Source organism: Cyanobium sp. WKJ7-Wakatipu (assembly GCF_024345355.1).
In the GTDB taxonomy this organism is placed as follows: domain Bacteria; phylum Cyanobacteriota; class Cyanobacteriia; order PCC-6307; family Cyanobiaceae; genus Cyanobium_A; species Cyanobium_A usitatum.
Genome location: NZ_JAGQAY010000011.1, coordinates 1 through 54,472 on the forward strand (window position 1 = coordinate 1; position 54,472 = coordinate 54,472).

Consider the following 54,472-nt stretch of genomic DNA (forward strand, 5'->3'; position numbering starts at 1 on the left):
CTGTTGCGGCTGGCAGGCTTTCAATCGATCCGCACCGGGATGCAGTCGGTGATGCACGACATCACGGCGCTGATGGCGATGGTCATGCGCAGGACACAGCCCAACCCTTGCTAAGACTTTGAATCAGTCCTGCCGTCAGGAGGGCCTTCAGGAAGGGCGACGCGATGAGGCTGCAGCAATGACCCTCCGGCTCCTCAACCGCCGCTGTGGCCCTCTCACAGTCGCCACCACCGCCCAGATCCAGGCCCTACTAGTGGAGAAGTTGGAAGCCCTCGCCGATGCCCTGCTCGACTTCCAGGGCCCGGCAGACCTGGCCGCCTGGCTGGCCGCCCACACCACCATCCTCGCTTGACGCCCCGCCCCAACCCCTGCCCCCTCGAGCCCCGCTGCCCACCCGCACCCTCTATGCCCACCCCGCAACCAACCGCTACAGCCTCAGACCCCAGCCTCCTCCAACTCCTCCGCCAGCTCTGGGCCCACCTGGCCCGTCGCCGCCACGTGCAGCTCGGGGTGCTGCTGCTGGTGATGCTGGCCAGCAGCGTGGCCGAGGTGCTGAGCCTGGCGGCGGTGCTGCCGTTTCTGGCGGTGCTGGCCAATCCTGAGGGGTTGTGGAACCAGCCGCTGGTGCAGCAGTGGGCGCCGCGGCTGGGGTTCGCCGGCGCCCAGGCGCTGCTGCTGCCGATCACGGTGGCGTTTGCAGTGGCGGCCCTGGCGGCAGGCGCAATCCGACTGCTGAACATGTGGCTTAACGGGCGGCTGGCGGCAGCGATCGGCTCAGACCTGAGCTGTGAGGCCTACCGGCGCACGCTGTATCAACCCTATGCCGTGCACCTGGCGCGCAACAGCAGTGAGCTGATCTCCTCGATCAGCACCGATGTCAATCGCGTGATCTATCAGATCCTCAACCCACTGCTGCTGCTGCTGAGTTCGGGGTTGATCGTCGTCAGCTTGGTGGCCACGCTCTTGGCGATCGATGCGGAGATCGCCCTGGGGGCAGGCCTGGTGGTGGCGTTGGTGTATCTGGTGGCAATGGCCGCCAGCCGCCGGTCACTGCAGCAGTTGGGGCAGCAGCAGGTGTTTCTCAACCGCCGCTTGATCCAGGTTCTCCAGGAGGGGCTGGGCGCTATTCGGGACGTGTTGCTCGACGGCCATCAGAGCGTCTATGGCGCCACATACCGCCAGGCCGATCGGCCGCTGCGTCAGGCTGGGGCTGACGCGGGCTTTCTGAGCAGTTACCCGCGGTTTGTATTGGAACCGGTGGGAACAGCCCTGATTGCCGTCGCTGGTTATGTAATGGTGCGTGAGCAGGGGGTCGGACGGGCACTGCCGCTGCTAGGGGCGCTGGCCCTGGGAGCCCAACGGCTGCTGCCGATGGCCCAGAAGGTTTATGAGGGCTGGGCGCAAACCCGTAACGCCAAAGACAGCCTGGCGTCTGTGCTGCAACTGCTCAATCAACAGCTCCCTGCTGACAACGATCTGCCCCAACCGGATCCGCTGCATCTGCGAGGCGTCATCTGTTTGAAAGGTGTGCACTTTCGCTACGGTCCAAATCTGCCCGAGGTGCTGCAGGGCCTGAATCTGGAGATCCGCCGAGGGGAGCGCATCGGCCTGATCGGCAGCACCGGCAGCGGCAAAAGCACCACGCTGGATTTGTTGTTGGGCCTGCTGCAGCCCACGGCAGGACGGATTCTCGTAGATGGTGATGACCTCTATGATCCTTGTCATCCAGAGCGGTTGGCGGCCTGGCGGGCGGCGATCGCCCACGTGCCCCAGAGCATTTACCTGGCGGATAGTTCGATCGCCGAGAACATCGCCTTTGGTGTGCCGCGGGATCAGATCAACCAGGAGCGTGTGCGGCTTGCAGCTCAGCAGGCCCAGATCGCCGGCTTCATCGAAAGTAGCTCTCAGGGATATGCCAGCTTTGTGGGTGAGCGGGGGATTCGGCTCAGTGGCGGGCAACGTCAGCGCATCGGCATCGCCCGGGCGCTCTACAAGCAGGCCAAGGTGCTGGTGTTTGATGAAGCCACCAGCGCGCTCGATACGGCCACCGAGCAGGCGGTGATGCAAGCGATCGAGGGGCTCAGCCGCGATCTAACAATCGTGTTAATTGCGCACCGGCTCAGCACGGTGGTGCACTGTGATCGGATTATTCGCCTTGATAAGGGAGCGGTGGTGATCGATGGTCACCCTGCAGATGTGTTGAATCCGTCGCCCCATTAAGCGTTGTGCCTGATCAGTTTCTTCACCAGAGCAGCTCAACGAACTCCGCTGATATGAGCGCTAGGTAAAGGCCGATAGCTTCCTGAGCCGGCTATAGATCCTGAGGTAGCGTAATGGCCCGGACTAACACTTGCATTAAACTTTGAAATATCTCGAAAAGGAAGTCATTTCGATAGAGTAGACTTGCCATGAGAGCAAGGTGAGCACTTCCGCATTCCGCATTCCGCATTCCTGCGGTTGTTCCAATTTTGCATAAATTCAAGCAAGCCCTTAGTTGTTTAAGTCAATTCACCTAAAATGAACGCCAACATTCACATAAGAAACTTTATAAACATAGCCAAGGGTAGAACTGTTCGGTTTGGTTATGATCCCAAAGAAAAGATGTATTGGGCCGTCGAGGCGGGCAGCATGGGGCAAACCGGCGTCTTGAGGCGTCATGCTAATTTCAACAGGATTGAGAGTTTATACACCTTGGGGATACAGAAAAGATCCAAAGACTTATTTGAATCCTACTGTCTTGCCCATATTGATTTTAGAGTCGGAGATGTAATTATAGATTGTGGCGCCAACAGCGGTGACTTGTATATGTCGCTAAGTCCTAAGGCGGGCGCATCAAATTACCATTGTATTGAACCAAATCCTGCAGACTTCTCTTGCTTGCAATATAATTGCCCTGAGGCGCATCTCCATCAAGTAGCGCTATCTAATTGCGAAGGAAAATTGCCTTTCTATGTGATGACCGATACGGCTGATTCATCTATGATAGACCAAGGTAAAGACGTAGGATCCATATTAGTAGACGCTGTCAGACTTGATAAATTCGTTGCAGCACTGGGGCTAGGCCATGTAAAGCTTCTCAAGGTTGAGGCCGAAGGCTATGAGCCCGAGGTGCTTATGGGATGCGAAGGAATGCTATCTAAATGTAAGTATATAGCAGTAGATGGTGGGCATGAAAGGGGGCCAAACTTAGACCAAACATTGACTTTTGCGGCAAATTTTCTTGCAAGAAAAGGGTTCGAAATGGTTGATATTAATTTTGTCTGGTCTAGAGCCCTTTTTGCCAACAATAATTTGCTCTTAGACGAACCATAGCTTTATACCAATCCAAAGAGCAAATTAAATATTATAGCAAATATTGCGCAACGGCATCGTGCTGATGCTTTATTTTCAATAAATTTTATGGTGAAAATTGGTTCTAAAATCCATCAGTGGCAATCATGCGGTTATTTGTTTAGAACCGCTTGGCCCATGGATTCACTGCCATGACCTACTCAAGCGGGTCCAAAATCTGCCCAAGACGATATTATTCTAATAGTTTTTGGTGAGCTAGTTGGGCAAAGAATAGGTATGATGTCTCACTAGGCCATTCAATGAATTGTAGCCTCTTTGGGTGAGGCCATCGAGGGATAAGTGGCATCTACGGCCGGTCTAGATCCACAGATATTGGTGCATCAAGCGCGTCGCTCATCTGAGGCCTAGAAAGCCAAAGAGAACGTCCACTCGCAGAATACACAGGTTCTTGATAATCACCTCTGTCTTGTCGTTGGAGCGAGGGATGTAGGGCCTAGTGCAAATATATCGGAGCGCCAAGGACTTGCAGGCCTTGGCAAATTCATTGGGCATGTATGCCTGCCCTTTATCCGACATCCCGTGGCGGCACTCGACCCCTAGCTGTTGGAATGGGGTTGCCCTACACTATCGCGACCACCAAAAGTATTCCCGTCAATTTCGGCAGCAATGCCGTTCTTCTAATGGAAAAATATTACACTAATTCATCCGCGATCGTCTGAATATGGTTCAGCCCGCTTGAGCAGCGAGGTGCACCTGTTAAGGCTTAATGCCGTCAGATCTATAGCGATACCGGCTTTTATCCAAGCTGAAACTACCATTTAACAGACTTAGTTCATGAAGACACTGAAAATCGTAGTACTCACAGCTAATATTGATAGCCATGACGCCTCGGTACCTGTGATCCCTTCTGATTGGGAGAATGTCTTTCTAATCGTATTTACTAGCTCTTATTCAACTGAAACCACTGTTCAACACATTGGCAATACACTAAGAGTGAGCATTCGCAATTCACCTTTGCTGGCGCGGCAGATTTCTAGAATACCTAAGATTAATCCCCTTTTCCTTTTTAACACCTCATTCAAGCCACCATCAATTTTCCCCGATTATTCTAAAGTATCACTAGCTATTCGAGCATTTATTGGCAAAGAATTCGACTATCTTGTTTGGCATGACGCAAATTGCTCCCTGTTATCATATACTCATTTGTTAGCCATTTGCTCAAGTGTACCTACAAACGGATGGGGAATCTTTGCTCATCCTGATCGCAATTGTCTTTATCAGGAGGCTCGCGCAGCGAAGGGGCTCTCTTATGTTTGCAATGAAATCCTTAAACAGCAATTGTCCGCATATAAAATTAAAAAAATGCCATTGAATTATGGTCTATATGCATGTGGATTCTTTGTGCGATCCTATCAATCACTTTATTCATCACGTGTCCTTTGGGATTTGTGGATGCATGAATTTCTCCGCTGGGTTCCACGCGATCAAATCAGCCTCCCATACTGCCTTTTCCAGCATCCTCTGCATCGCCCAACATTATTAGGAAAATTTACTTGGACAAACGAATTATTTGCCTTTAAACCTCATTAAGCACTATGTCCTTTAATCTAGTCCGAAGCTTGCTTGGTTTTCGATTTGACCATTACGAGGCAAATTTATTCTGTGATCTTTTTTCGAAAAATCGCCTTTCTGGCTCGTCTATTTGCACTCCAATGGGCAATGGAGCGCGCCATATACTAAGCTTGGTTGTAGACTATACGTTGCAAACTGCGCCCATGCTTCTTGTTGAGACTCGCTCTCAATGTTTACAGGAGCTTTTGCCTTCACGTTTTTAAACAGTAACATAACCTCATATTTCGAGGCGGGCGCCAATAATGGCATTGAACTTTCCAATACCTATGCAATTATGAGTACTCATAGAGCAAATGGCATTCTAGTAGAGGCCAATCCTTCCCTCTATCAAGATTTATGCAAGAATCGCCCGCGTGACGCAACTTTTAATCTAGCTTTATCTGCGCATACAGGTCTTTTTCTCGAATTTAATCCGTGCGAAGGACAGACGCTTTATGGATCTCTTGTAGTTGATAAAAAGGTGGGTGCGTCCTCATCCCCGCAGGAAATCGTCCAAGTGCAATCCAGCACAATACCTGACATTCTTGATTCAATCTCTATGGATTACGTTCACTATTTAAGTCTTGATATTGAGGGTGGAGAGCTCGATGTACTTCAATCCCTTGTGAAGCCTTTCTTTGACGTTGGCTTTATTGAGGTCAACACAAGATTGGTAAGCAAAGCTTGCCAAGTCGAGCTTGAAAGAATCGGCTATAAATGCTATAAGTATCCGTTTGCCAAAAATGAATTACTGGCTGTTAACCCTAAAGCCGATCTAAACATTGATTTGTTGAAAATCATGGACAATCTTTTTTCATTATAAGACCATGCATCTCCGCACGCGAATTCTTGCTCTTCTTCGCTCCCAAGCATCGCATCCTCTTCGAAGTCGTCTTTCGCAATTTCGGCGATATAGGTCAGTTTCTTCGTTAAATGCTTTTATGTCTAGGAATTTACCAGCTATCTCTGAATGTCATATGCAGCTTTCTATTGATTTGGGATGCAACTCAGCCCCCACGAATCCATTTAATGCTCATTCATGTTTTGGGCTGGATGTCTCTCCTTTTAATGACCCCAACATTATTCGTTGTGATATATTTGGAGAGGCACTTCCTTTTGCCGATAGAGAAGTTTCTTGCGTAACTGCGTTTGACTTTATTGAGCACATTCCCCGAGTAGTCGTCGAATCTGGCAAAACACGTTTCCCTTTCGTTGATGTTATGAACGAGATTTACCGGGTCCTTGCTCCTGGGGGCCTTTTCCTGTCGTATACACCAGCTTTCCCATTCAAAGAAGCCTTTCAAGACCCGACTCATGTAAATATTATCACGGAGGATACATTTCCATTTTATTTTTCGAGTGACCGCTATTTTGATTCACCTGGCCATGGTTGCCTCTATGGTTTCCGAGGCAGTTTTGTGATTCTTGATCAGGCGTGGCATGAGTTCAGGCTCCTGACTCTACTTAAAAAACCTATGCTTGGTCCTGATCGTGCCCCTTCGCAGTGCTAATGCACCTGGTTTTCTTTCTCTGTTTATGAAAATTTTCAAGTGCATCTTCGTCTGTGATGGCGATACTTCCTCTGTTGATCTGTGGTCAAATATCCCTTTTTTGCTCGCTTCGGAGCTGAAACGAAGAGATATTCAATTGGTCTTTCTAGATTTAGCCTCGCCATGGCTTTTAAGGAAGCTATGGAAATATGCCTTGGGATTCCGCCACAAGCTTCGTCACTGGAATACGAGCTTTGATTTTTATCGGTCTCGCACAAATTCATATCTGGCTACTCGCCGCCTTAACCTGGCGGTACGGCGCCATGGCGGTCCGAACACTATTCTGATTAACCTATCGATCAGCGCAGCTCCCACTCTCAGCACCATCCCGGTGGTGCTGCTCAGCGATTGGAGTTATCACCACTACATCACCGAGCGCCTCGGCCGCCAGCCCGATCGAGCCGAGCAGGCCACAATCGCCCGCGACAACGCCGCCATGGCTCGCTCCAGCCTGGTGGTGCTGCTCTTCCCCGAATCGGCAGCACGCCTGCAACGTGAGATACCCAACGGCCGCTTCCGCTTCCTCGGGCATGTGATCAACGATCACCCCCTAGCCCCCCCCCCTCCAGATCAGCCCCCGGCCGCCATACCCCATACCCCCTTGCGGCTGCTGTTCGTAGGCCGGCCCCGCTACAGCGAGGGGCTGGAGCTGCTGCTGCAGGCCCTCGACCTCCTGCCCTCCGATCTGCCGGTGCAGCTAGATGCCATCGGCATTAGCTCAGAGGATCTTGCCTCTCCACCAAGGCGCCATCGCCTGGTTCAGCTGCACGGCTACCTCAGCAAAGCCGATCCCACACAGCGCTCTGTCTACTACAATCTTCTTAACAAGGCTGATCTGGTGATCAATGCCTCCAGCCGCTGGGGCGGCGTGTCCGCCACCGTGGAGGCCATGCACCGCAGCACCGCTGTGCTCACCGCACCTTATGAAGAGTTTCAGGCACTCTTTGGCCGCACAATTTCCTTTGGTGACTACCTAAACAGCCTCACCCCCTCTGCCATTTCCGCTGCGATCTCCGCCCAGCTGCAGGATCTAGTTCGCCTGGCCGAGCACCAGCAGGCTGCTCACCATGCTGTGCAGGGGTTCACTTGGGAAGGCTTTGTCGATCGGCTATTTTCAGAGGTCGATTCCCTCTCGCCGAAGCCTTACCATAGCCTTCCTAAGTCCTCGGCCATTAGAAAATCCATCCACTGATGCAGTTCAGCCCCCAATTCACGCTCATCACGTCTACGCTCAATTCCGGCGCCACAGTGGAGCGCTGCCTGCGCAGTGTGGCGGGCCAGACCAACGCCAGCTTTGAGCATCTGATCGCCGATGGAGCCTCCAGCGACGACACGCTGGCAATTGTGGAGCAGTTTTCCAAGGATTATACCCTGCGCCTGGTCTGCTCAGCGCCAGACACAGGGCTCTACCAGGCCTGGAATCGTGCTCTGGAGCAGGCAAGCGGGCAATGGATACTGTTTCTCGGCTCCGATGATTTTCTCATTTCCAGCGATATTCTTAGTTCAGTAGCAGAGGCGATAGAGCTCGACCCAAGCCTCCATGCCAAACAATTTCTATATGGCGATACAGTCGCCGCAGGTGAACCAGACTGGAAGCTCTTTAAGCCCAAGCATTGGCTGCATCATCTGCGTGGTATCACAGAATTTCCCACAAGTGTATTTATCAGTTCCCGCCTCTTTGTAAAGGGGCAAAGATTTGACGAGAGCTATCGCATCTGCGCTGATCACAAGTTCTTCGCCGAGCATGAACTTTTCAGGCATGGCACCTACCTGCCGATACCAATGATTTCCTTCCAGCAGGGTGGCATCAGTAGCAACACCAAGTTTGAGCGAATGCACTACCTAGAGCGGCGCCGCATTCTACGCGAACTCAAACGCTCTAGGCCCTGGTTCAGCGAGTGGTACTACTGGCTGCGATCTCGCGCCGCCTGAAAGCATCTTGTCCGATGGCACTTGAGCAGCAGGTCTGGAAGCGGAGCCGGCCCCTCTGGTTTCGCCTGCCGCGGCTAGCGCGCATCGGCTGGATCCTCGTGGCTGTGGCCCTGGGGCCATGGCGGCGCCGCTTGCGGCTGGCTCCCGATTGCATCCGTGCTCTGCTGCTAGTGCGCGATCTTTATTCTCCACTGCCTGGCCTGGTGGAGAGCCTGTTGCAGCAAGGGCTCCGGGCCCAGCACATCCTGCTGTTGGATTCGGGATCCACCAACCCCACCTGCCTTGCCACCCTCGCGGCCCTGGAGCAGAGCGGCTGCCGCTGGATCCGGCTCTCCCCGCAAGAGCAGCGCTTCGGGCCATATGCCCCCTGGCTCAGCCGCAGGCTTCGAGCCCAGATCCGCGGGTGGCGTTACCCCTACCTGGTGAGTGATCCCGACCTGGCCCTTCCAACCAGCATTCCCAGTGATTGGCTGGCCCAGCTGTTCAGCATGCTGAATCAGCACCGCAGCGTGCTCAAGGTGGCTCTCCCCCTGACCATCAGCGACATCACGCTTCAGAACAGCGCCGCCATCAAGGCTCATGAAGAGGGCCTCAATTGCCAAACGGCCTACCGGCTGCTTTCCCGCTGTCTGCTGGGCAAAAGCTCGGAAGCCACGATTTGCACCACCGACACAACCCTGGCCCTATATCGACCGGCACAGTTTTTTTCGACCCTCTCTATTCGCCTCCCTCTCCGCTACGCAATCAAGCACCTGCCGTGGTATACTGAGTTCTGCGCATCTTGCGAGTATCACTATTACCAGGCTCACAAGTTGAATCTATTTGGTGAGTGGAGCAGCGTCAAGCATGCCGGTCCTCCCGATCACGTTGTCTAGCTATTCCATCATCTCTATTCGGTCGTGGTGCTCAACCAGCGCAAAACTGTTGGACTCATCGATTACGGCACGGGAAACATCGCCTCGCTGGATCAGGCTTTTGCGGAGCTTGGGGTGAACACCCGCCAGATCCAATCTCCCGAGCAACTCCATTATCTCGATGCTGTGGTGTTGCCAGGGGTAGGTCACTTTGGCCCTTCTCGTCAGACGCTGCAGGCCAGCGGGGTGCAAGAGGCCTTGATCGACCTGATTCGCTCGGGTCTGCCTACCCTGGGGATATGCCTTGGTTTTCAGTTGCTCACCGTATGTAGCGAGGAAGCGCCCCAGGCCGATGGCCTCGGTTTGCTGCCCCTGCGCACGGAGCGCCTCAGGCCCACCAACACCAAGCTCCACAAGGTGCCGCACCTCGGCTGGAATTCGCTCTCCTCGCCAGCTGAAGCCCCAAGGTTGCTGGCCGGCATCGCGCCCCACGATCGGCTCTTTTATTTCGCCAACGCCTACGCCATCGCCCCCAACGCAAGCCAGATTGGCCCTCAAGCGTTCTACCAGCATGAGTGCCCCTGGCTGGCGATGGTTGAGCAGGACAACATCCACGGCGTGCAGTTTCATCCCGAAAAGAGCCGCAGCCAGGGCCTGCAGCTGTTGCGCAACTTTCTGGCGAGCTGACCATGCTGCGACCTCGGCTCATTGCAGCACTGCTGGTGGATGCCCAGCTGCATCTGGTGAAAACCACCGCGTTTGAGCAGCGGCACTACCTCGGCGACCCTCTCAACGCCGCCTATGTGTTCAGCGGTTACGAGGTGGATGAGCTGCTCGTGCTCGACATCGACGCCACCCCCCAGGGCCGGCCGATCCCAGCACGGTTTGTGGAGGCCCTGGCACGCTTCACCCGGGTTCCACTCACCATCGGAGGCGGCATCACCTCCCTTGAGCAGATCCACGACCTCCTTGCCCTCGGTGTGGAAAAGGTTTCCCTCAGCGCAGCCCTCACCCAAAACCTGGCCTTTCTGCAGCAAGCCGTTGATCGCTTCGGCTCCTCCACCATCTCCGTAGTGCTCAACGTGCAGCACCACGGAGATGAGCAGCCCTTGGCCTGGTTCGGTCGCCCCAATCCAGGCACTGCAGGCGAGCCATTGCTGGAGATCGCTTTTGCCTGTGAACAGGCAGGTGCCGGCGAGCTGGTGCTGAACTCCGTGGATCGCGACGGCAGCCGCAGCGGTTTCGACGTGGCTCTACTGGCCAGCCTGAACGGGCAGCTCACGATCCCGTTGGTGGCGCTGGGGGGCTGCGGCAACCAGACCCACATCGCCGAACTTCTGGCCGCCTCTCCCCTCTCGGGAGTCGCCGCTGGAAGCCTGTTTGTGTACGCACCAGACACCCAAGAGGTGCTGCTGAACTACCCCCACACCAGCTCCTGGCTCGCCGATCAGCTGCCGCATCTGCAGAGGGCCTGGCGATGAGCACGCCGCAGGAGCCCTACCAAATATGCGTGCGCTGCGTGATGGACACCAGCGATCCCTGGATCCGCTTCAATCGGCTGGGGGTGTGCAACCACTGCACCGAGTTCCTCGCCACACGTGTCGCCGTTACCGCCTACCAGCATCGACGGCCGCAGCAAGCAGAGAGTGGCCTCAATGCCCTGTTTGAGGAGGTCCGATCGAAACGTTCCCCAGGCTCAGACCACGACGTGGTTGTAGGGGTGAGCGGTGGGGTAGACAGCTCCAGCGTGGCCATGCTCGCCCAGCAAGCCGGCCTTCGGGTGCTGGCGGTGCACATGGACAACGGCTGGGATACGCCCATCGCCATCCAGAACATCTACAAGCTGATTGGCCTGCCAGGAATCAGTTACCACGCTGAAGTGCTCCATTGGAACGGCTTCAAAGCCATCCAGCGCGCCTTCATCGAGGCCGGTGTTCCTGATATCGAACTGCCCACCGATATCGCCATCCAGGCGGCTTTGCACCGAGTGGCCCAACAGCGGCGCATCAGCATCATCCTCAGTGGCGGCAACATTGCTAACGAAGGGATTCTCCCCCCCGCCTGGCTCTACAACGCCCGCGACAGCCGCTACGCCCACGCGGTTCTCCAAAAGGCGGGTACTCCCCCCAAGCTATACCAATCCATCAACTTCGGTTTTCGCCGCGAGCTGCGCTGCCGGCTGCTGCATCGCATCCAAACCCTCTATCCCCTCAATCGCTTCCGCTACGACAAGGAAGCCGCTCGGCATAACCTCAAGCAGGCCATCGGTTGGCAGAGCTACGGCGGCAAACACTGCGAATCCACCTTCACCCGCTTCACCCAGCTGGTGTATCTCCCCAAGCGCCACCAGGTGGATTACCGCCGCGGCTATCTCTCCGCCGACATCTGCATAGGCAAAACCACCCGTTCCGAAGCCCTGCAGCAACTGGAAACCCCACCCTGGGCGAAGATCCAGGTGGATCAGGATCTGGCCTTCGTGGCCCGCAAGCTCGACTACACCCCAGCCCAACTGGAAGCCGCCATGCACTCCCCGCCCAGCTGGTATTCAGATTTTCCCAATGGCGAGAGGCTGCTGGGGGTTGCCTACAACACCTACCGCCTCTTGACGGGGCGGCCCAAAGCCTCGAATTTTTAAGACTGTTCATCCGTGGCTTCCCTTTTGCCATCCGCGCTAAAATGATACGGAATCTAGTCCAGAAACTTGGCATAAAGTTTCTCCTGGCTAATGGAAAGGCGATTGTTGATATCGATCGTGCACTTAATGAACCAGTCGCCTTTCAGTCATCTCTTTTCGATTCTTAAAGGTTAACTGTATTTGATATCGGCGCCGCCATCGGCACCATTGCAGGTAGCTACAAGTGTCGCCTGTCGGCGCATTGCAATGAATATGGGTTTCAAATTTACTGCTTTGAACCGCTCTCTAGATACTTTGAAAGCCTGAAAGCTAAGTTTTCGGGCGATCCAAGAGTAATTTGCGAAAATATAGCTTTATCTGACGCAAAGGGGTTCGCTAATTTCTTCCAGGGTGAACTCCCCTTTTCGAGCAGTCTTCTGCCGTTCTCCAACGTTAGTGAAGGGGACGCCTGGGGCGAGGGGATTTTTCTCCGAACCCAACAAGTTGTTTCCGTGCCAGCAATCACTTTGGATGCGTATTGCCTGGATAACTCAATATCCCATGTAAACATACTTAAAATTGACGCCCGGGGAGGCGAGGCCTTGATTCTTCAAGGCTGCGAAAGACTTATGAGGAATCAATGCATAGATTTAATTTATCTTGAAGTCATTCTTGAAGCGACCTGCCAAGGCCAGCCAACGGTTTGGGATCTCATGGCCAGGATGAGCAAATTTGGCCATGAACTCATTGATATATATGATGCTGCAAAAGTGCGGGGCAAGCTTATGCAGATGGATGCCCTGTTTGCCAGCGCGATCTTTACGCAAAATCACCGGTTGCCTCATTGAGCCAAGGCGACAAGTAGAAAAAACCTCCTGTTGCCACCAAAATGAGTAAGAACGGCGCAGATCGCCTAAATCAGCTCCTAAATCGATGTGCTCTTATTTTATTCCAGCACTAGTTCAAGCTAATGTAATATTACACCCGGCAACTCCGAGGCCTAATCGGCTTCCTTCTGGAAGACGTCGAATTCGCCTGACAGCAGCACCGGCACGGGCCCCTTCCTTCGCTGATTCAGCTGGGCGTTCTCTGTGACCCGAGTTCTCGGCCTTTCCCTCTATGGCCCCCAGGCCGCCAGCCACCGTGTGCGCCTCTCACAGTTTGAGCCTGGCCTTGCCGCCGCTGGTATCGATCTGCAGATTCAGTCGCTGTTGGATGACGCCTACTTGCAACGCAGCTTTTCGGGTGGTCGGCCATCGCTGCGTGGCCTGCTCGCCGCCTATGGCCGCCGACTACAGGCCCTGCGCCACCTAGATCTATTTGATCTGGCGATCGTATATGGCGACCTTCTGCCCTTCCTGCCGGGCTGGCTGGAGCGCCAGCTGCTCCATATCCCCTTCGTCTACGACTGCGACGACGCCTTCTTTCTCAAATACCGCTCCGGCCGCCTGCGCCTGCTCCAGCCCCTGCTTGGAGCCAAGGCCGATCGTCTGATGGCAGCGGCCGCGGCCGTCACCGCAGGTAACGCCGGGCTTGCTACCTACGTGCGCCGCTTCAACAGCACCGTTGCCGTGTTGCCGTCGGTGGTTGACACCGATCAGTTCCGCCCTGCCGTGCTCCCACCGGTCGATGATTCGTCCAAACCCTTCACGGTGGGCTGGATCGGCAGCCCTTCCACTGCGCCCTACCTCCAGCTGTTGGTGGAATCCCTGCAGCAGTTGGCCCTTGAACGGCCTCTGCGCTTGCTGGTGGTGGGCGGCCCCGCCCCGTCGATCGCCGGGGCGGAGATCATCGAGCAGCCCTGGAGCCTGGAGCAGGAAGTCCCCCTGATTCAGCAATTCGATGTGGGTGTGATGCCATTGCCGGATACTCCCTGGGCCCGTGGCAAATGTGCCTACAAGTTGATCCAGTGCATGGCATGCGGCATTCCCGTGGTGGCTTCTCCCGTGGGCGCCAATGTGGAGGCCGTGCCGAAGGAGTGTGGCCTGCTTGCGGAGTCGCCAGAGGAGTGGCTGGCGGCGTTTCAGTGCTTGGCTGCTGATTGTGCTCTTCGACAACGGATGGGTCGCTCAGCCCGCCGCTGGGTCGAAGAGCGCTATTCCCTGCGTAGCGCCTTGCCCATGCTCGTGGATGTGATTCAGCGCGCTGTTCATGGCCGCTTCCCACCCCCGCAGTGATGTCGCGTAAGCCGATTCGGAATCATGTCCTGGATGCTTTGCGAGGTATCGCTTCGCTGCAGGTCCTCGCCACCCATTTGCAGTCGTCGATCACTGGCTTTTACCCCGGTGGTTGGCTGGCATCCCACCCAGTCGCAGTAGCCACGCTTGAGCATGGTGCCATCGGCGTGGATGTGTTCTTTTTGATCTCCGGATTCATCGTGTACCTCGCAGCCCGGCGGGTGATCCATGCCGGCAAAGGTGTGCGCCTGTTTCTGCTAAAGCGGTTTTTGCGCATCTTTCTGCCTTACTGGCCAATCGCCCTCGCGCTGGCTGCTGCCTACATGCTCTTACCTGGCCTTTCGTCCGCCGCCGATCCCATCCAGGTGAATTGGATCAAGAGTCTCACGTTGATTCCAGGGGGGGGGCGACTATTCCCTATCTGTGGCCTGGACCCTTAGTTTTGAACTCTTCTTCTACGTTCTGTTAGGGCTTTCTCTTGCCTTCCGCCGCCCTGCTTGGCGCTGGGGTTTGATCTTGATTCCTTCCGTACTGGCGTTAATACGGGTTTCAGCTATGCGTAGCGTTGAGTTTGGCCAGGCCACCACTCCGCTCACCCTGCTTGCCAATCCTTATCAATGGGAGTTCTTGCTGGGCTGCGGTGTGGCAGTTCTGGCTGGTTCGCATCTGCCCTGGACGGCTTCTCTTCGGCGGCGTGGTTTCCTTTTGGTTGGCTTGCTGCTGCTGGCGGGTCTACTGCTGTTCTGGCCCTTTGCAGTCACGTTCACTTATCGCCTCGCGCTGCTGCTGGTGCTATCAGTTCTTATCCTGCTCAGCACTTTGATCGATGTTCAGTTCCCTGGGTTGCGCGCACTCGCCTGGATGGGTGGCATCTCCTACAGCCTGTACCTAGTCCACAATCCAATGCAGTCGTTGGTCATCCGCCTAGCCATGAGCTTCGGCCAGCATGAAGCCGTGGCTGCGCTCATGCTGGTGCTGGTGCCGCTGCTGGCGGCGGTTTTCTATTTCCGCACCTTTGAAACCTGGTCGTTGCAGCTGATTCAACGAGCATCGGCTCGTCTCCAGAGCGCCTAGAAACCCAGCATGCTTCCGAACCTGCCTCGCTGGGGCGTCTCGCCTCCGCCGGCCTCGGCGCCTGTTTGAAATACCTTCAACTCAAAGATCAGCAGCAAATATCTGATGTGTGGCATCGCCGGCATAGTTCAATCCCATCCCAGAAGCCCTGATCAGCTGCAATCCATCGCAGCAAGCATGGGTGCGGCGATCGCCTATCGCGGACCTGATGCCGCCGGCGTGTGGCAAGACCCCCAACTTGGCTTTGCCGTAGTTCATCAGCGGCTAGCAATCCTTGATCTCACGCCGGCTGGCGATCAGCCCATGCATAGCGCCTCCGGTCGCTATGTGATCGCCTTCAACGGCGAGATCTACAACCATCAGCAGCTGCGCCGCGATCTCGATGCTGCCGGCTTGGCTCCAACCTGGCGCGGCCATGCCGACACCGAAACCCTGCTGGCCGCCATCGAGGCCTGGGGGCTGGAAGGAGCGCTGCAGCACTGCACCGGCATGTGGGCCCTGGCACTTCTGGATCAGCACCAGCGGGTGCTGCATCTGGCCCGCGATCGCTTTGGTGAAAAGCCCCTGTATTGGGGGTTCAGCGGCAGTGGCACGATCCAGGCTCTGCTGTTTGGCTCTGAACTCGCTGCCCTAAGGGCCTATCCAGGGTTCAATAACGCCATCGATCGCGCGGCCCTGGCCCAGCTGCTGCGTTTTGGCCAGGTGCCCGCACCCCTGTCCATCTATGCCGGCATCGCCAAGCTGCTCGCTGGCCACTGGGTGTCGATTCCCTTGCCCCTGGCACCTGGGGCGTTCTTGCCCCGCAGCCAGCCCTGGTGGCAGCTCAGTTCCGTGATTGAGGCGGGCAGCACCGCTGCCTTTCAGAGCGACGCCGAGGCCCTGGATGCCCTGGAGCAGAGTCTCAGCATGGCCGTGGCCGAGCAAGCGATCGCCGATGTGCCGCTGGGGGCCTTTCTCTCCGGAGGGATCGATTCCTCCCTGATCGCAGCCCTGCTGCAGCGCCAGAGCAGCCAGCCGCTACGCACCTTCACCATCGGCTTCGAAGAAGCCGGCTTCAACGAAGCCCCCTATGCCAGGCCGGTGGCCGAGCACCTGGGCACCAGCCACAGTGAAACCCTGCTCACCAGCGCCGATGCCCGCGCCCTGATCCCCCAGCTGCCCCAGCTCTATAGCGAACCCTTCGCTGATTCCTCCCAGTTGCCCACCCATCTGGTGTGCCGCGCAGCTCGGCAGGCTGGCCTCACGGTGGCCCTCAGCGGCGATGGCGGCGATGAGCTCTTTGGCGGCTACAACCGCTATTCCTGGGGCCCTCGCATTTGGAATCGCCTCGCCTGGCTGCCGGGCCCGCTGCGCCAAGGCCTCGGCCGCGCCATCACCGCCCTGCCCCCGCCGGCCTGGGATGCCATTGGCCAGCCGTTGCCGATTGGCCAGCTGGGCCACAAGGCCCACAAGCTCGCCGCCCGCCTGCGGTACGTGCGCAGCAGCGACGATCTCTATCGCTCGCTGGTGAGTGAGTGGCGTGATCCAGCCCAGCTGCTGCAAGGCGAGCCCCCGGAGCTGCCATCTACGGCCATCGATCAGCCCCTTCCCGCTTGCCTCTCCAGCGATCCCATCGCCCGCATGATGGCCTGGGACTCCCTCAGTTACCTGCCGGACGACATCCTGGTGAAAGTGGATCGTGCCGCCATGGCCGTGGGCCTAGAAACCCGCGCACCCTTCCTCGATCACCGCGTGGCCCAGGTGGCCTGGCGGCTGCCCATGGCCATGAAAATCCGGGGCAACACCAGCAAATGGGCCCTGCGCCAGATCCTCTATAAATACGTGCCGAAGGAGCTGATTGAACGCCCCAAAGCCGGTTTCGCGATCCCGATCGGCCAGTGGCTGCGCGGCCCCCTGCGCCCCTGGGCCTCTGAGCTGCTCCACCCCGATCGCCTCCGTCAGGAGGGCTACCTGCGCCCCGAACCCATCAGCCAGCTTTGGCAGCAACACCTCAGCGGCCGTTACGACCACACCACCAAGCTTTGGACTGTGCTGATGTGGCAGGCCTGGCTCGAGCAATGGGGCTGAAGCGGTGATTCCCTATTTGTTGAGTTGGGCCTTGGTGGCCCTGAACGCCTTGGGAGGGGCTCGAAGGTGGGGGCAATGCACCATCATGGCCCTCTTGGTCTGTCTCACCCTGTTCATCGGCCTGCGCGATCAGGTGGGTGGTGACTGGATGAACTACCTACCTGCCGTTGAAAGGGAAGCAGGGGAACCCTTCGCTGAAATCTTTCAGCAGGATGAAACCGGCTATGTGCTGCTCAACTGGTTTGGCGCCAACTGGGGGGGAGGTGTCTTCCTGGTGAACACCGTTTGTGGGTTGATCTTCACGCTGGGGTTGGTGCAGTTCTGCCGCGCCCAGCCCCGCCCCTGGCTCGCCCTCACCATCGCCTTCCCCTACCTGGTGATCGTGGTGGCCATGGGCTATACCCGCCAATCGGTGGCTATAGGCCTGGAATGCTTGGCATTGCTGGCCCTCGAGCGTGATCGGCTGCTCTGGTTTCTGGGTTGGATTGCCCTGGCAGCCACGTTTCACAAAACCGCCCTGGTGTTACTGCTGCTGTCTGCCTTCACCCTCAATTCCAACCTGCGCTTCGGTCAGGTCCTGCGCCTGGGGTTGGTAGCGGCAGCGGGCTACGGCCTGTTCAGCTCCATGCTGGCAACCAGTGTGGAGTCGTTTCAGTCAGGTTATTTGGACGCGGAATATGAATCCCAGGGTGCCTTGATTCGGGTAGTACTCTGCCTGCTGCCAGCCCTAGCATTCCTACTGGCCCGGCGTCGCTTTGGCTTGACACCCCGGGCGATGCGCATCTGGACGCTGCTCAGCTTCGCTGCCGTCCTCGCCGCCATTGGCCTTGCCACCATTGCCTCGTCCACCGCTGTTGATCGCCTCGCCCTCTACCTGATCCCCTTGCAACTGTTCGTGGGTAGTCGCCTGCCCGATACACGTTTGTTTGGCATTAGTCCGGGCATCTGGAATCAGCTGCTGGTGGGCCTCTCCCTGGCCGTGTTGCTGGTGTGGCTGTTTTTTGCTGCCCACAGTTCTGCCTGGCTGCCCTACCGCAATCTGCTGCTGCCTTTCTGATGGCCATCTGGAAGCGTTGCATCCTGCTCGGCTTGTTGTTGATCTTGGGCCAGCTCCTAGTGACCTGGGCCATTGAGTTGCCTTCAGCCCCAGTATTGGTCCCCGATTCAGGCTTCTACCTCGACGGAGCCAAGCGATTTCCTCTCTTGCTTCCCCAACAGAGGACGTATTTGGGAATGATCCTCTATCTCCGTCTCTGCAGTTTCCTGGGGCCTGCCGCTTGGCTAGCTGTGGTGGGCAACGCTGCTGCTGTTTGGCTGGCGTCGCTGGCGCTCTGGCAGATCGCTGCCCGCTGGGCGGGGCCTAGGGCCGGCTGGATTGCTGCTGGGATCTGGCTCCTGAATCCGCTCACAGCCCAGTGGACACGCTATGTGCTCACGGAACCCTTGTTCTATTCAGCTGTGATCGGGTGGCTCTGGTTGGCGCTGTTTCGCCCTGGCTGGCCCCTGCTGATTTTTTCTGGCATTGCTGGATCGTTGAGGCCCAATGCCTTTACTCTCCTGGCTGCTGCCATCACCTGGATCTTCGCCTTGCGCGTGCGTCCTGGCTCACGGGCGGTTCTGCTGATCGCTCTGGGTTGGACAGGTCTGTTGGCGGCATTGGTGTTGGTGGCTCCGCTGGTCAGTCCTGTGGCCATGAAGGTCCCCCAGTTGATTGCCCAGGGCACCGTGATCCACAGCCATCCGGAGCTTGATGTTTCGATGGCTTCGGGGCCGCTTGCGATCCTGCGGTTGATGGCCCTGCGCATTGCTTGGGAGTTGGGGCAGTGGCGCCCCTGGTATTCCCTGCGTTTCAATCTGTTCATCGTTGTCAGCATGTTCGCTTTTTATGCGGTCTCACTGCGCGGTGCCTGGCTGACCCGAGGCTCCCGTTTGTTCTGGGCTGTTGTGTTGGTGTCACTCCCCTCCATGGCTGTGATTGCGGCCACGTGGGCGATTCACGAAGGGCGTTTCGGCTGGTGGTTTCTCGTGGCCTGGATTCCCTGGGCCGCGATTGGTTGCCAGCAGCAAAACAGGCTTGCGCTTCGATAACGCCGGAAGGTGCTGGCGAAGTCGAACCCAAGGAAGCCAAGGGTTGCGGCCACGCTCCAGCTGAGCAGGGTGGTGGCGGCCGATGAAATCCCTGGGGTTGTGGGCATCCCCATGCTGAACGCTTTGAATGCTGCCAGCCCGGTAAGCCCAGATCCAGCGATTCCCAGCGTGAGCGCAGCCATCAGCAAGAGCCCACCCAGCGACAGTCGGTAGATCAGATGGCTACGGAGTAGCCGCATGACATACCCACGCGACAGGCAATTCAGCAATGGCAAAGCGAGGGCGCGGCCATAAAACGTGCGTCGGCGATCTTCTTGGTAGCAGATCGGTACCCGCAGTTCCAATAAGTCAGCTCCCAGACTCCCAAGATTGAGCAGCAGAGATGTTTCAAATCCATGATCTCTGCGCAATCCACCCATTTCTGTCGCGGCATTGAGCGCCGCCCGTTCGGCCATGAACAATCCACTGGTTCCGTCTTCCAGCAGGTAATAGCCGCTCGCAAGCCCGAGCAGCAGCGTTAACAACTGATTGCCCCAATGGCGGCTCCCTAAGCGTTCTGGTTCCATCCTCCATCCATGGCGATTGCAGCGCGCCGTCTTCACGAAGGAAGCTCCGCTGTGTTGGCCCGCCTTTAGAAATGCTGCGAGGTTCACCTCGGCGAACTGGCCATCGCCATCCAGCTTGCAAATCCAGCGCACCGGTTTGCGCAGCTGCCGGCAACCCTCCAGAAAAGCCCCACCCACCCCAGCTGCTTCTGGAAGCTGCAGGAGATTCTCTGCAGGCAGGTGTTTCCGCAGCAATTCCTGGCAGACAGGCCCCGAGCCGTTATCCACCACCAACCAATCACCCAGGCCTTCGGGCAGGCTCTGAACCACATCCAGGATTGTGTCCTCTTCGTTATGGCATGGGATCACAACCGCCACCGCGCTCAAATCAGTTCCTTCGGTCCATAAGGTTGGCGTTGCCATCTCGTGTCCCTGTCCCGTGAGCTTGCCGGCCAGAGTCATCCTGCTCTCACCCGGTCGCACCGGCTCTCAATCGTTAGTGCGTATCCTCTCCCAGTTGGCGCCTAGCCCACAGGTGAGTGTGGTGCATGAGCATCCCTTTTCACGGGTCTTGATCCCCCTCGCCCATGTCCAGCCTTCTCTGGCCGAATGGTTCGCCGGCGGGTTGGTCCCACTGGCGCTTCCCAAGCCGGGTGGTCAGGAGGTGCGCGTTGATCCTTTGCTCAGCTATTGCGCCCCCGAGCTCCTAGCCTCCCGCTCCGACCACCTGATGCTGCTGACCCGCAGCCCCGTGACGTGGGTTGAATCAATGGCGCGCAAGATTCGGGTTCAGAAGCTTTTTCCCTTAATCCGGGCGTTGCCGATCCTTCGTCCCCCTGCCCCTGCAGCCCTCTACCGGAACCTGAGTGTGCTGTTGTCTAGGGAATCGCCTTATTTGATCAGCCTCCTAGCGGCTTACGTACACCTTCACCGGCGCATGCTTGCTTTGCCCGGCTCTCCACCCTTGCTTCATTATGAAGATCTCTATGCCCATCCCGATGAGCCAGGCTGGTTGCCTGCCTGGTCGCTGCTGTTGAACAGCCTCGGCTGGGCAGCTCCCTTTCCTCAAGAGCGCTTGAGGATGCTGCTGCAACGGCGGTTGAATACTGCGCCTGCCTTGCGTTACCCCCGCATCCGTGAGCCTGAGAAGGTCTTGAGTGTTGTGAGCGCTTTGATCAACAGGCCTGGCCACCTTTGCTGAGCCTGATCACCCATTTGTCATGGGCTTTCTGGATATGGGCTCTGCTTTTGCTCAGTGCGGCTAGTTGCGTACTCATGCTCCGTTGGTGGTTCTTGCTTGGTTGGCTGGTACCACGCCCGCCCTGGCGCCAAGCCTTCTTGATCTATGTGCAGGGTTGGGCTCTGTTGTTCACGCCTGCCCGCAGCGGTGAGGCACTGCGAGCAGTTTGGCTTCAGCAACGTTGTGATGTGCCTCTTGCTGTTGGCTTGGCCGTGTTGCTGGCCGAGCGCATCACCGGCCTGGCCGCTGCTTTGCTCTTGTTGGCACTGGGCTTCAGCGGTCGAACTCCGCTGGGCCTAACGGCGGTAGTGGTAGCGGTGGCCGCCATGCTGGCTCTCTGCACCCACCGCGGCTCGCTGTCTGCACTGGTCCATCGTTTGCCTGCCGCTATTGAAAATGGGGGATGGCGCAACCTTCCCCAACGGCTCATGCGCCAGAGCCTGCTTGCATTGCTGCATTTGGGTCCCTTGCTCCGCCCCTGGCCAATGGCGCTCGGGCTTGGCTTGGCCTTGGTTTCTTGGCTACTGGAGTCTGCCCTGCTCTATGGCATCTGGCAGGTGATTTCTGATCAGCCCCCAGCTCCTATGGCAGCTGTGCTGGTCCGTGTGGTGATGGGGCTCAGTGGCTTTGTGTCACTGTTGCCTGCAGGGTTGGGAGTGACTGATGGCACCGGAGTAGGCCTTTTGCTTCTTTATGGACTGTCTACTCGCCAAGCACTTGTGGCCACAGCGTTACTTCGCCTGCTCTTGATCGGCTTTCCGCTCGTTCTGGGTTGGCTTGCCTATGTTTCGGCTCCTCCCCATCGCTATGCCCGCCGCTCTATGAGGGGTTGAACCAGTGAGCGCCTCTGACGTAAGGGTGCTGCTGGTCGCCAACACCAGCTGGTATCTCTACAACTTCCGCCTGCCCCTACTGCGCGATCTGCGTGCCGCCGGCTATGTCGTTGAGGCCGTTGCCCCCCACGACAGATACACCGCCCTGCTCGAAGCAGAAGGAGTCACTGTGCACCCTTGGATGTTGGCGCGTCGCTCGATCAATCCCCTGCTTGAGCTCAAGTCGGTCGTGGATCTGCTGCGCGTCTACCGCCGCGAGCAGCCGGCCCTGGTGCATCACTTCACGATCAAGGCCTGCCTCTACGGCACCCTGGCGGCGAAAGGCGCCCGTGTGTATCGCGTGGTTAATGCCGTGACCGGCCTGGGCCATGTGTTTCTCGGCCGCCGCAAGCGCACCAGGCTGTTGCGCCGCGCCCTCAAGCCCCTCTACCGCGCCGTGTTCAGCGCCCGCCGCGCCACCGTGGTGTTCCAAAACGCCGACGACCAGGAGCGCCTGATCCAGCTCGGCATCACCGACGGCGACCGGGCCCGTCTCATCCGCGGTTCGGGCGTCGACATCGAGCATTTTCAGCCGACTGCCGATTCCGCCGGGCGTTTCCGCGATCCCCTGCAGCTGCTCTTTCCGTCCCGGTTGATTCGCGAGAAGGGTGTGCAGGATGTGCTTGAAGCCTGCCAGGCCCTCTGGGCCGAAGCTGTGCCGCTGGAGTTGCTCGTGGCCGGTGAGCTCGACGACGGCAACCGCAGTGCCCTCACCCCAGCCGATCTGCAGGCCCTGCGCACCAACCCCCGCATCCGCTGCCTAGGCCATGTCGAAGACATGCGCGCCCTCTATGCCGCCTCTGATGTGGTGGTGCTGCCCTCCTGGCGGGAAGGCCTCTCCCGCGCCCTGATCGAAGCGGCTGCCATGGAGCGGCCGATCATCACCACCGACGTGCCCGGCTGCCGCGATGTGGTGGACCACGGCGATTGCGGTTTGCTCGTGCCCCTCGGCGATGGCCGCGCTATCGAACTCGCCATCCGCCTGCTGCTCGCCAATCCCGACCTGGCCCGCCGCTTTGGGAAGGCGGCCCGCCAGAAGGTGGTGGCGGAGTTCCAGGTGGAGCGCGTCAACCGCAGCACCCTGGACCAATACGCCGCCCTGCTGGCCCAACCCCTGCGCCGCACCGCGGTAGGCCCGGTGGCGCGTTAGCCGCCAGCCAATGGCTGACAGCACATCCAGGCCACGGCCCGTTTCCATCAGACCCGGCACCACATAATGAATGCCGACTTCCGCTGCCTCGGCGACGACGTGGAACTGATCGAGAAACTGGAGCGGCCGTCTATTAGTCCATGTCCGGACTAGCCTTGGCAGGCCTTGCGTTCCCGGTAGTGCGATCGGTCAATGTTCACCAGGCCAAGACTCAGTTTTACCGGCTGATTGATGCCGCCCATGCCGTCGAAACCATTGTGGTGGCCAAGGACGGCAAGCCCTGGGCCCGCCTTGTTCCCCTTGAGCAAGGCGAGCCCAAGCGCCAGCCGGGTGTGCTCAAGGGCCAGCTGCTGCTGCCGGCGCCGGATGATCTGCTGGCGCCTTTGCCGATCGAGGAGCTTGACGCCATCGACGAGGCGGTTTTTCTCATCTGATGGCCTTTCTGCTCGATACCCACGCCCTGCTCTGGTGGTTAGCCGAGCCTGAACGTCTCTCCCCAGCTGTGCATGCAGTGCTGTCGGACCCAGCCCAGCCCGTCTACGTCAGTGCACCCTCCGCCTGGGAAATCGCCACCAAGCACCGCCTCGGGCGCTTGCCAACCGCGGACGTGCTGCTCCAAGCCGGTTGGCCGCTCCTTGAGCAACAAGGTTTTCAGCCGTTGCCAGTGAGCTGGCGCCATGGCGTGCAGGCAGGCCGCTAACCACTGCCGCACCGCGACCCCTTCGACCGTTTGTTGGCTGCCCAGGCGGAGCTGGAGCAGCTGATCCTGCTCACCCTGGATCCCGCCTTGGCTCCGTTCCCCTGCCAAACGCTGTGGTGAGAGCGTGAGTGCATCCTGGCAGGACGAGCCGCGAAGACTATGGATAGGTTTCGGTAGTTCACCGGCTGGGGCTCTCTCCATGTGCAGCACTATCACAGTCGCGGGCAGACCGTGATTCCTGCTGCAATCCGGGATCGCTTTGCGCTGGGTCCCCCCAAGCGATTGGAGTGGACAGTGGAGGCTGATGGCTCTATCCGGGTGTGTCCCACTGACCAATCGCCGGTGCAGGCCTTTCGTGCCATGGGCCAGCGGGGTGGCCCCTGCCAGTGCTTGCTAGGTGACAGCGAGGCCGATCGTGCTTCCGGCTCGGCTGACCGGATTTTCAGGGGCCATGGCGCCGGCAATGGAGGACTGCCTTGCCCTGGTGGGGTGCATCGGACCGGCTTGGCTGCAACAACGCTGACGGTCACCTGCAAAGGTCAAGTGACCTTGCGCAAGGATTTTCTGGCTCATTTGGGCATCAAGCCTGGTCAGCGCCTGGACGTGCAGGTGCTCCCGGGTGGGCGGCTCCAGCTCCACGCTGAGCAGGCCACCGGCTCCATTCACGACTGCCTTGGTCTGCTGGCAGGTCGGACCCGCCATCACGCCACGCTTGATGAGCTCAACCAGGCCGCCGCCGCCAGTTGGGCTGGATCGATGGCGGCGGCTGGTGCGCGCCCTGGTTCAGGACGAGCCGGTGCAGGCCGAGATCGCCAGTGCCCTGTTGTCGCGAGCGGAGCAGGTGGCGATTCGCCTGCCGGTGTTCTGTGAGCTGGTGTGGGTTTTGCGGAGGGTCTATGGCTTCACCGCGGCCGACTGCACCACGGTGATCGAAGCCCTGATCGCTAGTCGCACGGTCATGGCTGATCGCCCGGCGGTCGGTGCAGGTCTTCAGCTGCTGGCCTCAGCGGGCGATTTCGCTGATGGTGTGATCGCCTTTGGCGGCCGGCAGCTGGGTAGTGAACGCTTCGCCACCTTCGACCGCGCTGCCGCTCAGCTCGGGTCGTAGATCCGCTTGCCGTCGCTGCGCTTGCTGCGGTAGCGCCGTGCTTCCCGCCGGGTGTATTCGCTCACCGTGGGGTTGGCCACCACAGGATCCACATGGGCCACTTGCTCCCACAGGTCCCGCGGCGCCCAGCGCACCGTGTGCTCCACTCGGTCGTGTTTGGTCACATGGCACCAGCGGCTGGTGCTGCAGGCCGGGCAGAACAGCTCCTCTAGCCACTCGTTGCTCAGCACCAGCACCGGATAGGCCTGGATCACCAGCTTGGCCTTTTTGTCGGCCATGCCGCGGGCCTTCAGTTGCTCGGGCGTGAGCAGGTGCAGGAAGTACTTCTTGCCATTGCCCTCAATGCGCTGCTCCGGATGGGCCGGGCAGCACAGCTGGCGGCGTTGGGGCCGGCGGGAGCGGCGGGGAGTCTCACCCAAAGTGGCAAATGTTGATGGTATCAACGTAGCGCTGCTGCGTCATTGCGCTTTTTTGACCCTTTTGATGCGTTTATGGGCATAAAGCGGTGCTTTGGCGTCCGGGCTTTGGCGCCGCCGCCAGCAGCTACGGCCCATCCTGTGAATGATTCCGGCTAAAGTTCGGTAATTCACGCGGTTCGTTCTCGGTCATGCGCAGCACGATCACCGCCCGTGGGCAAACCGTGATCCCTGCTCCGATTCGGGCGCGCTTCTGCCTCGGTTCATCCCAGCGGCTGGAATGGATCGTTGAAGCTGATGGCTCCATCCGGGTTGTGCCGGTGGATCTATCGCCGGTCAAAGCCTTTCGCGGCATGGGCCGACGTGGTGGCTCCAGCCAGAGCTTGCTTGCTGATCGCGAAGCCGAGCGGCAGGCCGAGCGGGCGTCTGGCCACTGATTTCCTGCAAAACGAATTGGTGCCAGATGGGATCGTTACTCCTGCTCGACACATCGGCGCTGCTCACCCTGCGCGACGACAAACCTGGTGCCGGACGGGTTGAAGAAGCGCTTGAGCAGCCAGGGCGCTGCTACGCCTGCTTTCTCAGCCGGATGGAGGTGCTCTACCGCGTCTGGAAAGACGAAGACGAGCGCTCCGGCCGCTTGGCCTAAGAGCACTCAAGGCCCTGCCGCTGCACTGGGTGGAGGCCTCAGAGCCCCTGCTCGAGCAAGCCGCCATCATCAAGGCACTCCATTCCCTCTCGTTGGCCGATGCCTGTATCGCGGCGGCCGCGCAGCAGGTGGGTGCCATCCTGCTGCACAAGGATCCTGAGTTTCGGGCCATCGCCGATCTGCCGCAGGAATGGCACGGTTGATCGCCAGAGGAGCGGCGCGCTCCCCGTGGCAGCGGGTGGGGATGCGGACACGCCTCAAGCTCCGGAATCTGTACAGCCTGTACAGAATTCAGACAGGTGAAAACAGACATCACGTTGGAGCAAGTGCCGTGAGGAACCGCTTTCAGCAGAACCTCCATGGCTTTCTCCCCCGCGGAGACTCCCCTTTGGGCAGCCTTATCCTGGAAAGGGAGGCCATGGAAGCCACCAATCCCCTGGTGATGTGAGCTGAAGGCAGAAGACATCCGCTGGCAGCAGCGCTTCAGCGCTACCGCCGATGCCATTGCCGAGCAAATCATCAATAGCTACCTGCCCTGCTTCCAACAATTACGCCAACGCTTAAAGCAGCGCATCGCAGAGGAACAGCCTTGACGATCACTGATTCGTTGGAAGAGCACACCCGAAGCACATCCATTCCTGGGATTCCAGATCACCGGGCTCAGCAGCTTCTCTGTCTTTTAAGCGCCCAGCCTGAAGCGCAATCTCTTTGGCTGTTTGGGTCGCGCGCCATGGGGACGTATCAGCCAGGTTCGGATATCGATCTCTGCCTGGACTTGATGCCGACGTCCGGGAGCATGTGAAACGGATGGGTCGTAGACCCGCTTGCCGTCGCTGCGCTTGCTGGTGTGGCGCCGCCTTGGCGCGCGCTCAGAATGCACCCATCAACGGCTCGCGATGAACAGCACCCGATGAACCGCTCGGCCGACTGGTTGCATCAAGCCAAGGCCGACCTCGCCCAGGCCCAGCTCAGTGCCGATGCAGGCCACCACGAGTGGGCCTGTTTCGCCTGTCACCAGGCGGCGGAGAAGGCTCTCAATGCCTTGCATCTGCACCACGGCCAGCAGAGCTGGGGCCATGGCCTGGGACGCTCGCTGCGCGACTTGCCGCCCCCTGTGGCTGCCGCGGTGTCCGATCTGGAGGATCGCCTAGGGTGCTCGATGCCCTTTACATCCCCACCCGCTACCCCGATAGCCTTCCAGAAGGTGCTCCCACCGATCACTTTGGCCGCCTGCAAAGCCAGGACGCCCTCAGCCATGCCCGTGCGCTCGTTGACGCAATCTGTGCTGCGCTGGCCTCGGCCTGAGCAGGTTCTTGCGGAGGCTCGGGTCTGGGCAGATGAGCAACGCCGCCTGCGGCCCAGCCTGAGGCGTGTGGGCGTGTTCGGCAGCTACGGCCTTGGCAACGCGTCGGTGGGTAGTGATCTGGATCTGCTGCTGATCGATGAGGCCGCCGATGGTCCCCAGCACCAGCGCCTTCACTCCTGGCCGCTGGAGCGCCTGCCGCTTAGCTGTGATGCCCTGGTGCTCACCCCTGCCGAACTCGCGCAGCTGCTTCGCGGTTCAAGTCGCATGGCCCTGGAGCTCCAGACCGACCTGGTTTGGCTCGACTGACGGTGTAGCTGCAGGGTTCAGTTGGCGGCGCCCTGGGTCACGGCCATCAGCGCCGGCCCATCGCAGCGGCTCCAGGCGCTCTGGGCTTCGGGGCTGGCGGCCACGCCGAGTTTGGCGAGGGCGGCCCGGGCTGCGTTCTGGCGGGCCGTGAGCTGCTGGCGCTCGGCCGCCTGCTGGGCTTGCCAGCGCTGCCGCGCCGCCCCATCGGCCTCCCTCCAGCGCGCTAGGGCCTGTTGGTAGCGCTCCTGCTCCAGCTCCTGGTCGTCGCGGGTGAAGCGCGCCAGCACTGCCGGGTCGGGCGCCGCCGGCTGGGGCAGGGGCGCATAGCTCTGTTGGTTTAGCCGGCTGAGCGCGGCGCTGCTGCTGCTCAAGGCGCGCACCTGCTCACTCATCGCCCCTTGCTGGCGCCGGCAGCGGCTCACCAGGGCGCCCTGTTGCCGTTGCCGTTCCACCGCCGCCGCCCGCTGGCGCTCCGCTTCAGCCCGGCGCTCCCGTTCGGCGCCGTTGCAGCCCACCAGCAGCAGCCCCAGCAGGGTTGCCGCCACCAGGCCCGCTCCAGTTCGCTGGCCCATGGCTGGTCTCAGGCGGCCCGCCGGTAGGCCGCCAGCTCCAGATCGGCCCAGCCGTCAAGCTGGGGGTTGGTGCTTTGGATCGCCTGGTACAGCTCCTGCCGCGTGCTGGGCAGTTCTTTGAGGCGAAAGATGGAGAGGAGCTCCGTCCGCTGCATGACTGCTCTGGAACTACCTCCAACCAACCGGATCGCATCGCCTCTGTCAAGATGGGTCTTTCAGGCTACCTAGCCCAGACATTCAGCCCAGGCTGCAGCAGGGCTGGCGGCAGAGTTGGTTGGCCACCAGCTGGCGCAGGGCCAGCTGGAAGGTGAAGCCAGAGAGGCCTGGTAGTGCAAAACCCTTGGCGGCGATGCGCCGTGCGCTCCAGGATTCCGTACAGCTTGTACAGAATCCTGGACAGTTCTGCACCGCCTTTCCTCCCCGTCGCTCCCCGAGGATCTGCAACGCCAGCAGCTGCTCCAAGGCGTCAGCTAGGGCCCTCGTGCCCGAGCCGCCCGGCTCCCAGTAGCAGCTCCGCTTCCGTGGCGGCGTACACCGCTTCTGCTTCCGCGGCGCTGCGGCCGATGCAGGTCATGCCGAGCTTGCCGTATTGCGACAGGCAGCCCAGCAGGTGAAACACGCTGCCGCGCATCTGGGCCTGGTCGAAGTGCAGGCCCGCCTCAGCCACGATGTCGATCAGATCCACCGGCAGCAGCCCGCGCAGGTGCGGCGCCGTGAGGTTGTCCGTTGCCTTGTAGTGCAGGGAAGGGCCGCTGGGGGCGTGATACAGCCCGCTGGCTGGATCGAGGCTGCCGCTGGTGATGGCGCTTAGCGCCATGTAGGGGTGGGTGGTGCCCCCCTGGCGCAGGTTCACCTCGATCGCCTGCAGATCCCAGCGATCGCCAAAGCGCCGGGCGATGAAATCCACCGCGTAGCGCTCCAGCGCCCCCTCTGCCGCTAGCGCCTCCCCCACCGCCTGGCCGTGGCGCATCAGCTCGGCCCGGTAGGGCTCGGCCGCCGGGAAGCTGCAGCCCAGGTAGGTCTGGCCGCTGGCGCCGCCCAGCACCTGCTCATGGCTAGAGAGCACCTCCACCTGGCCTGGCTGGCCGGCTGGGCCAGGATAAATCGTGCCCTGCACGCTTGGTGAGCTGAGCTCCTCCCCTCCCTCCAGCCAAGCCTCCACCAGCGCCCCCTGCTCCGCTAGCTGCTCCTTCCAACTGGCTGCAGGCATCGGCAGCACTTCAAGGGCCTGCCGCAACCGCCGCCGCCGCTCAGCGCCGCTGAGCCCGGCCAGCTGTAGGGGTTCGAGCGGCAGCGGGGCATTGCCCTCGCCGCTGAAGCCCTCATTGAGCTTCACCACGCACTTGCGCAGCTCGGGGTGGGCTTCCCACAGCTCGGCGGTGGCTTCGCACAGGTCGTCGAGGTTGTGGGTGAGGGCCGAGCCGGGCGGGTGGGGCACGCCGCAGCGGGCGAACAGCTCGCGGCTGCCGGCCTTGCTGCCCCAGTAGCCCAGGGCTGGATCGGTGCCGAGCAGCGGCACCTGCAGCCGCTCCGAGAGCTGGCGTTCCAGGTCGCTCACCACAAAGCAGTTGATGAAGCTGCGCCCCGGCCGCAGCAGCTCGGCGATGCGCCCCAGCAGGGCCGGCCGCTCCAGCAGCTTGGCGGTGAGGGGCCGGTTGGAGGCGTCGTCGGTGTCGACTAGGTGCAGCCGCCGCCGCGCGTGGGAGGTGGGCACCCCCGGCAGCAGCTCCAGCACCGCATCCACCACCAGCTCCCCCAGCGGTTTGCTGGTGGCGTACACCATGCGCACCCCCGGATCTCGCAGCCGGATCAGCGAAAACAGCTGGCGCTCCTCGTAGTGGTGGGCGCCGGTCACCAGGTCGATCTGGTTCTGGTCCATCGACAGCGACGGCACCATCAGCACGTCCACATCCGGCCCCTGGGCTGCGGTGCTCTGGCCCCAATGCGGCTGCAGTTGGGCCTGGAGCTCGCGGAAGCTGAGCAATGTCATGGGAGTGGGGGCAGGATCGAGTGCCAGCTCCCATGCTGGCGGCACGCTCGCCCAACCCCCATGGCAGTTCCTTTGGTTAGTCCCGCTGTGCGCGGCCTTGGATACCTGGCAGCGTTGCTCACCACCTTGAGCTTCTTCCCCCAGGCCCTAAAGACCCTGCGCAGTGGCGACACCAGCGCCATCTCCCTGCGCATGTACGGCCTTTTTACTGCCGGAATTGCCCTGTGGGCCATCTACGGGTTTTACACAGGCGATGGCCCCTTGATCGTGGCCAACCTGGTCACCCTGGTGCCCGCGGGGATCGTGCTGGAGCGCAAGCTGCAGTCCCTGCGCGCCCCGCGCCGATGAGGGGCCGGATTCTCCCTGCCCTGGACTCGCTGCTGCACGGCCTGATCAGTCTTGGCCTCGGTGCGCTGCTGGCCGCCTTCATCCTGGTGGGTGCCAGCCAGCAGGGGGGGGCAGGGCAACTCCCAGCTCGCTTCCGACAGCCTGCGCATGCTCTGGTCGCCGGCGATATTCGCCGGGGTGGGTGTCCTGCTGATTGCCAATGGGCTGCTGCGCGGCCTGTGGCTGCTGGTGAGGAGGCCAAGCAGGCCGTTGCTGCGGAGGCACTTGCTGCGCAGGCCGGTTTCGCCGGCTGCTCCCGCTGCAGCGGCTCCGGAACGCCCGGCCGATGCCTACGAGCGGGCCTGCGCCGAGCTTGGAGTCGAGCCAGGTAGTGCCTGGGCCGTGGTGCGCTCGACCTGGCGCCGCAACCTGCCCAAGTGGCATCCGGATCAGGGCGGCGCGGTAGATGTCTGGCGGCGCAAGTTGGCGGCCTACACCCTGCTCGAGGCCTGGCAGCAATTTGAGGAGCCGTCCTAGGCGCTGTAGCCCTTTCTGGCTGGGATCGGGTAGGCGATCCGCCGGTGGCGCATCCGCCGCCACACCCGCACGAAGGCCCGGATCAGTAGTTCCAGTTCGGCCCGACTGATGCCGCTTTCGGCTAGCTGGTTGTCGTCCTGGCGGGTTTCGATGATGCGGCGCACCATCTGGCGAGCCTCGCTTTCGCTAGTGCCGGGCGGCAGGGAGCGCAGGGCTGCTTCGCAGCCATCGGCCAGCATCAAGATCGCCGTCTCCCGGCTGCGGGGCGTGGGCCCCCGATAGCGGAAGCGCTCCTCGGCAACGCCCGGATCCCGTTCGCGGGCATGGTGCAGGAAGTAGCCCATCTTCAAGGTGCCCTGGTGCTCTGGGATGAAGTCGGCCAGGGGGCGCGGCAGCCGGTAGCGGCGGGCCAGCTTCAACCCCTCATCCACATGCGCCTGCAGGATGGCGGCGCTGGCGAAGGGGTCGTCAAGGCTGTCGTGGGGGTTGGCGCCCTCGCCCTGGTTCTCGATAAACCATTGGGGGCCGTGCAGCTTGCCCACGTCGTGATAGAGCGCCCCCGTGCGCACCAGATCGATATCGGCCTGGATGGCCCGCGCCCCCTCCTCCGCTAGGCCCGCGATCATCAAGGTGTGCTCGAAGGTGCCGGGTGCTTCCACCGAGAGCCGCCGCAGCAGGGGCCTTTGCAGGTCGGCCAGCTCCATCAACCGCGCCCGCGTCACCAAGCCAAAGAAGGTTTCAACCAGGGGCGCCAGCAGCAGGCCCGCCATCAGCAGCCCGCCCAGCAGCAGGGCTTCGCTTACGAGGTCCACCCGGGCCACCGCTCCCGGCCCCTGCAGCCCCCATTGCAGTAGGAGCCACTGCAGCAGCAGCCCCGCGCCGGGCAGCAGCACCGCCAGTTGCAGTAGTTCGGCCCGGCTGCGCTGTCGTCCGGCCGCCAGGGCCGCCACGCTGCCCACCGCTGCCGCCACCAGCAGCCTCACTGCCATCAGGGCCGTGATCGGCATCGGCCACAGGAAGCTGGCTGCCGCCAGCCAGGCCAAGCCGCAGGGGGTGCCCAGGCCTTGGGCTAGCAGCAGCGCCGGGGGCACCAGCAGCACCAGCGGACTCGCCAGCGGCCCCAGCCACAGCGCAAAACCCTGCACCACCAGCAGGGCCCCCAGGGCCAGCAGCGCGTGCCGCGGTTCCAGGCAGGCCCGCCAGCGGCGCAGCACCAGCACCAGCACGCCAGCCATGGCCAGCGCCTCTAGGAAGTGACCAAGCCAGGCCAGGGGCCGCGGCCGCCGGTTCACCAGGCCGAAGTAATCGAGAACGTCAAAGGCCTGGGGGCTGATCGTGTCGCCCTGACGGGTAATCAGATCTCCCTGCTGCACCTTGATCGTGGGGATCCCCTGCTGGGTGATCAACGCCTCGATGCGTCGCTGGCTCAGGCCTGGATCACTGCGCAGGTTGGAGTGGCCCTGCAGGGAGCTAGCCAAAAGCCGTGCCCCCAGCCCCCGCGGTAGCGGTGCCAAGGGCTCGAGCTGCAGGGTGGCCGCCTGCAGCAGCTGGCCTTCTGCCACCCCAGCGGCCAGTCCCTGGCTGAGCATGCGCAGCTGGGCTTGGCGCACCTCCCGGCCCCAGGCCGTGAGCTGGGTGCCCCCTGCCCCCCGCAGCCAATTGCGCTCCTCGGTGGTGATTGCCACCGGTTCGATGCGCTGCTGGTTTGATTTGGCCTGCTGCTCTACCGCCTGTAGATCCTGCTCCAATTTCTGACGCAGCTGCCCGTTGGCCTGCTCATCCACCACCTGCACCGTGCTGCGAGGAACCAACTCCTGGCGCCGCTCCTCCAGGGCGTTGCTATCCACCACCATTGCCGCCTGCGGCGCCTTAGCAGTGAAGGGCGCCTCCATGCCGGGTCGCAGGTTTGGCTCCACCAACCAGGGCCAACTCGATACCAGTGCCACCAGGGCGCACACCAGCAGCACTGACGCTGTATCGCGATTGCGCCAAACCCCCGGCGAATGCCGCGGGCGCTCCAGCCGCAATAGCTGCCGCCACAGGGTTCGCAACCGCCTTAACACCATTCCAAAACGCTAGCGGGCCCTAAGCCGGGCGGGACTGCAAGCTGGGGAGGCGTGCTTGCTTTCTGCACCATGGCCACCCGTATGGACGGTCGCCAGCTGGCCGGTGAGATCGAACTCCGGTTGCAGGCGACGATCGCTGAGCGACTGGCAGCGGTGGGTCGCCCGCCTGGTTTGGCGGTGTTGCGGGTGGGCGACGACCCTGCCAGCGGCGTCTATGTAGCTAATAAGGAGAAGGCCTGCGCCCGGGTGGGCATCACCAGCCTCGGGGCCCACCTCGATGCTGGTTCCAGTGCGACCGAAGTGCTGGCCGCGGTGCAGCAGCTCAACGCCGATACCGCCTGCGACGGCATCCTGCTGCAGCTGCCCCTGCCTGCCGGCCTCGATGAGGGCCCGCTGCTGCTGGCGATCGACCCGGAGAAGGATGCCGACGGCCTGCACACCCTCAACCTGGGACGCCTGCTCAAGGGTGAGCCGGGGCCGCGTAGCTGCACCCCCGCTGGTGTGATGGCCCTGCTGGCCCGCCACGGCGTGGCTCTTTCCGGCCAGCGGGCCGTCGTGGTGGGCCGCAGCATCCTGGTGGGCCAGCCGATGGCGCTGATGCTCCAGGCCGCCGATGCCACCGTGAGCGTGGCCCACTCCCGCACCCCTGACCTTGCTGCCCTCACCCGCCAGGCCGACTTGCTGGTGGTGGCCGCCGGCCGGCCCCGCATGATCGGCTCCGAGCATGTCAAGCCTGGTGCCGTGGTGATTGATGTGGGCATCCACCGCACCGAAAGTGGCCTCTGCGGCGATGTGCGTTTCGAGGAGGTGGAGCCGATCGCCAGCGCCATCAGCCCCGTGCCCGGTGGCGTCGGCCCGATGACCGTCACCATGCTGCTGGTAAACACCGTGGTGGCCTGGTGCCGCCGGGCCGGCGTCGCCCACGACCTGGGCGATCTGGTGCCCTGAGCGGGGATTGGATGGTCCCTGGACTGATGAGGATCGAGGGGGTGAACAGGATGGGGGGGGTGATGTTCTGCTGCTGTCCCTAATTCTGTACAGGTTGTACGGAATCAAGGAGACCATCAAAATGGAAGCCAGCGCTCTCGGCTGCAACGTTGCGCGCTCTTGAGCCCCCTGCGCCACCCCGCCTGAGAGAATCCCGCTAGCACGGAGGCCCCTGGCCGAAGCTCCATGACCGCGGCGGACTCCAGCCCTTTTGACTTCGCCGCCTATCTGAAGGCGACCCGCCTGCGGGTGGAGGTGGCCCTTGATGGCTCCCTGGGGCCGGAGCGGCCCGAATCCCTGCGCGAGGCCATGCGTTATTCGCTGCTGGCTGGTGGCAAGCGGCTGCGGCCGATCCTCTGCCTGGCGGCCTGTGAGCTGGCAGGCGGCGACAGTGCCTTGGCCATGCCCACGGCGGTGGCGCTTGAGATGGTTCACACCATGTCGCTTATCCACGACGACCTGCCGGCGATGGACAACGACGATCTCCGCCGCGGCCGCCCCACCAATCACAAGGTGTATGGCGAAGCCAACGCCATCCTGGCCGGCGATGCCCTGCTCACCCGCGCCTTTGAGATGGTGGCGCTGCGCAGCCCAGGCGTGGAGGCCGAGCGATTGCTGGCGGTGGTGGGCGAGCTATCCCTGGCTTCCGGCGCCCCCGGCTTGGTGGGCGGTCAGGTGGTGGATCTGCAGTGTGAGGCCAAATCCGTCGATCTAGACACCCTCGAATACATCCACCTGCACAAAACCGGCGCCCTGCTGCGGGCCTGCGTGCTCACCGGCGCCCTGATCGCCGGTGCTTCCGAAGACCTGCTGGCCGCCCTGGGCACCTACGCCCGCGGCATTGGTTTGGCCTTTCAGATCATCGACGACATCCTTGATGTCACAGCCAGCAGTGAAGTGCTTGGCAAAACCGCCGGCAAGGATCTCACCGCCGACAAAACCACCTACCCCAAGCTGCTGGGCTTAGAGGAATCGCGCCAGCGGGCTGATGCCTTGGTGGTCGAGGCCAAGGCCGCCCTGGCTCCCTGGCACGGCAGTGCCGCGCCCTTGCTGGCCCTGGCCGACTACATCACCAGCCGCGACCGATGAGTAATTAATGAGTAACACCGTGCTGATAGGCGTCTTCGACAACGGCGTGCTCTGGTGGGGCCTGGCGGCCTGTGGCGTTGCCCAGCTCTCCAAGCTGGTGATTGAGTTGGTGGTGCATCGCCGCTGGAATCCTCGGGTGCTGGTGGAAACCGGTGGCATGCCTTCAAGCCACTCGGCCCTGCTCACAGGCACCACCGCAGCTCTGGGTTGGGTGCAGGGCTTTGAGGGGCCCCTGTTTGCCCTGGCGGCCGTCCTCTGCTTTGTGGTGCTCTACGACGCCTCTGGCGTGCGCCGCGCCGCTGGCCTCACCGCCGCCCGCGTCAATGAGATGGGTGACAACTCCATGGCCAGCGCTGCTTCCTCCCCGAAACCCCTCAAGGAAAATCTCGGCCACACCCGCCTTGAGGTGCTGATCGGTGCCCTGATCGGGCCACTGGTGGCCTTGCCTGGTCTGGTGCTGGCTGGCTCGCCGCTGCATCTGGCCCAGGGCCTGGGCTGGTTCACCGCGGTTGGTTGACCCCGCCGCGGCCCTAACTGCCGACCAGCAGGCCGCCGCCGCCGCCTTCGCCGATTGGCTGGTGGCGCCCGCAGATGGCACGCCGTTTGTGCTGAGCGGCTACGCCGGCACCGGCAAAACTTTCCTCTCGATGCGCTTTCTGGCCCAGGTGGAGGCCAGCGGCCTCTGCTGGACCGTGGTGGCCCCCACCCATAAAGCCGTGGGTGTGCTGCGCTCCTATCTGGCTGGGGCTGGCCTTTCGCCCACCTGGTTTCCTTCCACCATTCACCGCCTGCTGCGGCTGAAACTCAAGCGCCAGCGTGATATCGAGCGCTGCGAGGAAACGGAGCAAACCGCCGTCGCCCTCGAGCACCTGGGCCTGGTGCTGATCGATGAGGCCTCGATGGTGGACTCCACCCTGCTGGAGATCAGCTTGCGCTGTGCCCACCCTTTTCGCACCCGGCTGGTGTTTGTGGGCGATCCGGCTCAGTTGCCGCCGGTTGGTGAACCCGTGAGCCCGGTGTTCAGCCTGGGCCGGGCCAGCCGGGCCGAGCTGCGCCAGGTGGTTCGCCACCAGGGGCCGGTGCTGCGCCTGGCCTCGGGGTTGCGCCAGGGCGACCTGCCCTGCCGCCGCCCGCCGCCGCTGCCGCCGATCCGCAATGCCAGCGGTCAGGTGGCCCTGCTGGAGCGGCGTGAGTGGCTCGAGGCCGCCCAGGCAGCTCTGCGCCGCAGCGCCGAAACCGACAACCCCGACCTAGCCCGCATCCTCTGCTACACAAACCGCTCCCTCGAGCAGCTGGTGCCGATCGCCCGCCGCGCCCTGCACGGCGAAATGGCCGACCAGCTGCCGGTGCTGCCAGGTGAGGTGCTGATCACCCGCGCTGCCGTGATGGCCCCCGCTTGCCGCGAGGGCGAGGATGCCGCCGAGGAGCCCGACATGCTGCTGGGCTCCAACCGGGAGCTGGTGGTGCGCGATGTCATTCCCGAACGCTGCGATCTGGCCGACTTCGGCGTGCCTGATGCGCCGGTGATCGATACCCTCACCGCCCGGGTGGAGGCCGGCGATAGCCAGCTGAGCCTGCGGCTACTGCCGCCCCTGGGCTCGGCGGCCCGGATCGCCCTCGAGGCTGTGTTGGCCCGCCTACGCCAACAGGCCAAGGACGCCGGCAAGCAGGACGGCAAGGGTCTGTGGCGCCGTTTTTTCCTGGTGCGAGATGCCTTTGCTTCCCTCGGTCCGGCCGCCGTTCTCACCGTGCATCGCAGCCAGGGCAGCACTTTTTCCGAGGTGTTTGTGGATGGCGATGTCTTCTGGCCCAGCGACACCGTGCTGCGCCGCCAGCTGGTGTACGTGGCCGTGAGCCGGGCCAGCCAGGCGGTCACCCTCCAGGCCGGCGCGCCAGGTGGTGGCCCCAGCGCCCTCGCCGACCAGCAGCTCTGGAGCGATTGGTTGCAGGCGGATGGCTGATTGCGCTGGCCTCTCAGGCCAGCCGCAGGCCCTCGATGCCCTGCCAGCCCAGATACACCGCCAGGGCCACGCTCACCAGGCCCACCAGCAGGTCGCCCTTGGCGAACAGCCACTGCTTGCCCCGCTCCAGCAGGGGCAGCATGCGCTCTGGGCCGGCCAGCAGCAGGGCCAGCAGCGGCAGCAGCAGCAGGCTGGCGCTCACCAGACTGAATATCCCAGTGGCCAGCAGCTCCTGGCCGCGGCCGAGCCCCGCTGACAGCAGGCTGCTGGCGGACTTGGCAAACAGAAACAGATCGTCGGGGCTGGCCACCTGCAGGCCGGCACTGATGGCCAGCAGCAGCGGCAGGGGCATGGCCCAGAACTGATCGAGGCGGCGCGTCCAGCCCGGCGGCCCCGCACCCTCTTCATTTTTATTCAGCAGCTCCTTCACCCCCAGCCCCAGCAGGGCGCCAGCGGCCAGTAGGTCGAGGCCGGTGAGGTGGTCGCTGCCCTTGTCCATGCTCAGCAGCAGGCCGTGGCCCACCGTGAGCAGCAGGGTTATGGCCAGGGCGGCGGTGGCCAGCCAGGCAGCCACAAACAGCCCGCCCCGCTGCAGCGGCTTGGGGCCGAGCAGGAGCAGCAGCAGCAGGCCGATGTGCAGCGGCGAAAAGCCGATCGCCAAACCAAAAGCTGATAGCTCGCCGAGCAGGTTGGTACTCATGGTGGGGTCGTTACCTGGGCATTCCAGCGCACGACCGTGCGTCGTTCCCGCTCGTGGCCGAGCACCGATAGTGTGGCCGTATTCAGGTTGAACAGGGCCCCGCCTGCAGCCCCCAGCCCCAGCCAAGTGCCCGCCAGGCTGCGCAAGATATGGCCGTGGGCTACCAGGGCAACGGCGCCCAGCTCGGACTGGGAGGCCACCAGGGATTGGGCAAAGGCGATCACCCGCTGGCAGCGCTGCTCCACTTCCAGGCAGCTTTCACCGTCTGGGCAGCCATGGCTCCATACGGTCCAGTCGGGCACCTGGGCGCGGATCTCGGCGGTGCTGATGCCCTCGTAGCGGCCGTAGTCCCACTCCTGCAGGTCGGGGCAGATCTGGGCGCCCTCCCCCAGGCCCGCCAGCTCGGCGGTGCGCCGGGCCCGTTGCAGCGGACTCACCAGCACCGCCGCAAAGCGCTGGCTCGCCAGCCCTGGCGCTAGGGCCAGGGCCTGTGCCTCACCCTCCGGCAGTAGGGGCAGGTCGGTGAGGCCGGTGTGGCGCCCGTCGCGGGCCCAGCTGGTCATCCCATGGCGCAGCAGCCACAGTTCGAGCTGGGGAGGGGTGTTCAGCTGAGCCATTTCAGCGGCGCACTTCAAACCAGTCGGTGCCGGCGGCGGCCACCTGGCTGCTAGCCACGCTGTTCACCACCGCTTCAGCCGGGCCCTTCTCGCACCAAAGCCGCAGCTCGGTGAGCTCCTGCGGGCAGCCCTCAGCTTCTATCTCCACCGAACCATCGGAGCAGTTGCGCACCCAGCCGCTCAGGCCAAGATCTTGGGCCCGCAGCTTGCAGGCGGCCCGGTAGCCCACCCCATGCACTTGGCCGCGCACGATCAAACGCCAGCGTTCTTGCTGGATCTGGGGCCGGGGTTCGTGGGGCTGCACGAAGCGGCGCTCGTCGGCAGCGGCGCGGCGCGCGCGGCTGCGGCTGCCAGGCGTGAGGGAATCACCGGGCATCCAGCCCAGTGGAGGTGCAGCCAGCTGGCGTGCACGTTCGGCGCTGTCCATCCTTCGCTCCGGGTTGCGGTCCCCCAGCCGTCAAGCTGCCACAGCCCGTCGCCGGCCGCCACAGAGTTGTCGCAGTTGGATAGGGGCTCTAGTTGCCAGCGGTGAAATTCATGGCCGCAAAAGCTCTCACCCGGCCGCACCAGCAAGCCATTGGCCGTGGCGGTAGCCGTTCGATAGCCCAGGCTCAGGGCGCCTTTGCGGGCCTTGAAAGGCAGCACGCCCGCCATCGGCTGCAGCTGCCCCTCGCCATCGGCCAGCTGCTCGCCCAGCAGCAGCAGGCCGCCACATTCGGCCACCAGCGGCAGCCCCGCCGCCGCCGCCCGGGCCAGGTCGCCCAGGCTGCGCCGGCTCGCCGTTAGCTGGGCCGTGTGCAGCTCCGGGTAGCCCCCCGGCAGCAGCACCGCCCGGCAGCCATCGGGTAGGGGCTCATCGGCCAAGGGGCTCCAGGCCCGCGGCTCCAGCCCCACCGCCTCAAGCAGCTCGCCGGCCTCCGGATAGCGGAAATGGAAGGCCGCATCGCTAGCGATCGCCACCGGCAGGGGCTGGGAGCTATGTCGCAGCTGGGAGCTCTGCCGCAGGTGGGAGCTCTGCCGCAGGCACCAGTTGATGGGATTTTCCGCCCCTGGCTCGGCTGCTGGTGGGGCCAGCAGGGGCACCAGCTGCTTCAGGTCTAGGTGGCGGGTGGCCAGCTCGGCCCACTGCTCCTGGCGCTGCTCGAGGTCTTGCAGCTCCTCCGGCGGCAGCAGGCCCAAGTGACGTGAGGGCAGCTCCAGGCTGGGGTGGTGCGGCAGCACCCCCAGCAGCGGCACCTCGATGCTGGCCAGGGCTTCCGCCAGCAGGGCGTGGTGGCGCTCGCTGCCCACCCGGTTGAGCACCACCCCGGCCAGCTGCACCGCTGGTGGGCCATGGTCGCGGAAGCCCCGCACCAGCGCCGCCAGGGAGCCCGCCTGCCGCGACGCTTCAACCACAAACACCACCGGCAGACCGAGCTGGGCCGCCACCGCCGCCGAGCTGCCCTCACTGCTGGGGCCGCGGCCATCGAACAGGCCCATCACCCCCTCCACCAGAGCCAGGTCGGCCCGGCTGCCGTGCCAGCTAAAGCAGCGCTCCAGCCACTCGGGCCCGCACAGCAGGGGATCGAGGTTGCGGCAGGTGTGGCCGCTCACCCGGCTGAGCAGCTGGGGATCGAGGTAGTCGGGCCCCACCTTGAAGGGCTGCAAACCCAGGCCCTGCGCCCGGGCCCAGGCCGCCAGGCACAGCGACAGCAGGGTCTTGCCGCTACCGCTGCTGGGCGCGGCGATCAGACAGGCCATTCAGGGGAGGCTCTCAGGGCAGCAGTTTGGCCGCGAGTGGCGCGGCGGCGGCCAGCAGGGGGTTGGTGGAGTCGTGGCCACCGGAGAGCAGGCGGGCCATCTCCATCTCCTCGCTTTCATTGGGCAGGGGCACCACCTCCTCAGCCAGTTCCATGCTCGCCATGCCGCCCGATTCGAGCCGCATGCAGCCGCCCGATTCGGAGCAGAGGATCACGCATAGCGGTGAGCCCTGGCTGCTTTGGCAGATCAGCCGCAGCCCCACCATGGCGCCGGGGTGGGTTTTGGGTACGCCCACTGGCACTGGCATCTGGCGGAAGCGCACGGTCTGGCCGTCGGTGCGCTCGAATTCGGCGCCGATGCCATCGCCCACCCCATCGCCATCCACCGCATAGGTGGAGATCAGGTGCCAGCCCAGCCGGTCGGCCAGCCAGGCCGCCAACAGCAAACCCTTTACCGGGTTGCTGCCCTCCACGTCGAGGTCGAGCTGCACCACGTGGTTGAGGGCATCACGCCGGGAGGGTGGATCAAACACCATCGCCAGGGATTCGCGCCAGCTGCGCAGCCGCAGCCAGTTGAGGTCGTTGATCGGCTGGCCCGCATCGATCCGGTCCACCAGTAGGTCGAGGCAGCGGCGAGGATCCCCCAGCGACGAATCCACCACCAGGCGCCGGGCGCCGGTGGCTAGAGCCGCCATCACATCAGGGGCCTCATCGAGGCTGCTGTTCCACCACACCCAGCAGGGCAGGTCTGGGGCGATCAGGGGTTGGACCAGATCGAGGTTCTGGCGCAGGGCACCGGTGCCGCCCCTGAGCACCACCACGTCGCCGCAAGCGGAGCCGCCAGCGCCCTCCTCCGGCAGGGGGCAGTAGGCGGCCACAAGGGTTTCTAAGGGCTGACCGCCGTCGAGGGTGGGGGCCAGGGTGATCAGCCGCCGGGGCATGTGGGCGCTGATCGCCCCTTCCACAAACTGGCCGCGCTGGTCTTCGGCGTGGTGATTGCCGCCCAGCTGGCCGATCGCCCAGGCCAGCTTGGGATCCATCGGTGCCGTGCTCAGGGGCAAGCCACAGCTCACCGCAGCGGCTCGGGCCGCCTCTAGCACCGTTTCATTGAGCAGGCCCGTGATTGGTCCATCTAGCCGGCCGCAGCGCACCAGCTGCTGCTCCAGCCAGGAGCCCTCCCACACCACCAGGGTGAAGGTGGCGGCGCCGGGGGGGCTGCCCAATTCCTGATTCCAGAGGCGCTCCAGGTAGCCGGGCACCTGGTCGGGGGGTAGGGCGAGGGGGGCCTGGAGGGTGAGCTGGGTCGACATGGGGGCAGACTCGCGGTGGGGTCAGGGCAAGAGAAATCAGGGGCGACGCCAGGCCAGGCCGTCTTCGGCCAGCAGGTTGTCGGCGGCGGCAGGACCCCAGGTGCGGGCCTCGTAGGGGTACACGGGCAGCTGGGAGGGGGCGTCCTCGATCAGTTCCAGCAGCGGTGTGTAGAGACGCCAGGCGGCCTCCACCTCGTCACTGCGGGTGTAAAGGGTGGGGTCGCCCAGCATGGCGTCAGCCAGCAGGCGCACGTAGCCCTCGTCGCTGGGTTCACCGAAGCTGTCGTCGTAGGAGAAGGCCATATCCACCGGCCGGCTGCGCATGCCGGAGCCGGGGGCCTTCACCTCAAATTTGAATTCAGCGCCCTCATCTGGCTGAATGCGCAGGATCAGCTGGTTGGGGGTGGGCGCGCCGCCAGCGGCATCAAACAGGTGCACGGGCGCCTCGCGGAAGGTGAGCACCACCTCGGAGAGCCGCTTGGGTAGGCGCTTGCCGGTGCGCAGGTAGAAGGGCACGCCCTGCCAGCGCCAGTTGTTGATGAACAGCTTCATCGCCACGTAGGTCTCCGTGGTGCTTTCCGGGTTCACCCCCGGCTCATGGCGGTAGCCGGCGATTGGTCGGGTGCTGGATCCCCCTGGCCCGTATTGGCCCCGCACGCAACACTTCCAGGGCTCATCTTCATTGGCTAGGCGCGCCGCCTGCAGCACCTTGGCCTTCTCGTTGCGCATCGACTCGGGGTCGAAGCGTCCCGGTGCCTCCATCGTTGTGAGGGCCAGCATCTGGGTGAGGTGGTTCTGCACCATGTCGCGCAGGGCGCCCGAGCTTTCGTAGTAGCCGGCACGCTCCTCCACGCCCACGGTTTCGGCCGCCGTGATCTGCACGCTGGAGATGTAATTGCGGTTCCAGATCGGCTCAAAGATCGAGTTGGCGAAGCGCATCACCAGGATGTTCTGAACCGTCTCCTTGCCCAGGTAGTGGTCGATCCGGAAGATCTGGTTTTCCTGGGCGCAGGTCTGCACCACCCGGTTGAGTTCCTGGGCGCTGCCGTAGTCGCGGCCGAAGGGCTTCTCGATCACCACCCGGCTGCGGCTCGGGTCGCTCAGCAGCCCGGCGGCGGCCAGGGAGCGGCAGCCACTGCCGTAGAAGTTGGGCGATACGGAGAGGTAGAAGGTGCGGTTGCCGCGGGTGGCCCGCAGCCGGTCGATGCCCTCTAGCCGTTGGCCCAGCCGCACCACCGAAGGGGGATCCTCCAGATCCACCGGCTCGTAAAACAGCCCGGCGGCAAATTGCTCCCAGGCCACCCGGTGCTCAGCCACCTCTGAGGCCATGGCCTCCGCCATCTTGCCGCGGAATTCCTCATCGCTCCAGGGGCGGCGGGCGCAGCCCAGCACCGCAAATTCACTGGGCAGGCGGCGCTGGCGAAACAACTCAAACAGCGCCGGCACCAGCTTGCGATGGGTGAGGTCGCCACTGGCCCCAAAAATCACCAGGCATTGGGGCGGGATAACCCGCTCCTGGCGGAGTCCTACCCGCAGTGGATTGGTGAGCACAGAGCCCATGAGTGATTGTCTGGTGCCCATGGTTTAACCGGCCTAGCGCCGTCGCCCACCGCTTGGCCCACTTTGTGATGGTTTTTGTGTGGGATTCGCCAAAAAAAAGCCCGCCTTGGGGGCGGGCAGGAGAAGCGAATTGGGCTCGAACTCAATAGGTTTCGACGTGCCAGCGGTCGGCTTTTTTGAGCTGGGGACGCAACTCGGCCCAGTTCAAACCCTTGGCAGTGGCGGCGGCGGTCATCGCCTCGTCGATGCCGGGCTCCATGCCCCGCAGACCGCACATGTAGACGTGAGTCTTGGGATTCTCGATCCAGGAGAAGATCTCCTCGGCGTTCTCGCTGACGCGGTCTTGGATGTACATGCGGCCGCCGTTGGCGTTTTGCTGCTCGCGGCTGATCGCCTTGGTGTAGCGGAAGTTTTCGGGAAACTCGCTGACGTAGCGATTGAAGTCGTCGTCGTAAAGGAGGTTGGGGGTGGTGGGCACGCCCATCAACAGCCAGGCCTTACCGCGGAATTGCCAGCCGTTTTTCTCCCGCTCGGAGGGCTCAAACATGCGGCGCAGGTAGGTGCGCATTGGCGCGATACCCGTGCCGGTGGCCAGCATGATCACGTTGGCTTCCTCGTCTTCAGGAAGCAGCATCTCCTTGCCCACCGGGCCGGTGATCTTCACCTTGGCGCCGGGTTCGATGTCGCAGAGGAAGGTGGAGCAGACGCCGTTGATCGTCTCGCCGTCCTTCTCGTATTGCAGCTGGCGCACGCATAGCGACACCGTGTTGCCCTCCAGGTTGTCGCCGTGGCGGGTGCTGGCGATTGAGTAAAGGCGCAGCTTGTTGGGCTTGCCGTTGGCATCGGTGCCGTCGGGAATGATGCCGATGCTCTGGCCTTCGACGTAGTGCAGCTGGGGGTCACCACCGGAGAGGTCGAAGGTGATGTGATTCACCCGGCCGATAGCCCCTTCCGCCAGCAGGCTGTAGTTGTCGGTCACCGTGCCGACGAACGGATCCTTCGGCTTGTAGAGGTTGACGGGAACGTTGGCGTGGGACACGGCAGCGGGTTTAGAAGGAGCGGCGTTTGCTTTGGGGGCGGGGGCTGGGCTGGCGCCATCGTCTGCGAGAACGGCACTAATGCGACCGCCTGTCTGAGAGATTAATTGCATCAGGCCCTGGAGTTGGCCGAATGGCACGGTGAAGCGGCGCTCAGCCAGACGCTGGCGTCTCACTCCTAAGGCTTCCACCACAACGGTGAACATCCGGTTGTCGGACTGGTTGGCGCGACCGGTGGAAACACGCATGCAGACTCAGTCCCACAAAAACGCGTTGATCATAGGGAACACGGCCGCAGCGAATTCCCGGCAGACACCGCTAGGTTTGTGCCCCAGCACACTTACGCCGTGCGTCCTTGGCGCAGCTTCTTGCCCGATCAGGTCTGTCCGGCCAGCTGGCTGAGCCAGATTTGTTGTCGAATGGGCCTGCGGATTTGACCAATTCCGCCCCAACCGCCATTTGCAGCCTCGACACCATCCAGCAGGATATGGAGCGTCTGCCCCAGGGCACCAGGCGCCTGGCGGTGCAGTTGCGCCTACCGCTTGATCCCAGCTGGATCTGGTCCGTGCTCACCGATTACGCCAATCTCAACAGCTTTATTCCCAACCTGGCCTCCTCCCGCCAGCTTTGGCGCCGCGGCAATCGGGTGGGTTTGGAGCAGGTGGGCACCCAGCAGTTCTGTGGGCTGCGTTTCAGCGCCAAGGTGGAGCTCGAGATTGAGGAAGATCTCGAGGCAGGCGAGCTGCGCTTTTGCATGTGCCGAGGTGATTTCCGCCGCTTTGAAGGCTGTTGGCAGATCGGCCGCACTGGTGAAACCACCCACCTGCTCTATGAGCTCACGGTGCAGGGCCGGCCCGGCATGCCGATTGGCTTGATCGAACAGCGTCTGCGCGAAGACCTGGCCAACAACCTGCGCGGAGTGCAGCGAGAGGCGGAACGGCGCGCCGCCCAATCCTGTTTAAACAGGAGTTGAATTAACCAACCTTTCTCTTTTGCCCGATGGGGCCAAAAGCAGTTGGATTTGTGTATACCCCCAAGGGGATTCGAACCCCTGTCGCCTCCGTGAAAGGGAGGTGTCCTAGGCCTCTAGACGATGGGGGCGAGGCCACAACGCTGTAGGGCGTTGATGTATTGGAAGCTACGGGGCAGGGGGACCCTTCGTCAAGGAGAGCAGCGCTTCAGGCCTGTTATCAGTGGGGGGCGCCGCGACGATCAGGCCCCCTTGGCGTCAGGGCGGGTTGGACCTGGCCGCTCCAGACCGGCACGCTGACGTGGAAGCAAGCACCCTCGCCGGGTTCCGACACAACCCAGATGCGCCCCCCGTGCACCTCGGCGATGCGGCGGCAAACCGACAGGCCCACGCCGTAGCCCGAGGTGGTGCTGGAGGTTTGGGGCAGGCGCACCCGATCCAGAAAAATCCGTTCCTGCTCACTTTTAGGTATCCCCGGACCGGTGTCGCAAAAGCTCACCTGCACCCACTGGTCGGTGCGGTGCAGCAGGGTCAGGTGCACCCGGCCCCGGTCCGGGGTGAACTTGAGGGCGTTTTCCAGCAGGTTCAGCAATACCTGGCGCATGCGGCGCTGGTCGGCGAACACATCTGGCAGGTCGGCGGGGATGTCGGTGATCAGCTCTAGGTCGCGGCCGATCCAGAGTTTTTCCAGCTCCAGGATCGCCTCGGCGGCCACCTTGCCCAGCGCCAGGCGCTGGGGATTAAAGAGGGCCTCCCAGCGGGTTGTACCCACCTCCAGCAGGTCCTTGGAGAGTTCGTGGATGTCGTCGAGGCGGCGGGTGAGTACGTCGCGGAAGCGGGTCTCGTCGATCTGGCCGAGGGTGTGGCTCTGAAGGGCGAGCTTGGCAGCCGTCAGCGGCGTGCGCAGCTCATGGGCCACCATCCGCAGTAGGCGCTCCTGCACCCCAAGGCGCTCGATCAGGGTTTCGTTTTCCTGGCGCAGCACCAGCAGCTGGTCTTCCAACTGCAGCTCGCGCTTGGTGCGGCTGCCATCAATTTCAGCGGGCCGCAGGCTCATGCCCAGGCTCGTAACCACCTCCATCTGCTGCCAGCGCGGCAGCCAGCTGCGCAGCTTCTGGGTGATGGCATTGCCGGCGATCACCTGCTTGGGCAGGGGGTCGAGCTTCACCAAGGCCGGGGTGGCCACCAGCCGGTGCAGCTCCAGCAGCTGGGGTTGGTGGCCCGGATCGGCGATCTCCAGGCTCACCTTGAAAGCGCACTCCTCGCTTTTGAGGAACTGGATCAGGTTGCGTAGGTCCTGGCTGGCCAGGTGGTAGCTGGTGGCGACAAGCAGCAGCTTCAGTTCGGGGCGTTCGGTCGCTCCGTCGTTGGCGACCTGGGCGGCCGTGGTGGGGTGATCGGCTCTCACGTTGCCAACCCTATGGGGATTTGGCCAGAGCAGCTCGATTTCGCTATGACTAAATAAACCAATGCCGTGCGCCCTAGGGCCGGGATGTCATGAGCATGCCTTCAAATTCCAGTCCGGTGGCGCCGCGCCCCAGGATTCAGCTCGACAGCAATACAAGGCGCTGGTTTGCCCGCAACCTGGGCCTGTGGCGCTCGCGCCGGCTGTACTTCTTTGACGATGGTGAGGCGCTGCGGGTCGACATGATGCTGCGGGTGGAGATATTCAGTGAGCCGGTGGAGGGTGATGCGGCTTATCGCTTCACTTGGTGGCCCGAGCAGGAGTTCGAATTCTTCGACAAAAAGCCCCGCTACGTGCCCACTGGCACCATGGAGGCCACTCTCTGCGGTCACCAGCTCAGCCGCAGCTCCGGCTACTTGAGCGGCGCTCCCACCAAAAGTCAGATCCGCCAGGTGGATGAGCACGAGCTGATTTTTGAATCCCACTATCAGGAGTGGGACATCCTTGAGCACACTCGCCTGGTCGACCAGGACCGCTACCGCTCCCGTTCGATCTACTCCTGGAAGAACGGCGCCCTGGATGTGGCCGAAACCCACCATGAGATCCGGGTTGAAGAAGCGGGGGCGCCCATCCCGCACGACGCCCTGCCTTGATGCAGCAGCATGTAGTCAGCAATTTTTCTTTTCCGGTGTTCGTGATGCCCCGTAGTTTTCTGGCTCCCCTGCTAGTGCTTCCCCTGCTGCTGGTCCCGGCAGCAGCCCTGGCAGCTCCAGCCACTGAGGCGGAAATGAACCTCTACACCCGGATTGCAGCCGTAAACGTTTGCATTGCCCGGGGGGCAGGGGTGCCCTTCGATAAAGCGGTGGGCATTGCTGGCGAAACCATCGCCCAGCTGATTCAGGGCCAGCACGATGGCGTGATCAGCCAGGTGGGAGCTAAGCCGCTCAGCATCGACGACCTGCGCAAGGGATAGATCAACTCGGCTGTCCTCGGTGCCGCTGAGATCTGCCCCAAGGAGGTGCCAGCAGATGTGATGGCCAAGGTGCAGGACGCCATCAAGCAGTCGCCCGATGCCAAGCCAGCAGTGAAGCCCGCCACCCCTAAGCCCGCCACCCCTAAGCCCGCCACCACTAAGTAATTCCCATGCCTCTCGTGCGCCTCGCCGATTACCGTCCGGCGCCGTATCTGCTTGAGCGCACCGATCTGACGGTGCAGCTCCACTCCGGCCACACCGAGGTGCTGGCCCAGCTGGCCTTCTTGCCCAATCCGCTGGCCCAGCCGGGACCGTTGGTGCTCCAGGGCGTCGACTTGGAGCTACTGGAATTGCGGCTGGATGGCGAGCTCCTGCCGGCTGAGGCCTTTGAGCTCAGCGCCGACCAGCTGGTGATCACCCAGCCTCCCGCTGGAGTTTTTCAGCTGCAGAGCCGGGTGCGCATCCACCCGGAAACCAACAGCACCCTTGAAGGGCTCTACGCCAGTGGCGGGCTGTTCACGACCCAGTGCGAACCAGAGGGATTCCGGCGCATCACCTTTCACCCCGACCGCCCCGATCTGCTCAGTCGCTTTCAGGTGCGGATCGAAGCCGATCGGGCCAGCTGTCCGGTGCTGCTCTCCAATGGCAACTGCCTAGAAAGCGGCCCTTTGCCCTCCGATCCGGGCAGTGGAGCTGAGAGTGGGGCTGAGCGCCACTTCGCTGTTTGGGACGACCCTTTCCCCAAACCCTCCTATTTGTTTGCTCTGGTGGCTGGCCAGCTTGAGGAGGTGAAAGACAGCTTCACCACCGCCAGCGGCCGCGCCGTGGCCCTGCGCATCCACGTGGAACCCGGCGATGCGCCTTACACCGCCCACGCCATGGCGTCCCTGAAACGCTCGATGGCCTGGGATGAGCAGCGCTATGGCCTCGAATACGACCTCGATGAGTTCAACATCGTGGCGGTGCGTCACTTCAATATGGGCGCGATGGAGAATAAAAGCCTCAATATCTTTAATTCCAAGCTGGTGCTAGCTGACGCCGAAACCGCTACTGATGGCGAGCTTGAGCGGATCGAGAGCGTGATTGCCCACGAGTATTTCCACAACTGGACAGGCAATCGCATCACCTGCCGCGACTGGTTCCAGCTGTCGCTCAAAGAAGGTCTAACCGTGTTTCGCGACCAGAGCTTCACGGAAGACATGCACGGTGCGGCATTGAATCGCATCGAAAATGTTTCGATGTTGCGTAATAGCCAGTTTCGTGAAGATGCTGGCCCCACTGCCCATCCCGTGCAGCCTGATGCCTATCAGGCGATCGACAACTTCTACACCACCACGATCTACGAAAAGGGATCGGAACTTATTCGTATGTTGCACACCCTGCTGGGTGAGGAGGCGTTTATGCGGGGGATGGCGCTCTATGTGAGCCGCCACGACGGCACCGCCGCCACCTGCGAAGACTTCGTGCAGGCGATGCAGGATGCCGCCCCCGTGCCGCCGCCCTTTGATTTCGCCCAATTTCGCCGTTGGTATCACCAGGCCGGCACGCCGCGGCTGCACATCCAGCGCCACTGGGATGGCGAAACGGGCGTGCTCGAGCTGCAGGTGCAACAACACACCCCAACGACACCCGGCCAGAGCGACAAGCAGCCGCTGGTGATTCCCCTGGCCCTGGGGCTGCTGGCTCAGGGCGGCGAATCTCTCCCCGTGCGACTCGAGAGAGAACCAGACCCAGCCCGGCTAGCTGGCGATGGCACCCGCCTGCTGGTGATCGACCAGCCCCAGCAGAACCTGCGCTTGGTGGGACTCCCTCGCCAGCACCATCCCCCGGCCCTTTCTCTACTGCGCCATTTTTCAGCGCCGGTGATCTTGGAAATGGGCCGGCCCACCGCCGAGCTGGTGCACCTGCTGGCTTCCGATAGCGATCCTTTTGCCCGCTGGGATGCGGGCCAGGTGCTGCTGCGCCAAGCCGTGCTGGCCCGCGCCGCAGGCGGCACCGATGGCCTGCTGGAAGAGGAGCTGATCGATGCCTTCGGCCGGATCCTGGCCGATCCCTCCCTATCCGAGGCCAGCCGCAGCGTGTTGCTGGCCCTGCCAGGTTTGCCCGAGCTCGAAGATGCCGCCGTTGCCGTTGGCGCTGAGCCCGATCCGCCGGCCCTGTTTGCGGCGCTGCTTGCCCTGCAGCAGCGTTTTGGTGCGGCCTTGGCCGTGCCCCTGAGCGCTGCCCTGGAGCGCTGCACGCCCCAGTGGAGCCTGGCTTGGCCCGCTGGTAACGGCGATCGCCTGCTTACGGGCACCGTGTGGAGCTGGCGGGTGGCCGCCGGTGATGCGCAGGTTGCGGCGGCCGCAGCGGCGGCGGTGCAAGGCCCCTCGATGACCCTGGCCCGCGCTGGCCTAAGGGCCCTGCAGTGCCATCCGATCTCTGAGCGCCAGCAGGCAGTGGAAGCTTTTTACCAACGCTGGCAGCACAAGCCGGTGATCCTTGATGCCTGGTTTGCCCTAGAAGCATCTGCGCCCTTTGCCGATGGCCTGGAGCGGGTGGCTCGCCTGCTGGAACATCCCCGCTTTGATCCCGCGGCGCCCAATTCGGTGCGGGCCGTGCTCGGGGGGCTCGCCGGTAATACGGCGGTTTTCCATGCCGCCGATGGTTCCGGCTACCGCTTCATGGCAGCTCGCATCGCCGATCTCGACCAGCGCAACCCGATCACGGCCTCGCGCCTGGCCAAGGTGTTTAGCCGCTGGCAGAGTTACGGACCAGTCCGTTCAGCCGCGATGCACGTAGCCCTCGAGCAGCTGGCGGCAGCATCTCTCTCCCCAAACACCGGTGAGGTCGTTAGTCAGTGCTTGGGCGCTGAATAGTCAGTGCCGCTGCGGCAGAGCTACCGGTGGAGGGGGCATGGGCGACGCCTTGAGGCTCTGGTGCAGCTGGCGAAAGGCAGCTTGGCGGTAGGCAGCCCCCTCAGGCCCGGCGTGCAAACCCCAAAGGCCCTCCCAATAGAAATAGATCACTCCATGGCCCCGCTGCAGGGATAGCTGGGCTTTCTGGGCCAGGGTCGCCATGGTTGGGGTGCGGCCACCGAAGCCCGCCAGGATGCCGATCTCCACAGGCATGCCCCAGCTGCGCGCCTTCACCAGAGCGGGTTGGTTGAGGTCCTTTTCGAAGCCCTTCACCGAGTGGGCGTAGTTCTGCACTACGAGGTCGTCGATCAGCTCGCCCAAGGACCAAAGCTCCCAGTCCTGCAGCCAGTGGTTGTAAGCAAAGCGGAAGGGGCCCGGCGAGAGGCTGATCACCGTGCCAGAGGGCTTTAGCTGGCCCCGCAGCTCCCGCAGCAGGGCGGTGAGCTGCTGACGCCGCCAGCGCATCCAGGCCCGATCCGTGTGGTTGGTTGACGGCTCCCGGCCCGTGGCCGCCCGGAATAGTTCGCGGCTGTAGGGGTCGTAGCCCAGCTCCACCGGCCATGCGAAGTGGTCGTCGAGCTGGATGCCATCGACGCTGCAGCGCTGCACGATTTCGCCGATCAGGCCAAGAAAGCGCTGCCGCACCCCCGGGTGGGCGGGGTTGAGCCACACCATTGGTTTGCCGTGCATGACCATCTCAGTGCTGCCATCCCGGCGCTGCAGCACCCAATCGGGGTTTTGGCGCACCACGGCAGCGTCGGCCGGCTCCATCAGGCCGTACTCAAACCAGGGGATCACCTGCAGGCCGCGGCGGTGGGCGGCCTTGGTGAAGCGGCAGATCGGATCGAGGTTGGGGTTGGCCTTCTCCAGGGCCGGCTCCATCGGCGCATGGCGGGAGCGGTGGAAGGTGGTGCCCCGGCTCCACACGTTGGGATAGAGGGTGTTGAAGCCCGCTTCTGCCAGCTCCTGCACCGCCCGATCGATGCGGGCGGGGTCGTAGTAGAGGGGGCTGGGGCTATTGGTGAGCCACACGCCGATGCGCCGGGGCGGAGCTGGCTGAGTTTGGGCCAGCAGTGGAGCGTTGGCAGCCCAAGGCAGGGTGAGCAAAATGCTCGCCGCAGCTGGCAAAAAAGCCTTTAAGCGGGCAAAACGACGCAACTTCACCGGAATTGGTTTCAGCGGATTAGCCCTCAGCGGATCTGCCCTCAGCGGAACATTGAGCTCACCGAGCTCTCCTCGTGGATGCGCCAGATCGCTTCGCCGAGCATCTTGGCCACCGAGAGCACTTGCAGCTGGGGGAAGCGGTCTTCATCGCGGCGGGGAATGCTGTTGGTGACAAGCACCTCCTCGAACAACCCAGGCTCCGACATCCGCTCGATTGCCGGTGGGGAAAACACCGCATGGCTGGCGCAGGCCAGCACCCGGGTTGCCCCCCGCTGCCGCAGCAGCCGGGCACCGGCACAGATCGTGCCGCCGGTGTCGATCATGTCGTCGATCAGGATTGCGGTCTTGCCCACCACATCGCCAATCACGGTGAGGCTTTCGGCCACGTTGTGACCTGAGCGACGCTTGTCGATGATCGCCAGGGGAGCGTCATTCATCTGCTTGGCGAAGGCCCGGGCCCGCGCTACCCCGCCCACGTCCGGGGACACCACCACCACTTCGCAGAGGTCGCGGGTGCGCAAATAGTCGACCAGCACCGGCGAGCCATAGATGTGGTCGCAGGGGATGTCGAAATAGCCCTGGATCTGGGCGGAGTGCAGGTCCATGGCAAGCACCCGATCCACCCCTGATTTAGCCAGCAGGTTGGCAACTAGTTTGGCGGTGATCGATTCCCGTCCGGCGGTCTTGCGGTCGGCGCGGGCGTAACCGTAGTAAGGGATCACGGCGGTGATCTGCCGGGCCGAGGCCCGCTTGCAGGCATCCACCATGATCAGCAGCTCCATCAGGTGATCGTTCACCGGGGCGCAGGTGGGCTGGATCAGGAAGACATCGCAGCCCCGGATCGACTCCTGAATCTGGATGTAAAGCTCGCCGTCTGCGAAGCGTTTGATCACCCTCGGCCCATCTGGCACTCCCAGATAGGTGCCAATTTCCTGAGCCAGGGCTTGGTTGGCGGTGCCACTAAACAACCTCAGTCGCCGGGTGTCGTGATTCGACTGGCTCGCGCTGCCCTGGGGTGCCACGCGATCAGCGGTCAGAAAACTGGTCACGGCGGCCGCTAACGCGTCGGCTGAAACCTGATGGTAGAAGCGAGCCCGCCCACCTAGTACAAAAATCCATGACTCTTTCCCTGTCTGGTCGGCAACGCCCCTTGGTGCTGGTGGGAGCTGGTGCAGCGGCTGCGGTGGCGGCACTGCAAGCAGAGGCGGGGCCACCGCTGGCCTTGGCCCTGGGCCTGCCCTGGGGCAACCCGCTCGCAATTGAGCAACCGCCCCAATCGCTGGCCTCCCTGGCTGAGCAGGGACCAGGCCTGGTGCCCTTGCCGCTTGATCCCGGCCTGATGTTGCAGGGATTCGGCCACTGGGCCGAGGCCCTTGGGGCCTGGCGCCAGCCGGTGCTGCTGCTGCTGACGTCCGAGCAGCTGCAGACGGGCCTGCCGGCTGCGATGGCGGCCCTGCTGGCCCAGTGGCAAGTGCCCTTGGCCGGGCTGGTGCAGGCCGGTGGCCCCTGGCAGCCAGACCTGCGCCGCGGCGATGGCCTGCCCTGGTTGGGAACCCTGGAGGAGCCTTTTGACCTGGCCCCTGCTTTGGCCCTGCGATGGGAGCTATTGCTGAGCCGTTGAGGTAGTCGCTGCCGGCCAGAGGGGCTCAGGGGCGCTGCTGCTGATCTCGCGCAGGCTCAGTTTGGTGCTCCGGCTGTTGTTGGGTTCCTGTTCCTGTTCGGGTGCCGGTGCCAGGGGCAGGCTGGTGAATTGCACGCTCTCGGCCTGATCTAGGCCAGCCGCCAGCAGGCTCAGGGTTTCTGGCTGGCTCAAGTTGGTGACAACCCCCTGGTTGTTGAGTGATTTGAGCAAATTTGCAAGTTGGCCCAGCTGTTCCGGCATGGCCAGCTCCCGCAGCAGGCTGCGCACCACCAGCTGCTGGTTGTCCTGGCGACTCTCCTCAGGCCGGTCTGGATCGCGGTAGCGCACCAGTTGCTCCACCTGGTTGCCCTTGAGCCGTTGCAGCCCGCCCTGAAGGTTGATGCTGAAGCGCTGGCTCTTGTCCTTGTAGCGAAGAGCCAGGGTGGGATTGGCGGCGATGCTGCCGAGGCCATCCACCAGGCTGCGCAGGTTGGAGCGGCCCAGCACCAAAAAGCGCGCTGGCTGGCCCGAGTCGAGGCCTACCAGGTTGCCCACCGCATCAGCGGTGAGGGCTACGCCGCCGATGCGATAGAGGCTGCCGAGACTCTGGGGGCGTTTCTGGCCCGGTAGTTGCACGGCCAGGTTGGGCGGCAGGCTGAGCACCTGCAGGGGCCCCTGGGGATTAACCCGCACCAGCAGCAGGGCATCGGCGTTGGCTGCCCCACGGGGAGCGGCCTTGTTGAGCGGATCCCCGGGACGCTCGCTGTCGAGGCCGATCACCAGCAGGGTGATGCTGCGGCTAGGGGGCTTGGCCAGGTCGGCTGGCGTCAGCTGCTGCAGCGGTTCTGTGGCACGGTCGCCTATGGGCCAGAGCACACCGATCAGACCCGCGCCCATGGCAATGCCTACGGCTACCGCACCCAGCCGCAACAGGGTGGCTCCCCGGCGGGGTTGGCTTGGGGCGGAACGTCGGGCCATAGGGGCTTGTCGGCAAACCACTTTGGCCCAAGCCTCAACGCCTTGCACCCGATAGGTTGTGGCGGCGCAGATGCGATGGGGAAATCCGCTGATGGCTGCAAGTGCTCCCCATGAGCGCGCCCGGCCCCTGGCCAAGGGCAGCGTCTATCCAGCCAAAGATTTATGCAGCCAGTGCGGTCTGTGTGACAGCCGCTGGGTTGCTTACGTGAAAAACAGCTGCGCCTTTCTGGAGCAGCGCTTTGAGGCTATGGAGGCTGCGGCCCATGGCCGTAGCCGCGACCTCGACAACGAGGAGGAGCTTTATTTCGGGGTGCAGCAGCGCATGCTCACCGCCCGGCTCCAGCAACCGATCGAAGGGGCCCAGTGGACCGGGATCGTCAGCCGCATCGGTGTGCGGGCCCTGGAAACTGGCCTGGTCGATG

At 62.6% G+C, this 54,472-nt stretch carries 61 protein-coding genes, 1 tRNA gene and 1 pseudogene (1 of these 63 cut by a window edge); 43 read left to right on the plus strand and 20 right to left on the minus strand.

Translation table 11 applies throughout. The features are described from left to right. The first annotated feature begins 118 nt into the window (after positions 1 to 118). The 19 genes from KBY83_RS08095 (at position 119) to KBY83_RS08185 (ending at position 19,258) form a co-directional block, all read left to right on the plus strand. Complete coding sequence (locus KBY83_RS08095) at positions 119 to 352, plus strand: DUF4351 domain-containing protein (protein ID WP_255019074.1); 234 nt, start codon at positions 119 to 121, stop codon at positions 350 to 352. A gap of 53 nt (positions 353 to 405) precedes the next feature. Then, entirely contained in the window at positions 406 to 2,220 is a 1,815-nt protein-coding gene (locus KBY83_RS08100) for an ABC transporter ATP-binding protein (protein ID WP_255019075.1), read from the plus strand. Positions 2,221 to 2,517: 297 nt separating this feature from the next. After that, positions 2,518 to 3,312, plus strand: a complete 795-nt coding sequence (locus KBY83_RS08105) for an FkbM family methyltransferase (RefSeq protein ID WP_255019076.1) — start codon at positions 2,518 to 2,520, stop codon at positions 3,310 to 3,312. An 813-nt stretch (positions 3,313 to 4,125) separates the two neighbouring features. Beyond that, the gene (locus tag KBY83_RS08110; RefSeq protein ID WP_255019077.1) at positions 4,126 to 4,881 is read left to right on the plus strand and encodes a glycosyltransferase domain-containing protein; all 756 of its coding nucleotides are present in this window, start codon (positions 4,126 to 4,128) and stop codon (positions 4,879 to 4,881) included. 211 nt (positions 4,882 to 5,092) lie between these two features. Continuing rightward, complete coding sequence (locus KBY83_RS08115) at positions 5,093 to 5,725, plus strand: FkbM family methyltransferase (RefSeq protein ID WP_255019078.1); 633 nt, start codon at positions 5,093 to 5,095, stop codon at positions 5,723 to 5,725. 154 nt (positions 5,726 to 5,879) lie between these two features. Next, on the plus strand, positions 5,880 to 6,413 hold the full coding sequence (locus tag KBY83_RS08120; RefSeq protein WP_255019079.1) for a methyltransferase domain-containing protein: 534 nt from the start codon (positions 5,880 to 5,882) through the stop codon (positions 6,411 to 6,413). A 370-nt stretch (positions 6,414 to 6,783) separates the two neighbouring features. Beyond that, positions 6,784 to 7,644, plus strand: a complete 861-nt coding sequence (locus tag KBY83_RS08125) for a glycosyltransferase (RefSeq protein WP_255019080.1) — start codon at positions 6,784 to 6,786, stop codon at positions 7,642 to 7,644. Further along, positions 7,644 to 8,384 (plus strand): glycosyltransferase, encoded by a 741-nt coding sequence (locus tag KBY83_RS08130; protein WP_255019081.1) that lies wholly within the window; start codon positions 7,644 to 7,646, stop codon positions 8,382 to 8,384. The genes KBY83_RS08125 and KBY83_RS08130 overlap by 1 nt, the downstream gene beginning before the upstream one ends. Positions 8,385 to 8,398: 14 nt before the next feature. Further along, positions 8,399 to 9,259, plus strand: coding sequence for a glycosyltransferase family A protein (locus KBY83_RS08135; protein ID WP_255019082.1), 861 nt, complete (start codon positions 8,399 to 8,401; stop codon positions 9,257 to 9,259). Positions 9,260 to 9,283: 24 nt separating this feature from the next. After that, positions 9,284 to 9,925, plus strand: coding sequence for an imidazole glycerol phosphate synthase subunit HisH (gene hisH, locus KBY83_RS08140; RefSeq protein ID WP_255019083.1), 642 nt, complete (start codon positions 9,284 to 9,286; stop codon positions 9,923 to 9,925). A gap of 2 nt (positions 9,926 to 9,927) precedes the next feature. After that, positions 9,928 to 10,719 carry a HisA/HisF-related TIM barrel protein gene (locus KBY83_RS08145; RefSeq protein WP_255019084.1) on the plus strand — a complete coding sequence of 264 codons (792 nt, stop codon included), beginning with the start codon at positions 9,928 to 9,930 and terminating at the stop codon, positions 10,717 to 10,719. Further along, entirely contained in the window at positions 10,716 to 11,873 is a 1,158-nt protein-coding gene (locus KBY83_RS08150) for a hypothetical protein (protein WP_255019085.1), read from the plus strand. The genes KBY83_RS08145 and KBY83_RS08150 overlap by 4 nt, the downstream gene beginning before the upstream one ends. Before the next feature lie 185 nt (positions 11,874 to 12,058). Beyond that, on the plus strand, positions 12,059 to 12,700 hold the full coding sequence (locus KBY83_RS08155) for an FkbM family methyltransferase (protein WP_255019141.1): 642 nt from the start codon (positions 12,059 to 12,061) through the stop codon (positions 12,698 to 12,700). A 243-nt stretch (positions 12,701 to 12,943) separates the two neighbouring features. Further along, positions 12,944 to 14,029, plus strand: coding sequence for a glycosyltransferase family 4 protein (locus KBY83_RS15415; protein ID WP_255019086.1), 1,086 nt, complete (start codon positions 12,944 to 12,946; stop codon positions 14,027 to 14,029). Then, entirely contained in the window at positions 14,029 to 14,469 is a 441-nt protein-coding gene (locus tag KBY83_RS08165; RefSeq protein WP_255019087.1) for an acyltransferase, read from the plus strand. The genes KBY83_RS15415 and KBY83_RS08165 overlap by 1 nt, the downstream gene beginning before the upstream one ends. After that, positions 14,453 to 15,103: an acyltransferase family protein gene (locus KBY83_RS08170; protein ID WP_255019088.1), complete on the plus strand. Its 651-nt coding sequence runs from the start codon at positions 14,453 to 14,455 to the stop codon at positions 15,101 to 15,103. The genes KBY83_RS08165 and KBY83_RS08170 overlap by 17 nt, the downstream gene beginning before the upstream one ends. A 105-nt stretch (positions 15,104 to 15,208) precedes the next feature. Continuing rightward, the gene (asnB, locus tag KBY83_RS08175) at positions 15,209 to 17,170 is read left to right on the plus strand and encodes an asparagine synthase (glutamine-hydrolyzing) (protein ID WP_255019089.1); all 1,962 of its coding nucleotides are present in this window, start codon (positions 15,209 to 15,211) and stop codon (positions 17,168 to 17,170) included. Positions 17,171 to 17,255: 85 nt separating this feature from the next. Continuing rightward, positions 17,256 to 18,227, plus strand: a complete 972-nt coding sequence (locus KBY83_RS08180; protein WP_255019090.1) for an EpsG family protein — start codon at positions 17,256 to 17,258, stop codon at positions 18,225 to 18,227. After that, positions 18,227 to 19,258, plus strand: coding sequence for a hypothetical protein (locus KBY83_RS08185; RefSeq protein ID WP_255019091.1), 1,032 nt, complete (start codon positions 18,227 to 18,229; stop codon positions 19,256 to 19,258). The genes KBY83_RS08180 and KBY83_RS08185 overlap by 1 nt, the downstream gene beginning before the upstream one ends. On the opposite strand, the gene KBY83_RS08190 is transcribed toward KBY83_RS08185, so the two are convergent. After that, entirely contained in the window at positions 19,165 to 20,265 is a 1,101-nt protein-coding gene (locus KBY83_RS08190) for a glycosyltransferase (RefSeq protein WP_255019092.1), read from the minus strand. The two genes, KBY83_RS08185 and KBY83_RS08190, sit on opposite strands and share 94 nt — an antisense overlap. Before the next feature lie 55 nt (positions 20,266 to 20,320). On the opposite strand from KBY83_RS08190, the gene KBY83_RS08195 reads away from it, so the two are divergent. The 6 genes and pseudogenes from KBY83_RS08195 to KBY83_RS15505 form a co-directional block, all read left to right on the plus strand. Further along, a complete protein-coding gene (locus KBY83_RS08195; RefSeq protein WP_255019093.1) occupies positions 20,321 to 21,004 on the plus strand; it encodes a hypothetical protein in 684 nt (227 codons plus the stop codon). Positions 21,005 to 21,051: 47 nt separating this feature from the next. After that, positions 21,052 to 21,876: a lysylphosphatidylglycerol synthase transmembrane domain-containing protein gene (locus KBY83_RS08200; RefSeq protein ID WP_255019142.1), complete on the plus strand. Its 825-nt coding sequence runs from the start codon at positions 21,052 to 21,054 to the stop codon at positions 21,874 to 21,876. A 4-nt stretch (positions 21,877 to 21,880) separates the two neighbouring features. Further along, positions 21,881 to 23,065, plus strand: a complete 1,185-nt coding sequence (locus KBY83_RS08205) for a glycosyltransferase family 4 protein (RefSeq protein WP_255019094.1) — start codon at positions 21,881 to 21,883, stop codon at positions 23,063 to 23,065. A 155-nt stretch (positions 23,066 to 23,220) separates the two neighbouring features. Next, positions 23,221 to 23,499 (plus strand): type II toxin-antitoxin system Phd/YefM family antitoxin, encoded by a 279-nt coding sequence (locus KBY83_RS08210; RefSeq protein ID WP_255019095.1) that lies wholly within the window; start codon positions 23,221 to 23,223, stop codon positions 23,497 to 23,499. Then, positions 23,499 to 23,765 carry a type II toxin-antitoxin system VapC family toxin gene (locus KBY83_RS08215; RefSeq protein WP_255019096.1) on the plus strand — a complete coding sequence of 89 codons (267 nt, stop codon included), beginning with the start codon at positions 23,499 to 23,501 and terminating at the stop codon, positions 23,763 to 23,765. Before KBY83_RS08210 ends, KBY83_RS08215 begins: the two co-directional genes overlap by 1 nt. A 201-nt stretch (positions 23,766 to 23,966) precedes the next feature. Then, a pseudogene (locus KBY83_RS15505) lies at positions 23,967 to 24,092 on the plus strand (AbrB/MazE/SpoVT family DNA-binding domain-containing protein); the annotation flags it as partial. A 66-nt stretch (positions 24,093 to 24,158) separates the two neighbouring features. Here the strand turns inward: KBY83_RS15505 and KBY83_RS08220 are convergent. Further along, entirely contained in the window at positions 24,159 to 24,467 is a 309-nt protein-coding gene (locus KBY83_RS08220) for a hypothetical protein (protein ID WP_255019097.1), read from the minus strand. A gap of 13 nt (positions 24,468 to 24,480) precedes the next feature. Here KBY83_RS08220 and KBY83_RS08225 point away from each other — a divergent pair, with 13 nt between their 5' ends. Next, complete coding sequence (locus KBY83_RS08225; RefSeq protein ID WP_255019098.1) at positions 24,481 to 24,873, plus strand: type II toxin-antitoxin system VapC family toxin; 393 nt, start codon at positions 24,481 to 24,483, stop codon at positions 24,871 to 24,873. Here the strand turns inward: KBY83_RS08225 and KBY83_RS08230 are convergent. Further along, the gene (locus KBY83_RS08230) at positions 24,858 to 25,292 is read right to left on the minus strand and encodes a hypothetical protein (protein ID WP_255019099.1); all 435 of its coding nucleotides are present in this window, start codon (positions 25,290 to 25,292) and stop codon (positions 24,858 to 24,860) included. The two genes, KBY83_RS08225 and KBY83_RS08230, sit on opposite strands and share 16 nt — an antisense overlap. Before the next feature lie 188 nt (positions 25,293 to 25,480). Here KBY83_RS08230 and KBY83_RS08235 point away from each other — a divergent pair, with 188 nt between their 5' ends. The 5 genes from KBY83_RS08235 to KBY83_RS08250 all read left to right on the plus strand — a co-directional run bounded on the left by KBY83_RS08235 (position 25,481) and on the right by KBY83_RS08250 (position 27,550). Then, on the plus strand, positions 25,481 to 25,726 hold the full coding sequence (locus KBY83_RS08235; RefSeq protein ID WP_255019100.1) for an AbrB/MazE/SpoVT family DNA-binding domain-containing protein: 246 nt from the start codon (positions 25,481 to 25,483) through the stop codon (positions 25,724 to 25,726). Positions 25,727 to 25,752: 26 nt separating this feature from the next. Then, positions 25,753 to 25,938: a PIN domain-containing protein gene (locus tag KBY83_RS08240; protein ID WP_255019101.1), complete on the plus strand. Its 186-nt coding sequence runs from the start codon at positions 25,753 to 25,755 to the stop codon at positions 25,936 to 25,938. A 20-nt stretch (positions 25,939 to 25,958) separates the two neighbouring features. Next, positions 25,959 to 26,141, plus strand: a complete 183-nt coding sequence (locus KBY83_RS08245) for a PIN domain-containing protein (RefSeq protein WP_261354288.1) — start codon at positions 25,959 to 25,961, stop codon at positions 26,139 to 26,141. A gap of 404 nt (positions 26,142 to 26,545) precedes the next feature. Beyond that, complete coding sequence (locus KBY83_RS15510; protein WP_396093700.1) at positions 26,546 to 26,740, plus strand: nucleotidyltransferase family protein; 195 nt, start codon at positions 26,546 to 26,548, stop codon at positions 26,738 to 26,740. Between the two features lie 108 nt (positions 26,741 to 26,848). Next, on the plus strand, positions 26,849 to 27,550 hold the full coding sequence (locus tag KBY83_RS08250) for a HEPN domain-containing protein (protein ID WP_255019103.1): 702 nt from the start codon (positions 26,849 to 26,851) through the stop codon (positions 27,548 to 27,550). Positions 27,551 to 27,567: 17 nt separating this feature from the next. Here the strand turns inward: KBY83_RS08250 and KBY83_RS08255 are convergent, their stop codons facing one another. The 4 genes from KBY83_RS08255 to KBY83_RS08270 all read right to left on the minus strand — a co-directional run bounded on the left by KBY83_RS08255 (position 27,568) and on the right by KBY83_RS08270 (position 30,112). Continuing rightward, positions 27,568 to 28,122 (minus strand): hypothetical protein, encoded by a 555-nt coding sequence (locus KBY83_RS08255; protein WP_255019104.1) that lies wholly within the window; start codon positions 28,120 to 28,122, stop codon positions 27,568 to 27,570. Between the two features lie 8 nt (positions 28,123 to 28,130). After that, positions 28,131 to 28,277, minus strand: coding sequence for a hypothetical protein (locus KBY83_RS08260; RefSeq protein ID WP_255019105.1), 147 nt, complete (start codon positions 28,275 to 28,277; stop codon positions 28,131 to 28,133). A gap of 82 nt (positions 28,278 to 28,359) precedes the next feature. Next, complete coding sequence (locus KBY83_RS08265) at positions 28,360 to 28,584, minus strand: hypothetical protein (RefSeq protein ID WP_255019106.1); 225 nt, start codon at positions 28,582 to 28,584, stop codon at positions 28,360 to 28,362. Positions 28,585 to 28,588: 4 nt separating this feature from the next. After that, complete coding sequence (locus KBY83_RS08270; RefSeq protein WP_255019107.1) at positions 28,589 to 30,112, minus strand: peptide ligase PGM1-related protein; 1,524 nt, start codon at positions 30,110 to 30,112, stop codon at positions 28,589 to 28,591. 60 nt (positions 30,113 to 30,172) lie between these two features. Between KBY83_RS08270 and KBY83_RS08275 the strand changes: the two genes are divergently transcribed. Then, positions 30,173 to 30,460 carry a SemiSWEET family sugar transporter gene (locus KBY83_RS08275; protein WP_106633055.1) on the plus strand — a complete coding sequence of 96 codons (288 nt, stop codon included), beginning with the start codon at positions 30,173 to 30,175 and terminating at the stop codon, positions 30,458 to 30,460. A 90-nt stretch (positions 30,461 to 30,550) separates the two neighbouring features. Beyond that, positions 30,551 to 30,976 (plus strand): hypothetical protein, encoded by a 426-nt coding sequence (locus tag KBY83_RS08280; RefSeq protein ID WP_255019108.1) that lies wholly within the window; start codon positions 30,551 to 30,553, stop codon positions 30,974 to 30,976. Here the strand turns inward: KBY83_RS08280 and KBY83_RS08285 are convergent. Further along, complete coding sequence (locus KBY83_RS08285; RefSeq protein WP_255019109.1) at positions 30,973 to 33,042, minus strand: HDIG domain-containing metalloprotein; 2,070 nt, start codon at positions 33,040 to 33,042, stop codon at positions 30,973 to 30,975. The two genes, KBY83_RS08280 and KBY83_RS08285, sit on opposite strands and share 4 nt — an antisense overlap. 69 nt (positions 33,043 to 33,111) lie before the next feature. Between KBY83_RS08285 and folD the strand changes: the two genes are divergently transcribed. The 4 genes from folD to KBY83_RS08305 all read left to right on the plus strand — a co-directional run bounded on the left by folD (position 33,112) and on the right by KBY83_RS08305 (position 37,079). Continuing rightward, complete coding sequence (gene folD / locus KBY83_RS08290; protein ID WP_255019110.1) at positions 33,112 to 33,990, plus strand: bifunctional methylenetetrahydrofolate dehydrogenase/methenyltetrahydrofolate cyclohydrolase FolD; 879 nt, start codon at positions 33,112 to 33,114, stop codon at positions 33,988 to 33,990. A gap of 225 nt (positions 33,991 to 34,215) precedes the next feature. Continuing rightward, the gene (gene crtE, locus KBY83_RS08295) at positions 34,216 to 35,118 is read left to right on the plus strand and encodes a geranylgeranyl diphosphate synthase CrtE (protein ID WP_255019111.1); all 903 of its coding nucleotides are present in this window, start codon (positions 34,216 to 34,218) and stop codon (positions 35,116 to 35,118) included. A 7-nt stretch (positions 35,119 to 35,125) separates the two neighbouring features. Then, positions 35,126 to 35,635 (plus strand): divergent PAP2 family protein, encoded by a 510-nt coding sequence (locus KBY83_RS08300; protein ID WP_255019112.1) that lies wholly within the window; start codon positions 35,126 to 35,128, stop codon positions 35,633 to 35,635. After that, the gene (locus KBY83_RS08305) at positions 35,628 to 37,079 is read left to right on the plus strand and encodes an ATP-dependent RecD-like DNA helicase (protein WP_255019113.1); all 1,452 of its coding nucleotides are present in this window, start codon (positions 35,628 to 35,630) and stop codon (positions 37,077 to 37,079) included. The genes KBY83_RS08300 and KBY83_RS08305 overlap by 8 nt, the downstream gene beginning before the upstream one ends. A 13-nt stretch (positions 37,080 to 37,092) precedes the next feature. Here KBY83_RS08305 and KBY83_RS08310 read toward each other — a convergent pair whose 3' ends face one another. The 7 genes from KBY83_RS08310 to KBY83_RS08340 all read right to left on the minus strand — a co-directional run bounded on the left by KBY83_RS08310 (position 37,093) and on the right by KBY83_RS08340 (position 44,290). Further along, positions 37,093 to 37,779, minus strand: coding sequence for a GAP family protein (locus KBY83_RS08310; protein WP_255019114.1), 687 nt, complete (start codon positions 37,777 to 37,779; stop codon positions 37,093 to 37,095). Then, the gene (locus KBY83_RS08315) at positions 37,776 to 38,396 is read right to left on the minus strand and encodes a histidine phosphatase family protein (protein WP_255019115.1); all 621 of its coding nucleotides are present in this window, start codon (positions 38,394 to 38,396) and stop codon (positions 37,776 to 37,778) included. Before KBY83_RS08315 ends, KBY83_RS08310 begins: the two co-directional genes overlap by 4 nt. 1 nt (position 38,397) lies before the next feature. After that, on the minus strand, positions 38,398 to 38,700 hold the full coding sequence (locus KBY83_RS08320; protein ID WP_254961377.1) for an acylphosphatase: 303 nt from the start codon (positions 38,698 to 38,700) through the stop codon (positions 38,398 to 38,400). Further along, the gene (locus KBY83_RS08325; RefSeq protein WP_255019116.1) at positions 38,649 to 40,136 is read right to left on the minus strand and encodes a cobyrinate a,c-diamide synthase; all 1,488 of its coding nucleotides are present in this window, start codon (positions 40,134 to 40,136) and stop codon (positions 38,649 to 38,651) included. Before KBY83_RS08325 ends, KBY83_RS08320 begins: the two co-directional genes overlap by 52 nt. Before the next feature lie 13 nt (positions 40,137 to 40,149). After that, positions 40,150 to 41,445 (minus strand): glucose-6-phosphate dehydrogenase assembly protein OpcA, encoded by a 1,296-nt coding sequence (locus KBY83_RS08330; protein WP_254961380.1) that lies wholly within the window; start codon positions 41,443 to 41,445, stop codon positions 40,150 to 40,152. Positions 41,446 to 41,481: 36 nt separating this feature from the next. Beyond that, complete coding sequence (gene zwf, locus KBY83_RS08335) at positions 41,482 to 43,005, minus strand: glucose-6-phosphate dehydrogenase (protein WP_255019117.1); 1,524 nt, start codon at positions 43,003 to 43,005, stop codon at positions 41,482 to 41,484. 142 nt (positions 43,006 to 43,147) lie between these two features. Further along, positions 43,148 to 44,290 carry an FAD-binding oxidoreductase gene (locus KBY83_RS08340; RefSeq protein ID WP_255019118.1) on the minus strand — a complete coding sequence of 381 codons (1,143 nt, stop codon included), beginning with the start codon at positions 44,288 to 44,290 and terminating at the stop codon, positions 43,148 to 43,150. 239 nt (positions 44,291 to 44,529) lie between these two features. Between KBY83_RS08340 and KBY83_RS08345 the strand changes: the two genes are divergently transcribed. Next, a complete protein-coding gene (locus KBY83_RS08345) occupies positions 44,530 to 45,015 on the plus strand; it encodes an SRPBCC family protein (RefSeq protein WP_255019143.1) in 486 nt (161 codons plus the stop codon). 55 nt (positions 45,016 to 45,070) lie between these two features. Here the strand turns inward: KBY83_RS08345 and KBY83_RS08350 are convergent. Both KBY83_RS08350 and KBY83_RS08355 read right to left on the minus strand, forming a co-directional pair. Further along, a tRNA-Glu gene (locus tag KBY83_RS08350) sits at positions 45,071 to 45,143 on the minus strand. A gap of 89 nt (positions 45,144 to 45,232) precedes the next feature. After that, positions 45,233 to 46,420 (minus strand): histidine kinase, encoded by a 1,188-nt coding sequence (locus KBY83_RS08355; RefSeq protein WP_255019119.1) that lies wholly within the window; start codon positions 46,418 to 46,420, stop codon positions 45,233 to 45,235. An 89-nt stretch (positions 46,421 to 46,509) separates the two neighbouring features. Here KBY83_RS08355 and KBY83_RS08360 point away from each other — a divergent pair, with 89 nt between their 5' ends. The 3 genes from KBY83_RS08360 to pepN all read left to right on the plus strand — a co-directional run bounded on the left by KBY83_RS08360 (position 46,510) and on the right by pepN (position 50,248). Beyond that, the gene (locus KBY83_RS08360; RefSeq protein WP_255019120.1) at positions 46,510 to 47,070 is read left to right on the plus strand and encodes a hypothetical protein; all 561 of its coding nucleotides are present in this window, start codon (positions 46,510 to 46,512) and stop codon (positions 47,068 to 47,070) included. Then, positions 47,070 to 47,390, plus strand: a complete 321-nt coding sequence (locus KBY83_RS08365) for a hypothetical protein (protein ID WP_255019121.1) — start codon at positions 47,070 to 47,072, stop codon at positions 47,388 to 47,390. Before KBY83_RS08360 ends, KBY83_RS08365 begins: the two co-directional genes overlap by 1 nt. Before the next feature lie 170 nt (positions 47,391 to 47,560). Further along, a complete protein-coding gene (gene pepN, locus KBY83_RS08370) occupies positions 47,561 to 50,248 on the plus strand; it encodes an aminopeptidase N (protein ID WP_255019122.1) in 2,688 nt (895 codons plus the stop codon). Here the strand turns inward: pepN and KBY83_RS08375 are convergent, their stop codons facing one another. Both KBY83_RS08375 and KBY83_RS08380 read right to left on the minus strand, forming a co-directional pair. After that, entirely contained in the window at positions 50,249 to 51,397 is a 1,149-nt protein-coding gene (locus KBY83_RS08375; protein WP_396093702.1) for a glycoside hydrolase family 10 protein, read from the minus strand. It lies immediately after the preceding gene. Between the two features lie 95 nt (positions 51,398 to 51,492). Continuing rightward, positions 51,493 to 52,500, minus strand: coding sequence for a ribose-phosphate pyrophosphokinase (locus KBY83_RS08380; protein WP_254961387.1), 1,008 nt, complete (start codon positions 52,498 to 52,500; stop codon positions 51,493 to 51,495). Between the two features lie 68 nt (positions 52,501 to 52,568). Between KBY83_RS08380 and KBY83_RS08385 the strand changes: the two genes are divergently transcribed. Next, positions 52,569 to 53,072 (plus strand): hypothetical protein, encoded by a 504-nt coding sequence (locus tag KBY83_RS08385; RefSeq protein ID WP_255019123.1) that lies wholly within the window; start codon positions 52,569 to 52,571, stop codon positions 53,070 to 53,072. Here the strand turns inward: KBY83_RS08385 and KBY83_RS08390 are convergent. Continuing rightward, positions 53,055 to 54,050 carry an LCP family protein gene (locus tag KBY83_RS08390; RefSeq protein ID WP_255019124.1) on the minus strand — a complete coding sequence of 332 codons (996 nt, stop codon included), beginning with the start codon at positions 54,048 to 54,050 and terminating at the stop codon, positions 53,055 to 53,057. The two genes, KBY83_RS08385 and KBY83_RS08390, sit on opposite strands and share 18 nt — an antisense overlap. Positions 54,051 to 54,141: 91 nt before the next feature. Between KBY83_RS08390 and KBY83_RS08395 the strand changes: the two genes are divergently transcribed. Beyond that, positions 54,142 to 54,472: the beginning of a Coenzyme F420 hydrogenase/dehydrogenase, beta subunit C-terminal domain gene (locus KBY83_RS08395; protein ID WP_254998461.1), read on the plus strand. The gene runs 866 nt beyond the window's last position; only the first 331 of its 1,197 coding nucleotides appear in the window; it begins with the start codon at positions 54,142 to 54,144; its stop codon lies off the right edge, out of view.

Bases quoted from the DNA above. Each gene is read 5' to 3' on its own strand.
- KBY83_RS08100 (WP_255019075.1), top strand. From the start codon at position 406: ATGCCCACCCCGCAACCAACCGCTACAGCCTCAGACCCCAGCCTCCTC.
- KBY83_RS08105 (WP_255019076.1), top strand. From the start codon at position 2,518: ATGAACGCCAACATTCACATAAGAAACTTTATAAACATAGCCAAGGGT.
- KBY83_RS08110 (WP_255019077.1), top strand. From the start codon at position 4,126: ATGAAGACACTGAAAATCGTAGTACTCACAGCTAATATTGATAGCCAT.
- KBY83_RS08115 (WP_255019078.1), top strand. From the start codon at position 5,093: ATGTTTACAGGAGCTTTTGCCTTCACGTTTTTAAACAGTAACATAACC.
- KBY83_RS08120 (WP_255019079.1), top strand. From the start codon at position 5,880: ATGCAGCTTTCTATTGATTTGGGATGCAACTCAGCCCCCACGAATCCA.
- KBY83_RS08130 (WP_255019081.1), top strand. From the start codon at position 7,644: ATGCAGTTCAGCCCCCAATTCACGCTCATCACGTCTACGCTCAATTCC.
- KBY83_RS08135 (WP_255019082.1), top strand. From the start codon at position 8,399: ATGGCACTTGAGCAGCAGGTCTGGAAGCGGAGCCGGCCCCTCTGGTTT.
- KBY83_RS08145 (WP_255019084.1), top strand. From the start codon at position 9,928: ATGCTGCGACCTCGGCTCATTGCAGCACTGCTGGTGGATGCCCAGCTG.
- KBY83_RS08150 (WP_255019085.1), top strand. From the start codon at position 10,716: ATGAGCACGCCGCAGGAGCCCTACCAAATATGCGTGCGCTGCGTGATG.
- KBY83_RS08165 (WP_255019087.1), top strand. From the start codon at position 14,029: ATGTCGCGTAAGCCGATTCGGAATCATGTCCTGGATGCTTTGCGAGGT.
- asnB (WP_255019089.1), top strand. From the start codon at position 15,209: ATGTGTGGCATCGCCGGCATAGTTCAATCCCATCCCAGAAGCCCTGAT.
- KBY83_RS08180 (WP_255019090.1), top strand. From the start codon at position 17,256: ATGGCCCTCTTGGTCTGTCTCACCCTGTTCATCGGCCTGCGCGATCAG.
- KBY83_RS08185 (WP_255019091.1), top strand. From the start codon at position 18,227: ATGGCCATCTGGAAGCGTTGCATCCTGCTCGGCTTGTTGTTGATCTTG.
- KBY83_RS08190 (WP_255019092.1), bottom strand. From the start codon at position 20,265: ATGACTCTGGCCGGCAAGCTCACGGGACAGGGACACGAGATGGCAACG.
- KBY83_RS08215 (WP_255019096.1), top strand. From the start codon at position 23,499: ATGGCCTTTCTGCTCGATACCCACGCCCTGCTCTGGTGGTTAGCCGAG.
- KBY83_RS08220 (WP_255019097.1), bottom strand. From the start codon at position 24,467: ATGGCGGGTCCGACCTGCCAGCAGACCAAGGCAGTCGTGAATGGAGCC.
- KBY83_RS08225 (WP_255019098.1), top strand. From the start codon at position 24,481: ATGAGCTCAACCAGGCCGCCGCCGCCAGTTGGGCTGGATCGATGGCGG.
- KBY83_RS08235 (WP_255019100.1), top strand. From the start codon at position 25,481: ATGCGCAGCACGATCACCGCCCGTGGGCAAACCGTGATCCCTGCTCCG.
- KBY83_RS08240 (WP_255019101.1), top strand. From the start codon at position 25,753: ATGGGATCGTTACTCCTGCTCGACACATCGGCGCTGCTCACCCTGCGC.
- KBY83_RS08250 (WP_255019103.1), top strand. From the start codon at position 26,849: ATGAACCGCTCGGCCGACTGGTTGCATCAAGCCAAGGCCGACCTCGCC.
- KBY83_RS08255 (WP_255019104.1), bottom strand. From the start codon at position 28,122: ATGGGCCAGCGAACTGGAGCGGGCCTGGTGGCGGCAACCCTGCTGGGG.
- KBY83_RS08260 (WP_255019105.1), bottom strand. From the start codon at position 28,277: ATGCAGCGGACGGAGCTCCTCTCCATCTTTCGCCTCAAAGAACTGCCC.
- KBY83_RS08270 (WP_255019107.1), bottom strand. From the start codon at position 30,112: ATGACATTGCTCAGCTTCCGCGAGCTCCAGGCCCAACTGCAGCCGCAT.
- KBY83_RS08275 (WP_106633055.1), top strand. From the start codon at position 30,173: ATGGCAGTTCCTTTGGTTAGTCCCGCTGTGCGCGGCCTTGGATACCTG.
- KBY83_RS08285 (WP_255019109.1), bottom strand. From the start codon at position 33,042: ATGGTGTTAAGGCGGTTGCGAACCCTGTGGCGGCAGCTATTGCGGCTG.
- folD (WP_255019110.1), top strand. From the start codon at position 33,112: ATGGCCACCCGTATGGACGGTCGCCAGCTGGCCGGTGAGATCGAACTC.
- crtE (WP_255019111.1), top strand. From the start codon at position 34,216: ATGACCGCGGCGGACTCCAGCCCTTTTGACTTCGCCGCCTATCTGAAG.
- KBY83_RS08300 (WP_255019112.1), top strand. From the start codon at position 35,126: ATGAGTAACACCGTGCTGATAGGCGTCTTCGACAACGGCGTGCTCTGG.
- KBY83_RS08310 (WP_255019114.1), bottom strand. From the start codon at position 37,779: ATGAGTACCAACCTGCTCGGCGAGCTATCAGCTTTTGGTTTGGCGATC.
- KBY83_RS08315 (WP_255019115.1), bottom strand. From the start codon at position 38,396: ATGGCTCAGCTGAACACCCCTCCCCAGCTCGAACTGTGGCTGCTGCGC.
- KBY83_RS08325 (WP_255019116.1), bottom strand. From the start codon at position 40,136: ATGGCCTGTCTGATCGCCGCGCCCAGCAGCGGTAGCGGCAAGACCCTG.
- KBY83_RS08330 (WP_254961380.1), bottom strand. From the start codon at position 41,445: ATGTCGACCCAGCTCACCCTCCAGGCCCCCCTCGCCCTACCCCCCGAC.
- zwf (WP_255019117.1), bottom strand. From the start codon at position 43,005: ATGGGCTCTGTGCTCACCAATCCACTGCGGGTAGGACTCCGCCAGGAG.
- KBY83_RS08340 (WP_255019118.1), bottom strand. From the start codon at position 44,290: ATGCGTGTTTCCACCGGTCGCGCCAACCAGTCCGACAACCGGATGTTC.
- KBY83_RS08345 (WP_255019143.1), top strand. From the start codon at position 44,530: ATGGAGCGTCTGCCCCAGGGCACCAGGCGCCTGGCGGTGCAGTTGCGC.
- KBY83_RS08360 (WP_255019120.1), top strand. From the start codon at position 46,510: ATGAGCATGCCTTCAAATTCCAGTCCGGTGGCGCCGCGCCCCAGGATT.
- KBY83_RS08365 (WP_255019121.1), top strand. From the start codon at position 47,070: ATGCAGCAGCATGTAGTCAGCAATTTTTCTTTTCCGGTGTTCGTGATG.
- pepN (WP_255019122.1), top strand. From the start codon at position 47,561: ATGCCTCTCGTGCGCCTCGCCGATTACCGTCCGGCGCCGTATCTGCTT.
- KBY83_RS08385 (WP_255019123.1), top strand. From the start codon at position 52,569: ATGACTCTTTCCCTGTCTGGTCGGCAACGCCCCTTGGTGCTGGTGGGA.
- KBY83_RS08390 (WP_255019124.1), bottom strand. From the start codon at position 54,050: ATGGCCCGACGTTCCGCCCCAAGCCAACCCCGCCGGGGAGCCACCCTG.